42 protein-coding genes, 1 tRNA gene and 1 pseudogene (1 of these 44 only partly in view) are annotated in these 49,256 nt (G+C 63.2%); 20 read left to right on the top strand and 24 right to left on the bottom strand.

From position 1 onward, the window contains the following. Window positions 1-63 precede the first annotated feature (63 nt). The 3 genes from KJQ96_RS28510 to KJQ96_RS28500 form a co-directional block, all read right to left on the bottom strand. Window positions 64-139 (bottom strand) — tRNA-Lys (locus tag KJQ96_RS28510). 147 nt (window positions 140-286) lie between these two features. Then, complete coding sequence (locus KJQ96_RS28505; protein WP_213289697.1) at window positions 287-2,965, bottom strand: glycosyltransferase; 2,679 nt, start codon at window positions 2,963-2,965, stop codon at window positions 287-289. Window positions 2,966-3,179: 214 nt separating this feature from the next. Further along, the gene (locus KJQ96_RS28500; protein WP_213289696.1) at window positions 3,180-3,749 is read right to left on the bottom strand and encodes a beta-1-3, beta-1-6-glucan biosynthesis protein; all 570 of its coding nucleotides are present in this window, start codon (window positions 3,747-3,749) and stop codon (window positions 3,180-3,182) included. Between the two features lie 249 nt (window positions 3,750-3,998). Here KJQ96_RS28500 and KJQ96_RS28495 point away from each other — a divergent pair, with 249 nt between their 5' ends. After that, window positions 3,999-5,624, top strand: a complete 1,626-nt coding sequence (locus KJQ96_RS28495) for a beta-(1-6) glucans synthase (RefSeq protein ID WP_213289695.1) — start codon at window positions 3,999-4,001, stop codon at window positions 5,622-5,624. Here the strand turns inward: KJQ96_RS28495 and KJQ96_RS28490 are convergent. Together KJQ96_RS28490 and KJQ96_RS28485 are read right to left on the bottom strand one after the other, a co-directional pair. After that, window positions 5,584-5,964 carry a hypothetical protein gene (locus KJQ96_RS28490; RefSeq protein ID WP_213289694.1) on the bottom strand — a complete coding sequence of 127 codons (381 nt, stop codon included), beginning with the start codon at window positions 5,962-5,964 and terminating at the stop codon, window positions 5,584-5,586. The genes KJQ96_RS28495 and KJQ96_RS28490 overlap by 41 nt on opposite strands. A gap of 97 nt (window positions 5,965-6,061) precedes the next feature. Beyond that, window positions 6,062-7,387 (bottom strand): hypothetical protein, encoded by a 1,326-nt coding sequence (locus tag KJQ96_RS28485; protein ID WP_213289693.1) that lies wholly within the window; start codon window positions 7,385-7,387, stop codon window positions 6,062-6,064. Window positions 7,388-7,551: 164 nt separating this feature from the next. On the opposite strand from KJQ96_RS28485, the gene glmU reads away from it, so the two are divergent. Next, window positions 7,552-8,910, top strand: coding sequence for a bifunctional UDP-N-acetylglucosamine diphosphorylase/glucosamine-1-phosphate N-acetyltransferase GlmU (glmU, locus tag KJQ96_RS28480; RefSeq protein ID WP_213289692.1), 1,359 nt, complete (start codon window positions 7,552-7,554; stop codon window positions 8,908-8,910). Between the two features lie 601 nt (window positions 8,911-9,511). Continuing rightward, window positions 9,512-9,664 carry a hypothetical protein gene (locus KJQ96_RS28475; RefSeq protein WP_213289691.1) on the top strand — a complete coding sequence of 51 codons (153 nt, stop codon included), beginning with the start codon at window positions 9,512-9,514 and terminating at the stop codon, window positions 9,662-9,664. Between the two features lie 1,048 nt (window positions 9,665-10,712). Here the strand turns inward: KJQ96_RS28475 and KJQ96_RS28470 are convergent. From KJQ96_RS28470 to KJQ96_RS28460, 3 genes are all read right to left on the bottom strand, one after another. After that, complete coding sequence (locus KJQ96_RS28470; RefSeq protein ID WP_213289690.1) at window positions 10,713-11,090, bottom strand: hypothetical protein; 378 nt, start codon at window positions 11,088-11,090, stop codon at window positions 10,713-10,715. Between the two features lie 284 nt (window positions 11,091-11,374). After that, complete coding sequence (locus KJQ96_RS28465; protein WP_213289689.1) at window positions 11,375-11,794, bottom strand: GFA family protein; 420 nt, start codon at window positions 11,792-11,794, stop codon at window positions 11,375-11,377. 129 nt (window positions 11,795-11,923) lie between these two features. Next, a complete protein-coding gene (locus KJQ96_RS28460) occupies window positions 11,924-12,133 on the bottom strand; it encodes a hypothetical protein (protein ID WP_213289688.1) in 210 nt (69 codons plus the stop codon). An 877-nt stretch (window positions 12,134-13,010) separates the two neighbouring features. Here KJQ96_RS28460 and glmS point away from each other — a divergent pair. From glmS to KJQ96_RS28445, 3 genes are all read left to right on the top strand, one after another. Continuing rightward, window positions 13,011-14,837, top strand: a complete 1,827-nt coding sequence (gene glmS / locus KJQ96_RS28455) for a glutamine--fructose-6-phosphate transaminase (isomerizing) (protein ID WP_213289687.1) — start codon at window positions 13,011-13,013, stop codon at window positions 14,835-14,837. Window positions 14,838-14,997: 160 nt separating this feature from the next. After that, window positions 14,998-15,783 (top strand): DUF502 domain-containing protein, encoded by a 786-nt coding sequence (locus KJQ96_RS28450; RefSeq protein ID WP_213289686.1) that lies wholly within the window; start codon window positions 14,998-15,000, stop codon window positions 15,781-15,783. 15 nt (window positions 15,784-15,798) lie between these two features. Then, on the top strand, window positions 15,799-16,776 hold the full coding sequence (locus tag KJQ96_RS28445; RefSeq protein ID WP_213289685.1) for a dihydrodipicolinate synthase family protein: 978 nt from the start codon (window positions 15,799-15,801) through the stop codon (window positions 16,774-16,776). Here the strand turns inward: KJQ96_RS28445 and recG are convergent. Both recG and KJQ96_RS28435 read right to left on the bottom strand, forming a co-directional pair. Further along, window positions 16,728-18,836, bottom strand: a complete 2,109-nt coding sequence (recG, locus tag KJQ96_RS28440) for an ATP-dependent DNA helicase RecG (RefSeq protein WP_213289684.1) — start codon at window positions 18,834-18,836, stop codon at window positions 16,728-16,730. The genes KJQ96_RS28445 and recG overlap by 49 nt on opposite strands. After that, a complete protein-coding gene (locus KJQ96_RS28435; RefSeq protein ID WP_213289683.1) occupies window positions 18,836-19,045 on the bottom strand; it encodes a hypothetical protein in 210 nt (69 codons plus the stop codon). The genes recG and KJQ96_RS28435 overlap by 1 nt, the downstream gene beginning before the upstream one ends. Before the next feature lie 63 nt (window positions 19,046-19,108). On the opposite strand from KJQ96_RS28435, the gene KJQ96_RS28430 reads away from it, so the two are divergent. Further along, window positions 19,109-19,399, top strand: a complete 291-nt coding sequence (locus KJQ96_RS28430) for a succinate dehydrogenase assembly factor 2 (RefSeq protein ID WP_213289682.1) — start codon at window positions 19,109-19,111, stop codon at window positions 19,397-19,399. Then, window positions 19,396-22,914, top strand: coding sequence for a transcription-repair coupling factor (gene mfd, locus KJQ96_RS28425; protein ID WP_213289681.1), 3,519 nt, complete (start codon window positions 19,396-19,398; stop codon window positions 22,912-22,914). The genes KJQ96_RS28430 and mfd overlap by 4 nt, the downstream gene beginning before the upstream one ends. A 114-nt stretch (window positions 22,915-23,028) precedes the next feature. Here mfd and KJQ96_RS28420 read toward each other — a convergent pair whose 3' ends face one another. The 3 genes from KJQ96_RS28420 to KJQ96_RS28410 all read right to left on the bottom strand — a co-directional run bounded on the left by KJQ96_RS28420 (window position 23,029) and on the right by KJQ96_RS28410 (window position 27,744). Next, window positions 23,029-24,273, bottom strand: a complete 1,245-nt coding sequence (locus tag KJQ96_RS28420; RefSeq protein WP_213289680.1) for a GGDEF domain-containing protein — start codon at window positions 24,271-24,273, stop codon at window positions 23,029-23,031. Between the two features lie 93 nt (window positions 24,274-24,366). Beyond that, window positions 24,367-25,872, bottom strand: a complete 1,506-nt coding sequence (locus KJQ96_RS28415) for a class I adenylate-forming enzyme family protein (protein ID WP_213289679.1) — start codon at window positions 25,870-25,872, stop codon at window positions 24,367-24,369. 45 nt (window positions 25,873-25,917) lie between these two features. Beyond that, complete coding sequence (locus tag KJQ96_RS28410) at window positions 25,918-27,744, bottom strand: extracellular solute-binding protein (protein ID WP_213289678.1); 1,827 nt, start codon at window positions 27,742-27,744, stop codon at window positions 25,918-25,920. A gap of 261 nt (window positions 27,745-28,005) precedes the next feature. Here KJQ96_RS28410 and KJQ96_RS28405 point away from each other — a divergent pair, with 261 nt between their 5' ends. After that, on the top strand, window positions 28,006-28,821 hold the full coding sequence (locus tag KJQ96_RS28405; protein ID WP_213289677.1) for an invasion associated locus B family protein: 816 nt from the start codon (window positions 28,006-28,008) through the stop codon (window positions 28,819-28,821). Between the two features lie 69 nt (window positions 28,822-28,890). On the opposite strand, the gene hspQ is transcribed toward KJQ96_RS28405, so the two are convergent. Continuing rightward, on the bottom strand, window positions 28,891-29,223 hold the full coding sequence (gene hspQ, locus KJQ96_RS28400) for a heat shock protein HspQ (protein ID WP_028346018.1): 333 nt from the start codon (window positions 29,221-29,223) through the stop codon (window positions 28,891-28,893). Between the two features lie 124 nt (window positions 29,224-29,347). Here hspQ and KJQ96_RS28395 point away from each other — a divergent pair, with 124 nt between their 5' ends. Next, entirely contained in the window at window positions 29,348-30,301 is a 954-nt protein-coding gene (locus tag KJQ96_RS28395; RefSeq protein WP_213289676.1) for an AEC family transporter, read from the top strand. Between the two features lie 88 nt (window positions 30,302-30,389). Here the strand turns inward: KJQ96_RS28395 and KJQ96_RS28390 are convergent, their stop codons facing one another. Beyond that, window positions 30,390-31,580, bottom strand: coding sequence for a UbiH/UbiF family hydroxylase (locus KJQ96_RS28390; RefSeq protein WP_213289675.1), 1,191 nt, complete (start codon window positions 31,578-31,580; stop codon window positions 30,390-30,392). Window positions 31,581-31,715: 135 nt separating this feature from the next. Between KJQ96_RS28390 and pcsA the strand changes: the two genes are divergently transcribed. The 3 genes from pcsA (at window position 31,716) to KJQ96_RS28375 (ending at window position 34,234) form a co-directional block, all read left to right on the top strand. Next, window positions 31,716-32,450: a phosphatidylcholine synthase gene (pcsA, locus tag KJQ96_RS28385; protein ID WP_213289674.1), complete on the top strand. Its 735-nt coding sequence runs from the start codon at window positions 31,716-31,718 to the stop codon at window positions 32,448-32,450. Continuing rightward, window positions 32,447-33,187 (top strand): TerC family protein, encoded by a 741-nt coding sequence (locus KJQ96_RS28380; RefSeq protein ID WP_213289673.1) that lies wholly within the window; start codon window positions 32,447-32,449, stop codon window positions 33,185-33,187. The genes pcsA and KJQ96_RS28380 overlap by 4 nt, the downstream gene beginning before the upstream one ends. A 72-nt stretch (window positions 33,188-33,259) precedes the next feature. Further along, window positions 33,260-34,234 carry a quinone oxidoreductase gene (locus KJQ96_RS28375; protein WP_213289672.1) on the top strand — a complete coding sequence of 325 codons (975 nt, stop codon included), beginning with the start codon at window positions 33,260-33,262 and terminating at the stop codon, window positions 34,232-34,234. Window positions 34,235-34,352: 118 nt separating this feature from the next. Here the strand turns inward: KJQ96_RS28375 and KJQ96_RS28370 are convergent, their stop codons facing one another. Both KJQ96_RS28370 and rimO read right to left on the bottom strand, forming a co-directional pair. Beyond that, a complete protein-coding gene (locus KJQ96_RS28370) occupies window positions 34,353-35,549 on the bottom strand; it encodes an acetylornithine transaminase (protein ID WP_213289671.1) in 1,197 nt (398 codons plus the stop codon). 243 nt (window positions 35,550-35,792) lie between these two features. Next, window positions 35,793-37,118, bottom strand: a complete 1,326-nt coding sequence (gene rimO / locus KJQ96_RS28365; protein ID WP_213289670.1) for a 30S ribosomal protein S12 methylthiotransferase RimO — start codon at window positions 37,116-37,118, stop codon at window positions 35,793-35,795. Window positions 37,119-37,230: 112 nt separating this feature from the next. Here rimO and KJQ96_RS28360 point away from each other — a divergent pair, with 112 nt between their 5' ends. The 5 genes from KJQ96_RS28360 to KJQ96_RS28340 all read left to right on the top strand — a co-directional run bounded on the left by KJQ96_RS28360 (window position 37,231) and on the right by KJQ96_RS28340 (window position 43,056). After that, entirely contained in the window at window positions 37,231-37,821 is a 591-nt protein-coding gene (locus KJQ96_RS28360; RefSeq protein WP_028346026.1) for an ANTAR domain-containing response regulator, read from the top strand. Further along, entirely contained in the window at window positions 37,818-38,984 is a 1,167-nt protein-coding gene (locus tag KJQ96_RS28355) for a CmpA/NrtA family ABC transporter substrate-binding protein (RefSeq protein ID WP_213289669.1), read from the top strand. The genes KJQ96_RS28360 and KJQ96_RS28355 overlap by 4 nt, the downstream gene beginning before the upstream one ends. Window positions 38,985-39,335: 351 nt before the next feature. Continuing rightward, complete coding sequence (locus KJQ96_RS28350; protein WP_213289668.1) at window positions 39,336-41,132, top strand: NirA family protein; 1,797 nt, start codon at window positions 39,336-39,338, stop codon at window positions 41,130-41,132. Then, entirely contained in the window at window positions 41,129-42,724 is a 1,596-nt protein-coding gene (locus KJQ96_RS28345) for a sulfite reductase subunit alpha (RefSeq protein ID WP_213289667.1), read from the top strand. Before KJQ96_RS28350 ends, KJQ96_RS28345 begins: the two co-directional genes overlap by 4 nt. Before the next feature lie 179 nt (window positions 42,725-42,903). Next, a complete protein-coding gene (locus tag KJQ96_RS28340; RefSeq protein WP_176721835.1) occupies window positions 42,904-43,056 on the top strand; it encodes a hypothetical protein in 153 nt (50 codons plus the stop codon). A gap of 58 nt (window positions 43,057-43,114) precedes the next feature. On the opposite strand, the gene KJQ96_RS28335 is transcribed toward KJQ96_RS28340, so the two are convergent. From KJQ96_RS28335 to pxpB, 3 genes are read right to left on the bottom strand one after another with little or no spacing between them, the layout of a single operon-like run. Further along, on the bottom strand, window positions 43,115-43,888 hold the full coding sequence (locus tag KJQ96_RS28335; protein ID WP_213289666.1) for a LamB/YcsF family protein: 774 nt from the start codon (window positions 43,886-43,888) through the stop codon (window positions 43,115-43,117). A 34-nt stretch (window positions 43,889-43,922) separates the two neighbouring features. Next, a complete protein-coding gene (locus tag KJQ96_RS28330) occupies window positions 43,923-44,978 on the bottom strand; it encodes a biotin-dependent carboxyltransferase family protein (RefSeq protein WP_213289665.1) in 1,056 nt (351 codons plus the stop codon). Then, complete coding sequence (gene pxpB / locus KJQ96_RS28325; protein ID WP_213289664.1) at window positions 44,975-45,706, bottom strand: 5-oxoprolinase subunit PxpB; 732 nt, start codon at window positions 45,704-45,706, stop codon at window positions 44,975-44,977. Before pxpB ends, KJQ96_RS28330 begins: the two co-directional genes overlap by 4 nt. A gap of 225 nt (window positions 45,707-45,931) precedes the next feature. Here pxpB and KJQ96_RS28320 point away from each other — a divergent pair, with 225 nt between their 5' ends. Together KJQ96_RS28320 and KJQ96_RS28315 are read left to right on the top strand one after the other, a co-directional pair. Continuing rightward, a complete protein-coding gene (locus tag KJQ96_RS28320) occupies window positions 45,932-46,630 on the top strand; it encodes a ribonuclease activity regulator RraA (protein ID WP_213289663.1) in 699 nt (232 codons plus the stop codon). A 23-nt stretch (window positions 46,631-46,653) separates the two neighbouring features. Then, entirely contained in the window at window positions 46,654-47,058 is a 405-nt protein-coding gene (locus tag KJQ96_RS28315; RefSeq protein WP_213289662.1) for a cupin domain-containing protein, read from the top strand. Between the two features lie 12 nt (window positions 47,059-47,070). Here the strand turns inward: KJQ96_RS28315 and KJQ96_RS28310 are convergent, their stop codons facing one another. The 4 genes and pseudogenes from KJQ96_RS28310 to KJQ96_RS28295 all read right to left on the bottom strand — a co-directional run. Further along, window positions 47,071-47,424: a hypothetical protein gene (locus KJQ96_RS28310; protein ID WP_213289661.1), complete on the bottom strand. Its 354-nt coding sequence runs from the start codon at window positions 47,422-47,424 to the stop codon at window positions 47,071-47,073. A gap of 145 nt (window positions 47,425-47,569) precedes the next feature. Next, a complete protein-coding gene (locus tag KJQ96_RS28305; protein ID WP_213289660.1) occupies window positions 47,570-48,421 on the bottom strand; it encodes a DUF2147 domain-containing protein in 852 nt (283 codons plus the stop codon). Window positions 48,422-48,613: 192 nt separating this feature from the next. Next, a pseudogene (locus tag KJQ96_RS28300) lies at window positions 48,614-48,826 on the bottom strand (amino acid ABC transporter); the annotation flags it as partial. 34 nt (window positions 48,827-48,860) lie between these two features. Beyond that, window positions 48,861-49,256, bottom strand: the 3' portion of a protein-coding gene (locus tag KJQ96_RS28295) for a hypothetical protein (protein ID WP_213289659.1). The gene runs 30 nt beyond the window's last position; only the last 396 of its 426 coding nucleotides appear in the window; the start codon falls outside the window, past its right edge; its stop codon occupies window positions 48,861-48,863.

Raw genomic sequence — 49,256 nt, 5'->3', positions numbered from 1 at the left:
GGTTGTCACCCATGTCTTAGGTACAGTTTGTTACCTATGTGTCCGGGCCGGACACTATTTCAATGGTGAGCGCGGAGGGACTCGAACCCTCGACCCCATGATTAAAAGTCACGTGCTCTACCGCCTGAGCTACGCGCTCACTCGCCGCGCTGTGTAGGGGGCGGGCCCCTGCGGGTCAATAGCACAAGCACGGCAAATTCGTGGTCTGCTTGATCCCAATTCTCTTTAGCTAGCTAAAGGTTAGTTCGGATTCTTCAACTACCCGTCGCCAATCGCTCCACGGCGATCAGTTGACCTCACGGCGAATCTCGGAGGCGACCGGCTGGGACTGGGTGTTGACCGTCGGCAGGGTCACCGGACGCAGCCCGATCAGTTCCGCCGTCCGCACCGCGCTGTTGCGCCAGAAGGCGAAGGAATTGATACGGGAGTTTTCCAACACCGCGATCGCGACCGCCGCAAGGAACGGCAGGCTTTGCAGCACCAGCACGCCCGCGAAGATATAGATCTCGCGCACTTCCTTGTGGCCGTTGGTGACGACCAGGACGGCGGCGCCGATCAGCAGCAGCACGCCGATCACGGCCTCCCAGAACGCCTGGAATTCGATCGACATCCGCGACAACCCGCCCTTCGAAGTGCGGGCGAAGGCGAGATGCTCGGTGATCAGGCCTTGGGCCACCGCGCGCGACACCGTCCATTGCACGCTCATTGCCGCGATCATGGCGCCCAACATCTGGCCGGCCTTGATCTTCACCCGCAGGCGATAAAGCGCCACGAAATGCACTAGCGAGACGACGAAGGAGCCGATGATCGGCAGCGTCAGGATCTTGTCGGGAATGGCGATGTCGGCAAACGCCACGATCGGCACCCAGATCAGGTTGAGGATCGCCACCACCACGCCCAGGCTTTCGGCGCCGAGCCAGTTCAGCCAGCCCAGCGAAAATTCGCGGCGCTGGTCCGGCGTCAGCCGGCTCGCGCCGGGCAGGAAGCGCCGCCAGTGCTTCTTGACGATCTGGAAGCCGCCATAGGCCCAGCGATGACGCTGCTTCTTGAACGCCTCATAGGTGTCGGGCAGGAGGCCCTCGCCATAGCGGACGTTGGTGTAGTGCGTTAGCCAGCCCTGCTGCTGGATGGTCAGGCCGAGATCGGTATCCTCGCAGATGGTGTCGCTGGACCAGCCGCCCGCCATATCCATCGCGGAGCGGCGGATCAGGCACATCGTGCCGTGCACGATGATCGAGTTGAACTCGTTGCGCTGGACCATGCCGATGTCGAAGAACCCGGCATATTCGCCGTTCATGATGTAGTGCATCAGCGAGCGGTCGCCGTCGCGATGCTCCTGCGGCGCCTGCACCAGGCCGACGCGCGGGTCGGCGAAAACAGGCACCAGATCCTTCAGCCAGTCCGGATGCACGACATAGTCGGCGTCGATGATGCCGATGATCTCGGCATCTGCCGCGGTGCGCTCCATGGCGATGCGAAGCGCGCCGGCCTTGAAGCCCTGCACCTTCTCGGCATTGATGAACTTGAAGCGTTCGCCGAGCGCGCGGCAGTGGTCCTGGATCGGCCGCCAGAATTCCGGGTCGGGCGTGTTGTTGATGATGCAGACGCATTCGAAATTCGGGTAGTCGAGCCGCGACACCGCATCCAGCGTCTGCTTCAGCATCTCGACCGGCTCGTAGTAAGCGGGGATGTGAATCGAAACCTTAGGGAAGGCGACGTTCTCGCCGATGGTGGCGGGCGCTAACGGCGCGCTCTTGGTAATTAGCCGGCGCGGACCGCGGCCGAAGGCGATCGCCGCGATTTCGTCGATGCGCGCCATCGCGATCAGAATCAGCGGAACCAGCAGGATCAGGCCAAGCGTCAGCGCAAAGGCCGAGCCGAACACGAAATAATGCCCGGCCCAGTAGGCGAACACGGTGGAAACCCAGGCGCCGACGCCGTTCGCTGCCGCTGAAAGCAGCAGCGCCTGCATGATTGTCGGCTGCTCGAGCCGCAGGATCGGCAGCGACATCAGGATGCCCATCAGCAGCGCGATCGCGGCGAGCTTCCAATAGTTCTCGTTCACGATCGGGCCGGTCCACGCGAATTTCGGTTCGCGATTGGCATCGAGGATGCCCCAATAGGGGCCGACGCCGCCTTCGAAGAATTTCCAGGGCTGATCGATCGCCTCGACGATGTTGTAGTCGATGCCGATGGCTTCAGCGCGGGTGACGAAATTGCGGAGCACCGAGGCCTGTTCGAACGGGCCCGGCTCGGCGTTCTTCAAATTGTATCCGGCGCTCGGCCAGCCGAACTCGGCAATCACGATCCGTTTGCCGGGAAACTGGTCGCGCAGGAGCTGGAACATGGCCACCGCCTGATCGACGGCTTGCTTGTCCGTGAAGTACTCCCAATAGGGCAGCACGTGCGCGGCGATGAAATCGACAGAGGACGCCAGTTCCGGATTGTCGCGCCAGATGTTCCATATCTCACCGGTCGTCACGGGAACGTTGACGGATTTTTTGACCTGCTTGATCAACTCGATCAGGTCGTCGATCTTTTGCTCGCCGCGGAAGATCGTTTCGTTGCCGACAACGATCCCGTTGACGTTGCTGTTGCGCTTGGCGAGGTTGATCGCCGCTTCGATCTCGCGCTTATTGCGATCGGAATTCTTGTCGATCCAGGCGCCGACGGTGACCTTCAGGCCGAATTCGGCAGCGATCGGCGGCACAAGTTCGACGCCACCGGTCGAGGAGTAGAGACGAATCGCGCGCGTGATCGTCGAGAGCTTCTTCAGGTCGGCGCGGATCTTTTCGATCTGCGGAATATTGTCGACGTCGGGATGCGCCGAACCCTCGAACGGCGCATAGGAGACGCTCGGTAGAATGCCCCTGAAATCGGGCGCCGCTTGCTTTTCCTCGAATAGGCCCCACAGCCCGGCGTGAGCTGCGGTGACGAACAGCAGAACGGCAACGATGGCGCGCATCGGTGACTAAACCATACGGGGCTGCAATTTATAGGAAGCGAACCTGTCCCCTAGGTTCGACCGAGACGACGGCGTCATTAGGATAGTCCTGCCCCGCGTTTTCACAACTGGTATGACGCCATGACTTTTTTAAGACGGCGCTTTAAGGGCGTGACCAATCCGAACGCCGGACAAATAGGATCGTTCCTCTGAACGTATCCTGAATGCCGGACGTCTATTTCGCCTGCGGGCTAGGCGCGGCGCTGGGGGCCGGCGAGGGCGAAGCCGCCGGCGCAGGCGTCGCGTTGCCGGCGGTCGCAGGAGGCGGGTTGGCTGCTGCGGCAGCCTGCGGCTGGGCGCCCGGATTGATCCAGCAGACGTGAATGCGGCTGTCGAGCGTTTCCGCCACCTTGGGATCGATCTGTCCGCCAAAACGGGTCAGGCAGCGGAAGGTGGCCTGGACATGCCCGCCCGGGCAGCCAAACCGGTCATAGAGATCGAGGTGCCGGAACGCGGTATCCAGGTCGTCGCGCCACATCAACCGAACCACCCGACGGCCGAGCCAGACGCATTCGGGATTTCCGGCCGGGCCGTTGATTGCCTGGGCTGCCTCAACGAATTCGTCGGCCTTGCGCTGGTTGTCCTTGTTGGCGTCGGCGGCATTGGCCGGCGCCTTGCCTTGATCCTGCGGGGTCGGGCTGCCACTCTGGGCAAACGCCCCGCCTGATCCAATCAGGAGGGCCAGGCCGGCAGCGGCAAAGCGCCTCAAAACCGCAACTCTTGGATCAAGCACCCGTCGACGCATACATTCCCCGATAAATTTCCTGCCGCAAGCGGCTGGTGTGGTGTTCTGGCTTGTTGCCGCCCAAATAGGTCTCCAATGCGGCGGAAACATCCGGCGATTCACATGACGGGTATTTCAGATTTTGTCCAGCAAAGTCACAACTTTATCACGGACGCTGGTAAAACTGCCGCAGGGGTGAGGCGGAATAGGGCGATCGTGCATCTTGGCAGAACGCCGATGAACGGGTAATCGACGGTCCCCGCCCGGAGGATGGAACCGATTTCTCTTCGTACGCCGCTGGCGCTTCTCCTGTCATCGCTCGGTATGATCGCGGCCCTTTGGTGGTGGCTCGCCACGCCGATTACGCTTTCGCGCGCGCCGATCGATCCCACGGCCAAGCTGCAATGCGTCTCCTACGCGCCGTTCCGCGGCGCGCAGACACCCCTGATACCGACCACGCAGATCCTTCCCGAACAGATCGCGGAGGACCTGGCGCAGCTCGCCAAGATTACCGACTGCGTGCGGACCTATTCGATCGAGAATGGGCTCGACCAGGTTCCGGCACTGGCCGCCAAGGTCGGGCTGAAGGTGATCCAGGGGATCTGGCTCTCGAGCAACCGGATCAAGAATCTTGCCCAGATTTCGGTTGCGATCGAACTGACCAAGGAACATCCGGACACGATCACCGCACTGGTAGTCGGCAACGAGGTGCTGCTGCGCGGCGAGATGACGACATCGGATCTCGCCGCCCACATCCGCTCGGTGAAGTCGCGGGTCACTGTGCCCGTCACCTATGCCGACGTCTGGGAGTTCTGGCTGCGCAACCGCGAAGTCTACGACGCGGTCGACTTCGTTACGATTCACATCCTGCCGTACTGGGAAGACATGCCGGTGCGCGCGAAACACGCCGCGGGCCATGTCGACGATATCCGCAAGCGGATGGCGGTGGCGTTTCCGGCCAAGGAAATCCTGATCGGCGAAACCGGCTGGCCGAGTGCGGGGCGGATGCGCGAGGGCGCGCTGCCGTCGCGCACCAACCAGGCGCGCGTGGTGTCGGAAATCCTCGACCTCGCCAAGCGCGAAAAATTTCGGGTCAACCTGATCGAGGCCTACGACCAGCCTTGGAAGCGTGAGCTCGAAGGCACTGTCGGCGGCTATTGGGGCATGATCAATGACGCGCAGCGGGCGGTGAAATATCCGCCCGGCGAGCCGATCAGCAATTATCCGTTCTGGAAACTGCAGATGGGAGGCGGGATGGCGCTCAGCGCCTTCGTCTTTCTGGCGGGCTGGTTGACGCTGCGGCGGCGGCCGTGGAAGCCCGGGCTGGCCTCGTGGATCGCGGTCGGGACCTCGGCTACGACCGCCGGCATGCTGCTCGGGGTCGCCGCGGACAAGATGTTTTATGAGAGCTACGGAGCAGGCGGCTGGCTGCAATGGGGCGCACTGCTGGCAGCCGCCATCGTCTCGCCGATGCTGTGTGCGAACGCCGCGATGTCGGGGCGCTCGCTGCCGACCTTCCTCGAACTGCTCGGGCCGCGCGAGGGCCGAACCAAGTCGGTGCTATCGGCGTTGCTGGGGCTTGCGCTTATCGTCACCACGCTGATCGCGGCGCAAACCGCGCTCGGCTTTACGTTCGATCCGCGCTACCGCGATTTTCCGTTCGCTTCGCTGACCATGGCGGTGGTGCCGTTCGCGGCGCTGATGCTGCTCAACCGGCCGAAAGAGGGCGTGCGCCCAATTGCCGAATCCGCCTTTGCCGGCTTGCTGGTCGCGGCCGCGCTCTTCACCGGGTTCAACGAGGGTAATCAGAACTGGCAGGCGATGTGGACCTGCGCGATCTATTTGCTGCTGGCGCTCACGCTGTGGCGGGCGCGGGCCGTGCAAATCCCAAAATGAGCAGACCGATCGCAATTCCCGACATCCCGATATTGTAGAGCACGATCCCGAATCCCGCCGCGATCAGGCCGCCGGTCAGCAGCACGATCGACGGCCGCATGACGTGAAGCGTCGCAATGATCAGCGCGGTGATGCCGAATACGGAATTCTTGAACAGGTAGGTGGCGAGCGTCCGCGACTTGCACTGCATGGTTTGCAGGCCGGCGTCGCAGGCGAGCGCGACAGTCGAGAACTCGACCGTGAGGTAGCGCAGATAGAGCGCGTAGCCGACGGTGACGAAGCCGATCACCAGCAGGAATTGGACTTGATAGGGCGTGAGCCGGAACGGGGACTTTTTCATCGGCGCAATATGGTCGGGATTGGCGGCCGGGACAAGCGTTCGCCCGAAGTGAGAACGTAAGTCAGAATTCTGTCGTAACGTCCTGTACTCAAAAAGCTTATTGTGAATTTTTCCTGCCGAAGATGGACGAAAATGTCGTCTGCGTTGGCTCCGGCGGCGGCTCCGGCTTCTTCGCCACCTCCTCAACGACGGTCGCCGCCGACTGCTTGGCGATGCCGCGCCGGCGCGGGGCAGGCTTGGCGGCAGTGGGCGGCGGATCGTTCAACGATAGCCGCTGGCCATCGAAGATCGCAGTCTCGCAGGGGCGGCTGTTTTCAGCAAGAATGGCGCAGATCCTGGCGGCGGCGCCGGCGTCGTTCAGCGGACCGGCGACCAGGCGAAGCTGCATGCCGAGGCCGTTGGTGCCTTCCTTCACGACGATGATCGGGCGCAGTGCCGCCAGCGGCGCGTTCGATCTGGATTTCAGCAATCCCCGCCACAACGCGCGCAGGCCGTTCACCGAATTGGCGCTGCCGAGATCGACCCCGAATTCGGTCCGCTGCAGGGAGATTTTGGGCGCGGTGGCGTCATCCGCCTCCGCATCGGTCGGCGCCAACGCGACGACATCCGGGATCGGGCTTGCGATCACCGGGTTCGGCCCTTTGCCCAGCTCGATCAGTTTGGCGGCGGCGGGGTCAGGCGGAGCCATCATCGATTGCGCGGCCATCAGTGGCGTAGCGGGCGAAGGTTTTGTGGGCTCCGGCTTGGCGGGCTCCAGCGTGACGGCGTCGGCCTTTGTCATCTCAGCCTTTGCCATCTCAGACTTTGTCATCTCAGCCTTGGCCGTTTCCAGCTTGGCGCTCTCTGTTTTGGCTGCGTCGGTCTTCGCCGCCTCCTTTGCCGCGTGCGAAACCGTCGCCGGGGCAGGGTCGGTGGCGGCCTTGTCTGCGACGGGGACTGCGGCCGGGCCAGTCGCTACCGGCGCAACGCTTGGCGATGGCGGCTTCTGGGCGGCTTGCGATTCGGCATTGGCAGCAGGCGGCGAAGCCTGCGCGGAACCCTGGCGGGCGACGGCGCCGGTGACGGATTCGAGCCCCTGTTCCAGGCTGGTGACACGGGAATACAGCCGGTCGCGATCGCCCTTGAGGGTATCGATGGCGGCGGCGAGCCGCCGCGCCTCGTTCTGGGTTTCCCTGGCCACGAGCTGAATTTGCTGCGCCTGCCGGGTGACATCCGCGGCTGCGACCTGTTCGCGCTTCAATCCAAGGGATGATTGGTTGGCCATCACGGCCAGGATCACCGCAGCCGTGGCGCCGACGCCCCAGGACCCGATCCGCCACAGCGCGCGGCGGTCGAGCTGATCCTCGTCGGCGAACAGGTTGCTCAGCACGCCGCCGCTGTCATCCGCCTCGAAGTCCGCGAGATGGTCGGTTTTCCTGGCCAAACGCCCTTGGCCCTCCTCAAGGCCCGCCGAATCACAGGGCAAACATTAACAGGAAAAGCGACGCCCACCTGAATCCGGACGTTTTCGGGGCGGCGAATCGGTTTGATCTCCAGGGGAAAACAATTAAAGACGGCCCTCGCAACCTTGTTCGCCCGAGGACCAGAATGACCGCTCGATCCAGCCTGACAGTCGTGCTTGCGGCCGGTGAGGGCACACGCATGCGATCCTCGCTGCCGAAGGTGCTGCATCAGGTCGCCGGCCAGTCGCTGCTGGCGCATGTGCTGGACGCGGCCCCGCACGGAACCGGCGCTGCACTCGCGGTGGTGATCGGTCCGGACCACAAGGCGGTCGCCGACGAAGTCAGGCGCGTCCGCGCGGATGCTGCAACCTTCGTTCAGGCCGAGCGACTCGGCACCGCGCACGCCGTCTTGGCCGCCCGCGAGGCGATCGCGCGCGGCGCGGACGATCTGCTGGTGGCGTTCGGCGATACGCCGCTGATTTCGCCCGAAACCTTCGCCCGGCTGCGCGCGCCGCTGCAAAAAGGCGCGGCGCTCGCCGTGCTCGGTTTCCGCGCCGCCGACCCGACGGGTTACGGCCGGTTGCTGCTTGAGGGCGACCGCCTGATGGCGATCCGCGAACATGCCGACGCGACAGAAGAAGAGCGCAAGGTCACGCTGTGCAATGCCGGCGTGATGGCGTTCGACAGCGCCCGCGCGCTGGAAATCCTCGACCGGATCGGCAATGCCAACAGCAAGGGCGAGTATTATTTGGTCGATGCCGTCGCCATCGTCAGGGAAATGGGATTGGAGGCCGTCGTGATCGAAACCAGCGAGGATGAAGTGCGCGGGATCAACAACAAGGCCCAGCTTGCGGAGGCCGAAGCGGTGCTGCAGGCGCGGTTGCGCCAGGCGGCGCTCGATGCCGGCGTGACGCTGATCGCGCCGGAGACCGTCTATCTCGCCGCCGACACGACGTTCGGCAACGATGTCATCATCGAGCCGTTCGTGGTGATCGGTCCCGGCGTCACCATCGCCGATGGCGCAGTGATCCATTCGTTCTCGCACATCGTGCAGACCTCGATCGGCAAGAAGGCGTCCATCGGTCCCTACGCGCGCTTGCGCCCGGGCACCTCGCTCGGCGACGGCGTTCGGATCGGCAATTTTGTGGAGACCAAGGCCGCGACGATCGGAGCGGGCGCCAAGGTCAATCACCTCTCCTATGTCGGCGATGCCCATGTCGGCGCCAATTCCAACCTCGGGGCCGGCACCATCACCTGCAACTATGACGGCTTCTTTAAGCACAAGACCCTGATCGGCGAGGGCGCCTTCGTCGGCACCAATTCCTCGCTGGTGGCGCCGGTGAAAATCGGCAAGGGCGCCTATATCGGCTCGGGCTCGGTCATCACCAAGGACGTGCCCGACGATGCGATGGCCGTGGAGCGCAGCCCGCAAAGCAACCGCGAGGGCGGAGCAGCGCGCTACCGCGAAATGAAGATGCGGGCGAAGGCAAAGAAAGAGGGTTAAGCGCGGGACTTGTTGGCCGCAGACTTGGTCACCTCTCCCGCTTGCGGGGAGGCGTAGGCCACCTTCGGTGGCCGTCCTCTGAGACGCCGAGGCAAAGCCTCGGCTACGGCGGAGCGCCGGGTGGGGGCTCTCTCCACATGGGGAGTGTAAATTGTGGAGGCACCCATAGCCGATGCTACGCATCGGATTTAGCAATTTGGCTACCAATTGGTGCCAGCATTCCGTCATTGCGGATAGGTCGCGATGGGCGACAGCGAATCCCGAAAGACTTTAACTCGACCAGCCCGGTTGGCGGTCTCTTTCCTTTGGAGAGGCCCACGATGTTCAAAGGCTTTGTAATGGCAGCCTTGATACTGCTTGGTGCGTCGCAGCTAGACCAGTATCTCACCCATGGTCGGTATACCGATGCCGCCATATCGATGCTGAGGCAGATCAGGCACTCGTTCGGTATTTGACCGCAGCGCGGCTGGCGTCGGCTGCAATGCGTCGGGCCACTTCGGTTGCCGCCGAAGGGAACGCATTAACCTTGATGAATATTCATTCAAGTTCCCTGCAACCATCGGTCTCGCTCGGCGTCATGCCTAAGTGCGTGGAGCGCATTATGGATGACGACGACAGGGAACAGCGTGAACTTCAGGAGCGGGTGATGCGCTTCCGCGTGATGGAGCGCGAAGTCACAGACCCGCTTGCAATCGGGCTCCTGCACGACATCGTCACAGAATTAGAAGCGGCGCTGGAGAAGCCTGACAGGTAGTCATGCAAAACCCGGCAGCCATTTCGGACTGCCGGGCCAAACGCAAATACTAGGTGAAGAATACCGCGCCGCTGCAATGCGGCTATTCTGATACGGATTTCGGGACCGTCTATCCGGAAGAGTACGGGCGCGCTTTCGTTGGAACCGAGCTCTCGCAGCTTTGTGGAGCCGGCGTGTCTTGCATATCGGCAGAGCACGAGGTCGCACCGGAGCTAGAGGATTTTATTGCAGACGATTTTTATCCGGTGGGTCGCAGGGCAATCTGCGGCCATTTTGCTTTTTGGACCCAGAGCTGGAGGCCGCCCGCGATATCCGCGCCGCACAGTGCGCAGTTGTGTTCAGAGAGGAGTGGTAGAGAGTAGCCGACCCGAACGGACGTGACTTAACCTCTGGGCTTAGTGTCGTCTTCTAACTCCCGAAGTCCATCGATTTGCATTTTGAAGTTCGCGGGTATCTCTCGATCTTCCTCTATCGACGCTCGTAGTCTTTCGCCAATCTTTTGAACGATCGCGCGACTGTGTCGGGAGTCAATCTTAACAGTGTTTCGCTCAACAGTGTTTCGCACAACAGTTCTCCAGCGCGCACGACCCAGCAACGCCCGACAGTAATATCGAGGGCCCTCTTCCTGCTTGCAGATAAGACGGAGACCGTCGCCTTTGGCTATCTTGCGCGAGCGCTTGTTCTTGAACAGCGGGTCCGAAGGCCTTTGGCTATCCGCGACATGCGCCGTTCATTGACGGCGGGCGACGGTCTCACATCAACAATTCCGCGATGAGGACTTTCGTTCCGGTTCCATTAACGGCTGTTCAGCTTTCCCTGAATCGGAACTTTTGAGACGACAGAATTCTTTGAATAGTCGGGTGCCCGCCGCCGGGGCACAGACCTGAGCGGTCCCAGCCCGCTGCCCCCTTAGCGCTGGGATCGTTCTTTTGTTCGCCGCCCGGGATTACGGTGCTATTGCACTTAATCCGGCCGAGGATTGCTCGCGTAGCGCATTTAAGTGCACTGTCGCCGTAATTCGCATAATTCCACTGTCACATAATTCGCTTTAGGTTGCGCGAGTTGGCTTGCCCTCAAACTGGATATTGCACTTCTTTGCGATAGAGGCTTGCTCGATGGCAACCATTTGGCCCTTCATGTTGGCAAGCTCCGCTGCCGTCTGCTTGTCACCACCGACAAAGAATGCCGCCGGCCAGAACACAACGATGGCTGCTGCAGTAACTAGGCCGTCTTTGGTTCGTTGACTGTCTTGGGCACCAGACAACGTTGCCGCCCGGGTCGAAATCGCCTGCGCTTCGAGGCCGAGTTGCTGGCAGGTGTATGCCTGATAGGTGACAGGCGAAACATAAGACGGCGCAATATCCGAAGCCGATGAGGCGCACCCACCCAACGCGGCGCCCAGCGCCACGATTCCCATAATACGCATGTTTGAAATCTCCCCCAACCCATCCTCATCCAACCGCAACCGGAGGGCGAGGGCAATAGCGGGGACGCTGCCCCGGTACTTTTACGGTGCACAAGCCCGGATGAGCGCAGCGACATCCGGGGCTGTTTGTGGTTTATCCCCGCATATCGCAGGCGCTCATATGGGCTACTTGCTGCGGGCTCGTCGTGACCCTGTCGACATTGCGTCCGCCCGCGCGTCGTCGTGTTGCCCTTCGTCGTCTCGCGGCTGATGACGTTGCCCGCGCGTTGTAGTTCGGTTGTGTCTCAGTTTGAATTTTTTGGAAGGCGGTTTTGCCGGAAGTGCTCCACGGCACCATCAATTTGAACCCAATCATGTTTCGACTGTTCGAAGACCGATATGACGGGGGCTGGGTATTTTGGTTCTGCCATCGCGCCGACTGCAACGGCGATCAGCGCGGGCAGATTGCTGAGTTTCCAGTAGACCGTCGAGCCGCACCGTGGACAAAAATAGTTATGGATCTTCCCGCCGCTTGCGGCAGCGTGCGTGAACTCCTTTGAGGTTCCTGAGATGGTGACAACATCAGCGGGATAATAAGCGCCCACACCGAAAGGCGCGCCGGTTCGGCGTTGGCAGTCGATGCAGTGACAGGCAACGACGATCTTGGATGGTTCTTTTGGAAGTGAGACCGTGACTGCGCCGCAGCTACATCGAGCGTCAGCCATTCAAATCATCCTCCAATTGAGCTTCTGCCAAGGTTCATCACTGGAGCGGAGAAAGCTCAAGAGGGACAGGTTGTGATCTAGTTCACATCTTGGGCCCCAAGAAAAATGATAGCTTGGAATTGGTGCAGATCAAACAAACGAGGTTAGATCATGCCCGCCATATTCGATCTCCTGTACCGCGAATACTGCCGTGCCCGCCTCGCCGAGATGCGGAAACAGCTTCTGATCGCGCCTGATAGGCATGAGGTTCCAGAAGCGCTTTGCGATGCCAAGAATGCTGTCGGCACTAGTCCGGTAGGCGACAGTGAGACAACCACGCAGCACGAACTGCCGAAGCATTAGACCGATCTATAACTCAGCAATTACGGTGACAGTGCATTTAACTGTCTGGCGCTGCGCATTCAGCGCAATTTGTTGAACCAAATCAACCTGATGCTATCCGTCCAGTCGTATCCAAAAAGATATTCCGCTTTCGCCACGGGCCAAATCACCGCTATCACTTCGGCCATCCACCCCGGCAAGAGGGGCGTATCGCGATCGTCACGGACGCGGGGTTGGATGCGGTGGACGCAGCGGCGTCGGGCGCGATCGTGGTCGCAGGGCGGGTTCTCCCGTGAGTGATCTTACGTTTACGCAGACGACCGGCGTTTCAAGGCCTTCGCCAGAACCTCAGTCGGCATCTCGCCGATCGGAGTGAAGGTAGAGGCGCTGCGTACGGCGAAGTCGTGTGGTTCTGGCATCCGTGGCTGATGTTAAGCCAGCGGAGATGCGTCGGCCCGACCGGGCTTGGACAAATCTCAATCCGCTGGTGACGGTGACAAAAAGGAATTCGTCGCCGGGGAGAGCGCGAAGTAAGCCGTAAAGCCATTGCGCAGGGAATGCCGGAGTGCCTCGGCTGTACCTGTATGCTCGTGTGCGCATCTTTTAGCGCTTATTGCACACGAGACCGCGGGTGCAGCAAGCACCCGGCATTCCCTGCTCCCTCCTTCTGGGGGGAACCAAGGCCAAGCCTCGGGCAGATCATGCCGCGAGATCGCGGACTCATATTCCGTCGGCCAGGCGGATGTGACAGGGTAATCGCGGGTGGCGGCCGTTAAGCTTTCCGCTTAAGACTGTCGCAATCGGCAATAATTATTGAGTATCTGTCGGCCTGCCATTGCCGTTAAGAGACTAGCGGGTTGCGACGTACTTCGTCGATTTGGGGAAATTGAACCGCATGTGCGGCATTGTCGGCATTCTTGGACGCGCTCCGGTCGCGGAGCTTCTGGTAGACTCACTCAAACGGCTTGAATATCGCGGCTATGATTCCGCAGGCGTCGCCACGCTGGAAGGCGATCACCTTGCGCGCCGCCGCGCCGAAGGCAAGCTGAAGAACCTCGAGAAGCGGCTGGATGCGGAACCGCTGAAGGGGCACACTGGAATCGGGCACACCCGCTGGGCGACGCACGGCAAGCCGACCGAGAACAATGCGCATCCGCACGCGACCGATCGCGTCGCCGTGGTTCATAACGGCATCATCGAGAACTTTCGCGAGCTGCGCGAGGCGCTGGAGAAGAAGGGCGCGGTCTTCAAGACCGAAACCGATACCGAAATCGTTGTCCACCTCGTCGATAGTTTTCTCCAGAAGGGCATCAAGCCGGTCGAGGCGGTGAGGGCGGCGCTGTCGGAACTGCGCGGCGCATTCGCGCTCGGGTTCATCTTCGCCGGCGATGACGATCTGATGATCGGCGCCCGCAACGGCCCGCCGCTGGCGATCGGTCACGGCGACGGCGAAATGTATCTGGGGTCGGACGCGATCGCGCTCGGGCCGTTCACCGATACGATCAGCTATCTCGAAGACGGCGATTGGGTGGTGCTGACGCGCAAGGGCGCGACCGTCTACGACAAGACCAACGCGATCGTGCACCGCGACGCGGTCAAGCACAGCGCCTCGACCTCGCTTGTCGACAAGGCGAACTACCGCCACTTCATGGCCAAGGAAATCCACGAGCAGCCGGAAGTGGTCGGCCACACGCTGGCACGTTACGTCGACATGGCGAGCGAGCGCGTCATGTTGCCGGTCAAGCTGCCGTTCGACTTCAAGGACATCCAGCGCATTTCGATCACGGCCTGCGGCACTGCGAACTATGCCGGCTATGTCGCCAAGTACTGGTTCGAACGGCTGGCGCGCATTCCCGTCGAGATCGATATCGCCTCCGAATTCCGCTACCGCGAAGCGCCGTTGCGCAAGGGCGATCTCGCAATCTTCATTTCGCAATCCGGAGAGACCGCCGACACGCTGGCAGCGCTGCGCTACGCCAAGGCCGAGGGCGTTCACACCCTATCGGTGGTAAACGTGCCGACCTCGACGATTGCGCGCGAAAGCGAAACCGTGCTCCAGACGCTGGCCGGCCCCGAGATCGGCGTCGCCTCGACCAAGGCCTTCACCTGCCAGTTGATGGTGCTGGCCTCGCTTGCGGTTGCCGCCGGCAAAGCGCGCGGCGAATTGTCTGACGAAGACGAAACCAAGCTCGTCCACGGCCTCGTCGAGATTCCGCGGCTGATGGCGGCGGCGCTGACGTTGGAACCGCAGATCGAAAAGCTGGCGCGCGACATCTCGAAATCGAAGGACGTTCTCTATCTCGGCCGCGGCACCAGCTACCCGATGGCGCTGGAAGGCGCGCTGAAGCTGAAGGAAATTTCCTACATCCACGCCGAGGGCTATGCCGCCGGCGAACTCAAGCACGGGCCGATCGCGCTGATCGACGAGAACATGCCGGTGGTGGTGATCGCTCCGTTCGATCGGGTGTTCGAGAAGACGGTCTCCAATATGCAGGAAGTCGCGGCCCGCGGCGGCAACATCATCCTGATGACCGACGCCAAGGGCGCGGCGGAAGCCACCGTCGATTCCTTGGTCACGATCGTGCTGCCCGACATGGCGTCGGCGTTCACCCCGATGATCTACGCCATCCCGGTGCAGCTCCTGGCCTATCATACCGCCGTGGTGATGGGCACCGACGTGGATCAGCCGCGAAATCTCGCCAAATCGGTAACCGTCGAATAGTCAAGCCCTTGGATAGTCCATCCTTGGGCTGTCACGCTGGCCCTTCAAAAACCTGCTAGGATGGCTTAGCTGGCATAGGCGCGATCAGCAAGAGTGGGACCCGATTTTGCGTCCGATCGCGCCCGAATGTCGAATTCGGCCGCCCTGACCTGGAACCACAATGAATCGCGAAGAACTGCCCCCGACCGCACCTCTGGAGGAACCCCTGCCGGATGCGCACCCTCCCGGGCTAATGGCCCGTTTCCGGAACTATTTTCTGACCGGACTGATTGTCGCAGGGCCGGTCGCGATCACGCTCTACCTGACCTGGTGGTTCGTGAACTGGGTCGACAACCTGGTCAGGCCGTTCGTGCCGACGGTCTACCGTCCCGAAACCTACCTGCCGTTCGGCTTGCCGGGGTCGGGACTGATCGTCGCGGTGATCGCGCTGACGCTGCTCGGTTTCCTCACCGCCAATTTGATCGGGCGGACGCTGGTCGACCTCGGCGAGCGGCTGCTCGGCCGCATGCCCGTGGTGCGCGCGATCTATCGCGGCCTGAAGCAGGTGTTCGAGACGCTGTTCTCGGGCAAGGGGTCGAGCTTTCGCAAGGTCGGCCTGGTTGAATTTCCCTCGCCGGGCATGTGGTCGATCGTTTTGATCTCGCAATCGCCGAGCGCGAACGTTGCGAGCCAGCTTCCCGGCCAGGAAGAGCACATCTCGGTGTTCCTGCCCTGCGCGCCGAACCCGACCACGGGATTCTTTTTCTACGTCCCGAAGAGCAAGATCATCGAAGTCGACATGACGACCGAGGACGCGGCGACGCTGATCATGTCGGCCGGCGTGGTGCAGCCCGGCTCCGATCCACAAAAGCGCAACGCTGCGCTAGCCGGCATGGCGAACGCGGCGCGCGTGGCGAATTCGGCTGCCGGGTTGAAGCCGGCTCCCGCGAAGGCGAAGGTGGAGTAGGGCGGCGCCGACATCATGACCAAGATCGAAGGCATCATTCCGGTGATGATCACGCCGTTTACCGAAAGCGGCCAGATCGACTATCACGGCCTTGGCCGGCTGGTGGAATGGTACATCGACAATGGTTCGGACGCGCTGTTTGCGGTCTGCCAGTCCAGCGAAATGCAGTTTCTCACTCTCGACGAACGGGTTGCACTCGCCGCTTTCGTCAAGAAAGCTGCAGCCGGCCATGTCCCGGTGATCGCGTCCGGTCACATCAGCGAAAGCCTGGACGACCAGCTTGCCGAACTGACCGCGATTGCCGCGACCGGAGTTGACGGCATGGTGCTCGTCACCAACCGGCTCGACGCCAAGCAGGAAGGCGGCAGCAAATTCATCGACGACTTGAGCTGGCTGCTCGATCGGCTGCCGAAACGGATTCCGCTCGGTCTTTACGAGTGCCCGGCGCCCTATCGGCGTCTGCTCAGCGATGATGAACTAAAGTTCTGTGCCAACACCGGCCGCTTCGTCATCCTCAAGGACGTCTCCTGCGACCTCGAAACCGTGAAGCGCCGCGTGACGCTGACCAGGGGCACGCCGCTCTCCATCGTCAATGCCAATGCGGCGATTGCCTTTGAGGCAATCAAAGCCGGCTCACGCGGGTTTACCGGCGTATTCACGAACTTTCATCCCGATCTCTACAAGTGGCTGATGACCGAGCATGCCTATCATCCGGCGCTGGCGGACGAACTTTCCGTCTACCTCGCGCTATCGGCCATGGCCGAACCGATGGGCTACCCGAAGCTTGCCAAGCTCTATCACCAGCGCCTCGGCACGTTCTCCTGCACCGACAGCCGCGCCGTCACCTTCGATATCCGCGAGAAGTTCTGGGCGCTAAAGGCGCTGCTCGACAAGATCGTCGAGGGCGCCGAGCACTACCGGACTCGCATTGCCACGGTTGCGAGTTATCCCGCGCCGATCAGCGGCACCGCTTCATCGCGCTCATACAGATAAAGCAAACAGCGCAGCGCTTCGCCGCGCTCGCCCTTGAGTTTTGGATTGTCCTTCATGATGCGCAGCGCTTCGTCGCGCGCCTGCGTGATGAGCTGGCCGTGCACGTCGGAGCGCGCGATGCGATAGCCGGGCAGGCCGCTCTGGCGGATGCCGAGCACGTCGCCTTCGCCGCGCAGTTTGAGATCCTCTTCGGCAATCCGGAAGCCGTCGGTGGTCTCCCGGATCACCTTCAGCCGTGCCGCCGACATCTCACCGAGCGGCTCCTTGTAGAGCAACAGGCAGGTCGAGGACTCCGATCCGCGACCGATCCGGCCGCGGAGCTGGTGCAATTGCGCGAGCCCGAAGCGTTCGGCGTTTTCGATCACCATGATGGTCGCGGCGGGGACGTCGACGCCGACCTCGACCACGGTGGTGGCGACCAGAAGCCCGATCTCGTGGGCGGCAAACTGCGCCATCACGCGATCCTTATCCGTGCCCTTCATCTGCCCATGCACCAGCCCGACGCGGTCGCCGAAACGTTTCTGCAGCCGCTCGAAACGCTCGGTGGCGTTGGTGAGATGTTCGGTGCCCTCGGCCTCGGATTCCTCGACCAGCGGACAGATCCAGTAAACCAGCTTGCCCGATTTCAGCGCGCGACCGACGGCATCGACGACTTCATCGAGACGGCTGGCCGGAACGGCGCGGGTGTCGATCGGCTGGCGGCCGGCCGGTTTTTCCCGCAATTCGGAGACGTCCATGTCGCCGAAGTAAGTGAGTACCAGCGTGCGGGGGATCGGTGTTGCGCTCAAGACCAGCACGTCGACCGCCTCGCCCTTGTTGGTGAGCGCGAGCCGTTCGCGCACGCCGAAGCGATGCTGCTCGTCGACCACCGCCAGCGCCAGCGCCTTGAAGATCACGTCGTCCTGGATCAGCGCGTGGGTGCCGACCAGAAAGTCGATTTCGCCGGCTTCGAGCCGCGCCAGGATCTCGCGCCGCTCCTTGCCTTTTTCACGGCCGGTCAGGATCGCAACGCGAAGACCTGCGCGCTCGGCCAGCGGCGCGATGGTCTTGATATGCTGGCGGGCGAGGATTTCGGTCGGCGCCATCAGCGCGGCCTGCTTGCCGGCCTCGGTGACGGCAGCCGCGGCGAGCAGCGCCACCACCGTCTTGCCGGACCCGACGTCGCCCTGCAGCAGCCGCAACATCCGCACCGGCTGGAGCAGATCCTCGGTGATGGCGGCGACCGCCGCGCGTTGCGAGCCGGTGAGCGCGTAGGGTAGCGCATCGATGATCTTGTGGCGCAGGTGACCGTCGCCGGCGTTGCGGTCGCCGGCCGGACGCCGCAACTGGGCGCGAACCAGCGCCAGTGCCAGTTGGCCGGCGAGCAGTTCGTCGAAGGCGAGCCGTGACCAGAACGGGCCGTCAGGCAGAATGTCCGTGAGCTCGACCGGCACATGCACGCGGGTGAGCGCTTGGCGAATCGGCGGAAAGTTGCAGCGGCGGATCACTTCCGGGCTGATCCATTCGGGCAGTTCCGGCAACTTCTGCAGCGCCTGCGCGATCGCCCGGCGCAACGAACCCAGCGCGAGACCTTCAGTGAGAGGATAGACCGGATCGATACCGCTGAGTTTTGCAAATCCGGCTTCGTCGACGACGCGGTCGGGATGTACGATCTGCGGAATGCCGTCGTACATCTGCAGCGTGCCGGAAACGTAGCGCTTTTCGCCGACCGGCAGCAGCTTTTCGACATAGCCGGGCTTGGCGCGGAAAAACGTCAGCACCACGTCGCCGGTATCATCAGAGGCATAGACCAGGTAGGGCGCGCGGGCATTGCGCGGCGGGGGCGGCCGGTGACGGTCGATCGTGACTTCCAGCGTCACCACGGTTCCCGCTACAGCCTCGCGGATTTTCGGCCGCGCGCGGCGGTCGATCACGCTGGCCGGCAGGTGCAGCAAGAGATCGACCAGCCGCGGGGTCTCATCGCGGTCGAGCAGATAGCGCAGCAGCTTGTCCTGTTTCGGCCCGACGCCAGGCAGGCTCGTAACCGGCGCGAACAAGGGATTGAGCAGGCTGGGGCGCATCAGGTCTCTCGTCGCACATAGCGCGTCATGCGCGGGCTTGCTGCCTTCGCCAAGGCTTCGGCGGCCGAGCGCTCGTGGTCCGGCGAAGCCTTGGCGGAGACGGGACCCGCGCATCCATCACTCTTGAAAAGATGATGGATTGCCGGGTCAAGCCCGGCAACGACACCGTAGTGGTAATTCACCGAACTGTTGGGGCTGACATTCGTCATCTCGACCGCTATATCAACCCGGCCCGGCACGTCCGGGCTTTTGGCGTTCGAATGGATAGGACAATGACGGGTACGACACGATCCAGCGGTGGCCTCGATGACCGCCGCAAGCGGCTTTTGTTTCGCTGCTGGCATCGCGGCACCCGTGAGATGGACCTCATCCTCGGGCGCTTTGCGGATGCCGAGATGTCGGGCATGCGCGATGATGAGTTGACCGAGCTGGAACGCCTGATCGAGGTGCCCGATCCCGACCTCTATGCCGCGCTGACCGGCGGCAAGCCGCTCGATCCGGAGTATGCGACCGCGCTGTTCGACCGTATCAAGGCGTTTCGCGCCGTGGATCACGACGCATGAAGGCGCCCGTCAAATCGCCCGCCGCGCTGTTGGCTCCCGGCCGCGCCCTGACCTTTACCAATGTCGCCGAGGGCGCGGAGGGGCTCGTCGTCTCCGACCTCGCGCGTGCGGTCGCAGCCAAGTCGAAACCGCCGGCGGTCAGCCTTGCCGTGGTCTGCCGCGATGGTCCGCGCATGCAACAGTTGGCACGGGCGCTGGAATTTTTCGCCCCCGATTTGCCGGTGATGCAGTTTCCGGCCTGGGACTGCCAGCCCTATGACCGGGTGTCGCCGCATGGCGGCATCCTGGCGCAGCGGCTGACGACGCTGGCGCGGCTATCGCGCCTACAGGGCAGCGACAAACCGCTGATCGTGCTGACGACCGTCAACGCCATCGTGCAGCGCGTGCCCGCCCGCGAGGTGGTAGCGGCGCAGGCGCTGTCGGTCGCGCCCGGCCATGTCGTACCGATGGATTCGATTGTCGCCTGGCTGGAGCACAATGGCTACAACCGCTCCTCGACCGTGCGCGAGCCCGGCGAGTACGCCGTGCGCGGCGGCATCCTCGATCTATTTCCGGCCGGGCTCGACCAGCCGGTGCGGTTCGACTTCTTCGGCGACTCCCTCGAATCGATCCGCACGTTCGATGCGGAAACCCAGCGCACGCTGCTCGACATGCGCGCGCTCGACCTGGTGCCGATCTCGGAATTCCAACTCGTCACCGAAACCATCCGCCGCTTTCGCATGGGCTATGTCGCGGCCTTCGGCGCGCCCGAGCGCGACGATCCGCTCTATGAGGCCGTCAGTGAGGGCCGCCGCCATCCTGGCATGGAGCACTGGCTGCCGCTGTTCCAGGAGCGGATGGATACGCTGTTCGATTATCTCGACGGTGCGCCGATCGCGGTCGAACCGCAAGGCGAGGACGCCGCGCGCGAACGCTTCAAGCAGATCGCGGACTATTACGAGGCCAGGCGCGAGGCGTTGGAACATCCGGGGTCAGGCGCGATCTACAAGCCGTTGCCGCCGGACCGGCTCTACCTGACGGAAACGGAGTGGACGACGCGGCTGAGCGAGGCCGCGGTGGCGCGGCTGACGCCGTTTGCGGTGCCGGAAGGGGCCGGGGACGTGTTCGACGCCGGGGCGAGGCAGGGCCGCAATTTCACGCCCGAGCGGGCCGACACTTCCGTCAACGTGTTCGAAGCCGTCGTGGCGCATGTGCTTGCATTGCAGGCGCAGCGCAAGAAAGTGGTGATCGCGCTGTGGAGCGAAGGCTCGCGCGACCGCATGGGCAGCATGCTGCGGGACCACAAGCTCGCCAATATCACCACCGTCAACGCCTGGCGTACCGTGCAGGCGACGCCGCGCAACGAGGCCATGCTGGCGGTAGTCGGCATGGAGAGCGGTTTCGAGACCGACGAATTCGCCGTCATCAGCGAGCAGGACATCCTCGGCGACCGCCTGGTGCGCCAACGCAAATCAAGCCGCAAGCTCGACAATTTCATCTCGGAAGTCACGAGCCTTTCGACCGGCGATCTCGTGGTGCATGTCGAGCACGGCATCGGGCGCTTTGTCGGCTTGCAGACGATCGAGGTGGGCGGCGCGCCGCATGACTGTCTCGAACTGCATTATGCCGCTGAAACAAAGCTGTTCCTGCCGGTCGAGAATATCGAGTTGCTGTCGCGCTATGGCTCCGATCACGCCAATGTCGAATTGGACCGGCTGGGTGGCGGCGGTTGGCAGGCGCGCAAGGCCAAGCTGAAGAACCGGATCCGCGAGATCGCCGGAGAACTGATCAAGATCGCGGCCGAGCGGCAACTGCACGAAGCGCCGAAAATGCCGGTGCAGCCGCATGTCTACGACGAGTTCTGCGCGCGTTTCCCCTATGAGGAGACCGAGGATCAGCTTGGCGCCATCACATCCACGCTGAAAGACCTTGAAACCGGCCGTCCCATGGACCGGCTGATCTGCGGCGACGTCGGCTTCGGCAAGACGGAGGTGGCGTTGCGCGCGGCATTCGCGGTCGCGCTCGAAGGCAAGCAGGTCGCCATCGTCGTGCCGACCACGCTGCTTGCCCGCCAACACAGCAAGAATTTTGCCGAACGCTTCAGAGGTTTTCCAGTCAACGTCGCGCAGGCCTCCCGCCTGATCCCGGCCAAGGAGCTGACGCAGGTCAAGAAGGGGCTGGCCGAAGGCCATGTCGATATCGTGGTCGGCACCCATGCGCTGCTCGGCAAGTCGATCAAGTTCCGCGATCTGGGCCTTTTGATTGTCGACGAGGAGCAGCACTTTGGCGTCAGCCACAAGGAAAAGCTGAAGCAGTTGCGGGCGCAGGTGCATGTCTTGACACTGAGCGCGACGCCAATCCCGCGGACGCTGCAGCTTGCGCTGACCGGCGTGCGCGACCTTTCGATTATCGCCTCGCCCCCGGTCGATCGCCTCGCGGTGCGCACCTTCGTGGCGCCGCACGATCCTCTGATGATCCGCGAAGCCTTACTGCGCGAACGCTACCGCGGCGGGCAGGCGTTCTACGTGGTGCCGCGCATCGAGGATCTTGCCGGCGTCAAGGACTTCCTCGACAAGAACGTGCCGGAGATGAAGGTCGCGGTTGCGCATGGCCAGATGCCGCCGACCGTGATCGAGGACATCATATCGGCCTTCTATGACGGTAAATACGACATCCTGCTTTCGACCACCATCATCGAGTCCGGCCTCGACATCCCGAACGCCAATACGCTGATCGTGCACCGCGCCGACATGTTCGGGCTGGCGCAGCTCTATCAGTTGCGCGGGCGGGTGGGGCGCTCGAAATTGCGCGCCTACGCGCTGTTCACGCTGCCGGCGCAGCAGAAGATCACCGCACAAGCCGAGCGGCGGCTGAAAGTGCTGCAGTCGCTGGAAACGCTGGGCGCGGGCTTTCAGCTCGCATCTCACGACCTCGACATCCGCGGCGCCGGCAATCTGCTCGGCGAAGAACAATCCGGTCACATCAAGGAAGTCGGCTTCGAACTTTATCAATCGATGCTGGAGGAGGCGATCCTCAACCTCAAGGCCGGCGTGGCCGAGCCCGCCGCAGACCGCTGGTCGCCGCAGATCACCATCGGCATGCCGGTCTTGATCCCCGAGGATTACGTCAACGATCTTTCGGTGCGGCTATCGCTCTACCGTCGGCTCGCCGATCTCGACACCGACGAGGAGATCGACAATTTCGCCGCCGAGATGCGCGACCGTTTCGGCGTGCTGCCGGACGAGGTCCGCTATCTCTTCAAGGTCGCGGCCATCAAGGCCTACTGCCGCCGCGCCAATGTCGAGAAAGTCGACGCCGGTCCGAAGGGCGCGGTGATCTCGTTCCGCGACAATAGCTTTGCCCAGCCGGATCGCCTCGTCGCCTTTATCCGTCAGCACGGCCAGGCCGCGAAGGTGCGGCCGGATATGAAGGTGGTGTTCCTGCAGCAATGGAAGACGCCTGAGGAGCGGTTGATGGGTACGACCGAGATCTTGCGGCAGCTCGCCAATCTCGCGGAGAGCAAGAAGGCGGCGTGAAACGCGCCGATCTATCCGCGTCATTGCGAGGAGCAAAAGCGACAAAGCAATCCATGCCTACAGCATATGCGGAGAGATGGATTCCCTCGCTTCGCTCGCAATGACGGCGACGCTTTAAGACGCCGCGCGCTGCGCGTCGTCCTGCAGCCGCGATCGCAGCGATTTTGCGGAATCGTTCGGGAGCAGCGTTGCGACTGTCACGATTGGCTCCGACCGCATATCGCGCTGGCCGTGGCTGGTATGGCGCATCACACTCGACAGCCGCCGCGCGATGGCGTGAGCCGACTTCAGGTCGGCCTCGGCAAAGACCACGACAACCGAGCCGTCGTCCTGGGCGGCGCCGAAATCCATCTGTCGCATCAGGCGGCTGATGATCCGCGCGCCGTCGAATTGCGCGCGGGGGTGTCCGGGATCGAACGCAAAGCGTGCTACCGACAATCCGCCGCCGCGTTGCTGCGTCTGGTAGATGGCGCTGGCAAAGTCGCGCTCGAAGGCTTCCGGGGTGAGCAGACCGGTCCGCGCGTCGATCAGGCCATCGGCGTCGATGGCCTTCAGCGTGCGGCTCAGATGCGCTTCGAAGGCGTGCTGGCGGATCAGTGGCAGCCCAATCGCTGCCACTTGGACGGCGTCGCCGGAGACCATCTCGAGGTTTGGCAAATCATAGGCCGGCGCCAGATCGCCCGCCGTCACGACGACGGGAAGATTGCGGAAACGGGCATCCTCGGTCAGCACGGTGAGAAAGGCATCGACCACGCGCAGGCTGAATCCTTCGCCGAGCACGATGCCGTCGATGTCCCTGACGTTGAGATGCTTCGCTGCCGCCTCGATCGAAAGCGCGCCGACCACGCCGGTGCGCTCGCCAAGCGCGACCGACAGCGCCGGATAGGCGCCGCCGCGGCCGATCAGCAGCACGGTTGCGTCGCGCACCGGATCGATATGCGACAATGCCATCGGCGTTGCCGGCACCAGCCGGCGCATCACGGTCGCATGCAACGACCGCACACGCAGCGCGGCACGCAGGCGAGCCGCCAGCCGGTCGGAGCCGCCTTGTTGGGCGTTTGGGACTTGGCTCTGAAAAAAGGGGATGACGTTGTCCGGAACAGGGTTCTGCGGATCGATCGCGATCAGCGGCAGATAGGGCTGTCGCGCTGCGACCCGCACGGCCAGCTCCGCCAGTCCGGCGGCATTGGTGCCGGAGATTTCGGCCAGCACGGCCGCCGGTTGCACCTGCTCGACCGCGCGCGCCGCATCCGTCCACCCGCTCTCGACTACCGGAAACAGTCGCGCGACATCAAGCGTGGCGGCAAAGGACGGCCGTTTCGCGGTCGATACGACGAGGATCGGACCTTGCTGGGACATCTGCTGAGAACTCGGATCAGGCGCGCAATAGGAGGCCACGATCCTAGTTTGCTGCGCTTAATGCGGCGTCAACGGGCGCCCGCCAGCGGCCTCTCAGGCGGCGTTGCTCCGATCCCGAAATGCTTCCACCATCAAGGGGTTAAGTCCGAGTTCTGTCAGCGCGTCTCTGGCGCGGGCATTGTCGAGCGCACGGCCGGCGAGCCGGTGTCCGCTGAGGCGGTCCGGCAGCGCGGTCAGCAGCGCGCCCTGACCGAGCCGGCGCGCCCACTCCTGCAGGTCCTGCGCCAGAAATCGGTAGCCGCCGACGACCATCACGCCGGACGGCGGCGCGGTGATATTGACTGCGCCGGTGACGCGGTCGAGCCGCGCCGCGTAATCCGTATCAACGTAGTCGCGCGGCGGCGCCGCGATCAGGGAATCGCTTGGCGGCGGAGGCGGCGCATAGGCCGCGACCGGTACCATCGGTCCGCGCAGTCCCAACGTGCCGCGCGGGGTCAGCAATATCTCGCCCGCAATCGACGATCCCGGCAGATCGCGTGGCGCACCGTGGGGACCCGGCTTGATCAGGGCCGGCGAGCCGTCTTCCGCGATCCGGCGGGCACCGAACAATCCGGCCTCGCCGAACAGATAGACATCCGTCAGCGTCGCCTGTTGCGCGGCCCAGCACGCGCTGGAGCCGACCTGCTCCGGGGTCCGCCATAGGCCGATGACATTGCGCAGGCTCGGCATCCGCGCGCCGAGGTCCAGTTCGTCCAGCCGCAGCGCCAGTTGGGCAGGTGCGATCAGCGTGTCGCAGGCCTGCTCGATGATCTGCTGTTCCAGCACCTCGTCGTCGAAAGGATGGTGCAACACCAGTGTTCCGCCCGACAGCAGCCAGATCGCCAGTGACGAGGCGAGGCCGGCAAATGACATCGGCGAGAAGGCCGATAGGATCGTTGCGCCCTGCGGCACGTCGCTTTCGAGCGACATGGCAAGGCCGCCCGCAATCAAGCCGAGATGGGCGCGCGGAACCGGCCGAAAGCCGTCCGAGGTGACATCGAAGGAAATTAGCGCCGCCTTGCGGCCGTCCTGGATCACGGCGCGCGTGGTCGGGGATTCCCGGAAGATGGCGTTGTCGAGCGAGGCCAAGCCTTCGGGTAGCTCGCCGCCGAAGCCGCAGACATGGCGGATCGAGAACGCTTCGGCAGCAGCGTTCATGGCGAGATCCGAGTAGATCACGCCGTCGACCTTGCCCGAGGTTACGATTGCCCGCGCGGCGGTGCGGTTGAGCGCCATGGTCAATTCCGACTGCCGCCAGAGCAGCGGCAGCACCGCGACGACGAGGCCGGCGCGGAAGGCGGCGAGCACGGTGAGTGCGAATTCGATGGTGTTCGGCAATTGAACCGCGATCACGGAATTGGACGGCAAGCCGGATTCGATGAAGTGCGCGGCCAGCGACGAAATCATGCGGTCGGCCTGCGCGAAGGTAAGACGCTTCGGCGGCTGGCCGGTGATGCGCTGCTTGTTGGGGGGATCGACCAGCGCCAGCGCGTCCGGCTGCCGTGCCAGGTTCCGTTTGAACAACGTATCGAGCGTTGGCGAAGCGGTGGGCTGGGTCACGGCGTTACTTCGGCTCTGTCACGGAGGTTGGATCGCTTGGCGAGTTCACTTCATTTCCGGCTTCTGCCACCAGGTTTCCGGCAGATAGCCCGTCAACGCGGTCGCTGTAGGTTGTTCTATCCGATTCCACCGCGCAATCCATTGCTCCTGCACGTTAAACACTGGAATTGCGTAGAAGCCCGACATCAGTACGCGGTCGAGCGCCCGCACCGCGGAGACGAAAGGCGGACGTTCGCGCGCCTCGAGCAGGGCAGCGATCATGGCATCGATGGCGGGCTCCTTGGCCCCCATGTAATTCCGAGTGCCGGGGATGTCGGCGGCCTGGCTGCCCCAGTAGAAGAACTGCTCGTTGCCGGGGGATAGTGACTGGTCCCAGCGGTTCTGCAGCATATCGAACTCGTACCCCAGCCGGCGCTGGTCGAACTGCACGGGGTCGACCGCACGGACGTTGGCCTCGATGCCGGCGCGCTTGAGGTCGCGCTGATAGGAAAGCGCAATCCGCTCCTGGTCGCGCGTCGTCACCAGGATTTCGAAGGTGAGCGGCGTCCTGGACGAACGCTGCCGCAGCACGGCTCCATCGAGATCGTAGCCGGCGTCCGACAGCAAGCTCAGCGCCTGGCGCAGCGTTGTTCGATCGCGGCCCGATCCGTCGGTGACGGGCAGGCGGTACGTGCCATCGAGAATATCCGGCCGGATCCGTGCGGCGAACGGCTTCAAGAGTTCACGTTCGCGCTCGTCGGCCGGGCGGGCGTAGGCGGATAGTTCGGACCCTGCGAAGAAGCCAGCCCCGCGCGCGTAGAGTCCGAAGAAGTAATTGCGGTTGATCCACTCGAAATCGAACAGCAGCGTCAGGGCCTGCCGCACGCGGATGTCTGAAAACACCGGACGCCGCGTGTTGAACACCAGGAATTCCGAGGGCTGCGGCATTCCGGTCTTGATGGTGTCGCGGATCACTTCGCCGTTGCGGACGGCCGGAAAATCGTAACCTTCATGCCAGCGCAGCGGCTCGTGCTCGGCGCGAAAGTCATATAGGCCACGCTTGAATGCCTCGAACTGGCCATTGGACTCGCGATAGAAGTCGAGCCTGATCTCGTCGAAGTTCCACAATCCCCGATTCACCGGCAGGTCGCGGCCCCAATAGTCGGGATTGCGGGTCAGCGTGACGCTGGCGCCCGGCTTGACGGCGGTGACGCGATAGGGGCCAGAACCGACCGGTCCGGTCATCGTGGTTTCCTCGAACGTTGCCGGATCGACCGCATGCCGCGGCAAGACGGGCATCAGCCCGAGGATCAGCGGCAGCTCGCGGTCGTTGCCGCCGCCGAAATCGAACCGCACGGTGAGCGGATCGGGTGCTTCGGCCTTTACGACTTTGGAATAATACTGGCGGTGATTGGGGCGCCCCTTGTCGCGCAGCAAGGCCCACGAAAACAGGACGTCCTCTGCCGTGACCGGCTTGCCGTCGGCGAAGCGCGCCCTCGGGTCGAGGTGGAACGAGACGTAGCTGCGCGCGTCGTCGGTCTCGACGGTTTTGGCCAGCAAGCCATAGAGCGTGAAAGCCTCGTCATTGCCGCGCGTCATCAGACTCTCGACCACAAAACTCCTGATCTGCTGAACCGCGAGGCCTCGGACGATCATGGGGTTGAGGCTGTCGAAGGTTCCCAAGGCGCCCCAGACCAGCCGTCCGCCCTTCGGCGCCTCGGGATTGGCGTAGGGCATATGCGTGAAACCGGCGGGAAGGGCAGGCGCGCCGTGCATCGCCAGCGCGTGGCTTTCGGCCGCTCTGGTTTCGTGGACCGGCGCGAGCGGCGTCACAGCCAGCGCCAGGGCAATGCGCGCGAGCACACGCAGGCGGATACGACCGGAGCGGGTCATAGGCGGGCAGCGATCTGATTCGAAATTGCGCACGAAGAAAGCTTTACCATAGGCTTCGGCCTCGGCCTGCGGGGAACGCCAAAGATGCTTGTCGGCATTGATCTTTTCGTCTGCCGCTGTATTGAAGGCGGGCAGTTGATGACCGCGGGAACGCCGGTCACGTATCCGCCTCAATTGCCAACGAGACAGCCGCCCCAGCGCGGGTTGGTGTCGGTGCCTGTAGCGGTTTCGGGCGCTCCGGTTCAGAAAGGGTTTTCCGCAATGAATTTCCGTATCTTCGCCGCGTCGATTCGGCCGCGTGGGCACGTCTTGGCCCTGTTGGCGGCCTCGGCATTATCGGCAACGTTGATCGCGCCGGGCGCGCAAGCTCAGCAGCCCGCGCCAGCGCCTGGGGCCCCGAAGGCTGCCCCCGCGCCTGCCGCTCCGAAAGCGCCTCCGAAGGCTGCTCCCAAGGGTCCCGCCGGCGCTCCCGCCGCACAAGCCCCTCCGGCTGGCGCTCCCGGCGCCGCCCCGCCACAGGAGCAGCAGGTCCAGCTAATCTACGCGCCCTGGACCAAGTTCTGCCTCAAGGGTCAGGAAGCCGGCGCCAAGCAGGTTTGCTTCACCGGCAAGGACGGCCGCATTGAGTCGGGCCAACCCGTCATCGCCGCCGTCATCATCGAGCCGGAAGGCGAGCCGAAGAAGCTCCTTCGCGTGACCTTGCCACTCGGCATGCAGCTCGTGCACGGAACTCGGATCATCATTGATAGCAATCCGCCGCAGCAGGGCCCCTATGTGATCTGCTTCCAGAACGGCTGCATGTCGGACTACGAAGCAACCCCCGAACTGATCGCCAACTTGAAGAAGGGCCAGAATCTGGTTGTTCAGGCGATCAATTCCAACGGCGCGCCGCTGACGCTGCCGCTGCCGCTCGCCGGTGAATTCGCCAAGGCCTTTGACGGTCCGCCGACCGATCCGAAGCAGTTCGAGGAAAACCAGAAGAAGCTGCAGGAAGAGCTGCAGAAGCGTGCTGAGGAGCAGCGCAAGAAGCTGGAGGGCACCCAGCCGGGCGCCACTGCAAATCCGGCGGCGAAGTAACAGCCGCGCCATTCGACAAAACAAAAGGCGCCCGACCAGGGCGCCTTTTTCGTTGCCGGAAGAAGAATGCTAGTTGAGTGACGGGTTGCGCGGGCGGTAGCCGCCGGACTTGTCCTTCACGAAGATCTCGGCCACCTGCGAGTGCCGGATCGGCTCACCGGAATCGTCCGGCAGCAGATTTTGCTCGGAGACGTAGGCGACGTATTCGGACTCCGAGTTTTCCGCGAGCAGGTGATAGAACGGCTGATCCTTGTCAGGCCGAACCTCTTCGGGGATCGACAACCACCATTCCTCGGTATTGTTGAATTCCGGATCGATATCGAAAATCACGCCACGGAATGAAAATACCCGGTGGCGGACGATCTGCCCGATCTGAAACTTGGCGGTGCGCGCTTTGATCATGTCCCGTCGAATAGACCATGATTGTGGCCGATGCTAGGGGCAATAGGACGAATTAACCTTTACGCGTGGTGGCCATATCCGGCGCCATCTCCCCAAAATCACTGACGAAAAGACGCTTGACCAGATGGTCGATATCCTCAACCTCGCGCTCCCCTATTTTGGCCTGATCTTCATCGGCTTTGCCTGCGGCAAGACCCGAAGGCTGCCGGAATCGGGCCTCGCCTGGATGAACTTCTTTCTGCTCTACGTCTCGCTGCCGGCCTTGCTGTTCCGCATCATGTCGGAGACGCCATTTTCCGAACTGAACAACCCGCCATTTCTGATCGCAACCACGCTGGCGACCGTGAGCGTTTTCGTGCTTGCCATGGTGACAGGCCGCATCATCGGCGAACTGTCGCTGCGCAAGGCGACGATGGCGGGCCTTGCCGGCGCCTACGGCAATATCGGCTATATGGGCCCCGGGCTGGCGCTGGCGGTGCTCGGAGCCAAGGCAGCGGCGCCGACGGCGTTGATCTTCTGCTGCGACAGCATTTTCCTGTTCACGATCGTGCCGCTGTTGATGGCGCTGAGCGATCGCAAGCATCCGTCGTTCCTGTACGCCATTGGCGTCGCCGTGCGGCAGATCGTGCTCAATCCGCTGATCATGTCGGCCGCCGCCGGAGCGCTTGTCGCGGCGTTGCACATTCAAGTCCCGGTCGCCGTCGACAGGACCTTGCTATTTCTCCAGAACGCGGCGGCACCGACGGCGCTGTTTGTGCTGGGCGTTACCGTGGCGCTGCGCCCGTTCGATCGCGTGCCCTGGGAAGTGCCCGGCGTGATCGCGATCAAGCTCCTGATCCATCCGCTCATCGTGTTCGGGCTGATGCTGCTTTTTGGCCCGTTCGCGCAGCCCTGGGCCGCGACCGCCGTCCTGATGGCCGCATTGCCGCCGGCGCTGAACGTGTTCGTGATCGCCCGGCAGAACAACACCTGGATCGAGCCGGCGTCGGTGGCCGTCCTGATCGGAACCTTCGCCTCCGTGGTCACGCTGACCAGCGTGATGTGGTTCATCCAGAGCGGGCGGATGGCGTTCCCGTAAGCGTGGCGCGGAGACACAAAATCGCGAAAACAACCCCATGCAAAGTAGAGTGGGGCCAGGTTCGCAGCCCTCACGCTGGCGTCCGAAGCTAGCTCACGCGCTTCCAGGTCGGCGCCAGCCCCTCGCGCATCGCAAGCCGCCGCAGCGGGCCGAACGAGCCGAGCAGGTGCATGCCGGCCGCGCGCAGCGATTGCATGGGCAGGAAATCGCTAAGCAATGAACGGTTGGCGACATCGATCGCGATCAGCCGGCTTGCGACGTCGGCACGGCGCGCGGCTTGATAGCGCGCCAGCACGGCGGGCGACCCCGGATCCTCGCCTCGCGAGATCGCATTGCCGGCGATATCGGCGACATCGGCCGCATCGCGCAATCCCATGTTGAGGCCTTGGGCGCCGATCGGCGGCACCACGTGGGCGGATTCACCGACCAGCGCGACACGATGGCTGGCGAATTGCTCGGGACGCTCGATCGTCAGCGGAAACAGGTTGCGCCCGGCTTCGACCTGGACGCGGCCGAGAATGGAGTGCGACTGCCTTTCCGTGGCTTCCGACAATTCCTCGTCGCCAAGCGCGATCAGCCGCTCCGCTTCTCTGGTTGCCGAGACCCACACCACGCTGCAGCGGTTGCCGGGCAGGGGCACGAATACGCATGGACCCTGCGCGGTGTGAAACTCGGTGGAGATGCCGTTGTGCGGTCGAGAATGGGAGATGTTGAAGGTCAGCGCCGACTGATGAAGGTCGCGGCGGCTGGTCTTGATGCCGGCCGCCTCGCGGGACGGCGATTGCCGTCCGTCTGCGCCGATCACGAGCCGCGCGAAAAACTGCTCGCCCTTACCGGTACGGATGGCGACGATGGCATCCTGCGGGTCGATCGCAGCGGCTTCATCGTCAAATCGAGTCAAATTGGAAAGTTCGGCGGCGCGCTCTTCGAGGGCAATCATTAACGATCGGTTGTCGACGTTGTAGCCGAACTGTTCGAGACCGATCTCGTCCGAGGAAAACCGCACCTCGGGTGCGCGGATCAGCCGGTCGGTGTCGTCGACAAGGCGCATGATCCGCAAGGCGGCAGCCTTGTCCCGGCAGCGCGGCCAGACCTCGAGACGTTCGAGCAACTCGGTGGAAGCCCCCAACAGCGCCGTGGTGCGGTTGTCGGCATAGGGGGCGCGGCGGGCGAGCAGGGCGGTTCTCGCGCCGGTAGCGGCCAGCGCGACGGCTGCAGTCAGGCCCGCTGGCCCGCCGCCGATCACGGCAGCGTCATAAACTTGAGATGCGTCATTCATATCGGGACAATTGACGCTCGGTCCGGCATTTTCAAGCCGTCAACCGGCCGAAATGTTTCCGCTCAATCGCGCGGCGGAACGCCGCAAAGCGCCGATATGCAAATCGGGGCGATTCCTGATAGCACTGCCGGAGCAATGGACCAGACCACAGAGCCAGATTCCGTCCCCGCGACCAGCCGAATGCGAGCCGCCGCGTTCGCCGTACACATTTTCACGGCGCTGGGCGCGGGCGTCGCGCTGCTGGCGATGCTCGAGGCCGTCCGCGAACATTGGGCCAATATGTTCGGCTGGCTTGGCGTCGCCCTGATCATCGATGCCATCGACGGGCCGCTGGCGAGAAAGCTGGATGTCGTGCGGCTGCAGCCGAACTGGTCGGGCGACGTGCTCGATCTCGTCGTCGATTTCGTGACCTACGTCTTCGTTCCGGCCTATGCCATCACCGCGAGCGGGCTGCTGCTGCCGGTGGCGGCGCCGCTGCTGGGCATCGGCATTATGGTTTCCGGCGCGCTCTATTTCGCGGACCGGCGCATGAAGGCGTCCGACAACCACTTCCGAGGCTTTCCGGCGCTGTGGAACGCGGCGGCGTTTTATTTGTTCTTGCTGCACCTGCCGCCGGCACTCTCAACTCTCGGAATCGCAATCCTGATCGCTCTCACATTCGCCCCGTTTCATGTGCTGCATCCGATCCGGGTGGTGCGGCTACGCTGGCTGACCCTGTGGCTGATGGCCATTGGAGCCGTGCTGGCGATCTATACGCTCATCCGCGATTTCGACGTGGGCACTCCCATCGTCGCCGCACTGTGCGCCATTGCGACTTACGTAATAGGAAGTGACGCCGTGATCCGGCAAATCAAGTCGTTCAGGGCATGATGGAATTATTGACCAGTCCGGAAGCCTGGGCGGCGCTGTTGACATTGACGGCGCTGGAAATCGTGCTCGGCATCGACAACGTCATTTTCATCTCGGTGATCGTCTCGCGCATCCCGCCGGCGCAGGCCAAACGCGCGCGTCAAATCGGCTTGCTGCTGGCGCTGGTGTTCCGCATCGTACTGCTCACCCTGCTGGTGTGGCTGATCGGCCTGACGGAGCCCGTCATCACGATAAGGAATGTCGAACTGTCCTGGCGGGACATCATCCTGATTGCCGGCGGCGCCTTCCTGATAGCGAAGGCGACGCATGAAATTCATGGCGAGGTCGAGGCGAACGATGGTGAGGTCGATGCCGAACCCAGGGCTAGCGCATTCTTCTGGGTGATCGTGCAGATCATCATCATCGACATCGTGTTCTCCCTGGACTCGATCATCACCGCGATCGGCATGGCGCAGGATCTGGAGATCATGATCGCCGCCGTCGTGATCGCATGCGTCGTCATGTACGTCTCGTCGGGTCCGGTGGCCCGGTTCGTGGCCAATCACCCGACCACCAAGATGCTGGCATTGGCATTTCTGGTGCTGATCGGCGTGGCGCTGGTGGCGGACGGATTCCACTTCCATATCCCGCGCGGCTACATCTACTTTGCCATGTTGTTCGCGGCCGCGGTCGAAATGTTCAATGTGCTCGCCAGGCGTAACCGCAAGAAGGCCGCCAGAAGCCGGCAGGTGAGTTGACATCCGCCCGGCGATGGCTTTCGTTTCGCCTTCAGGTTGGACGTTCCAGGAAATACCGAGGGAGAGACTGTCATGACCAAGGCTGTGCGCGTGCACAAGGTAGGGGGTCCGGAAGCCCTGGTGTATGAAGATGTGGAGGTGCCGGCGCCGGGACCTGGCGAGGTCCGCATCCGTCAGCACGCCGTCGGTCTCAACTTCATCGACGTCTATTTCCGCACCGGCCTCTACAAGGCACCGGGGCTGCCGTTCATTGCGGGCAACGAGGCCGCCGGCGAGGTCGTAGCCGTCGGCCCGGGTGTCACCAATTTTCATCCCGGCGATCGCGTCGCCTATTATTTTACGCTCGGCGGCTATGCCGGCGAGCGGGTGATCCCGGCCGACAAGCTGGTCAAGCTACCCGACCACATCACCTACGAGCAGGGCGCGGTCCTGATGCTCAAGGGGTTGACCGTCTGGTACCTCCTGCACAAGACCTTCAAGGTCGAGCCTGGCCATCGCGTGCTGATCCATGCCGCCGCGGGCGGGATCGGTCTGTTGGCCTGCCAATGGGCCAAGGCGTTAGGTGCACATGTGATCGGCACCGTGGGCTCCAAGGCGAAGGCCGATCTCGCGCTCTCCAATGGCTGCGACCACGTCATCCTTTACAACGAGGAAGACTTCGTGGCGCGCGTCAAGCAGATCAGCCGGAACGAGCTCTGCGACGTCGTCTATGACGGAGTCGGCAAGACCACTTTCCCGGGCTCGCTGTCGTGCCTGCGGCCACGCGGCCTGTTCGTCAGTTTTGGCAACGCCTCCGGTCCGGTGCCGCCGTTCCCGCTTGCCGAGCTCAACAATCACGGCTCGCTGTTTGCCACCCGGCCGAAGCTCAATGACTATGTCAGCACCCGCAAGGAGCTGCTCGAAGGCGCCGACACGCTGTTTGCCGCCGTCATCAATGGCAAGCTCCACGTGCCGATCAACCATGCCTACGCGCTGAAGGACGCGGCGAAGGCACATACCGAACTCGAGAGCCGGGCGACGACGGGGGCGGCGATCCTTCGGCCGTGAGCCCCGCCGTCATTCCGGGATGGTGCGTTAGCACCAGACCCGGAATCTCGAGATTCTCCGATGCGCAATTGCGCATCGTAGTTCGATGCTACGCATCGCCCCGGAATGACCGAGAGCCTTACGCCACCCGCCTTGCCGCTCCCGCCCTCACCAAAATCGCGTCGAGGCAATCGATCATCATCGATATCTCGTCGCGCGTGACGTTGAGGGCGGGCATGAAGCGGAGCGTATCGGGCTGCGGCGAGTTGATGAGCACGCCGTCCGCGAGCGCTTCTGCTACGATCGACGCGCCGATCGGCAGTTTGAGGTCCAGCGCCAGCAATAGCCCGCGGCCCCGGACTTCGCCGAGCCCGTGGCGCGCGGATAGCTTCTGCAGCTCGCTTTCCAGGAACAGGCCGGCATCCGCAGCCGCTTTCAGAAACTCCGGCTTCGAAACCTCCTCAAGCACCGCAAGCCCCGCAGCGCACATCAACGGATTGCCGTTGAACGTACCGCCCTGGTCACCGTGCTCGAAGCAGGAGGCACGTTCAGTCGCGAGCAAGGCGGCCAGCGGCACGCCGCCGCCGATGCCCTTGCCGAGGGTCATGATGTCGGGCTCGATGCCGGCATGCTCATAGTGGAAGAGTTTTCCGGTTCGGCCCATGCCGGTCTGGATCTCGTCGACGATGAGCAGCAGCCCGTACTCGTTGGTCAGCGCGCGCAACTCCTTCAGGAATTGATCGGTCGCCGGCCAGACGCCGGCTTCGCCCTGGATCGGCTCCAGCATCACCGCGACCGTATTGTCCGATATCAGTGCCTTCACCGAATCGAGATCGTTGAGCTTGGCCTTGCGGAAGCCCGATACCTTTGGCTCGAACAGCGGCTCGAACGCCTTTTTGCCCGATGCCGACATGGTGGCGAGCGTGCGGCCGTGAAAGCCGCCTTCGAAGGTGATGATTTCGAACGCGCCGTTCTTGTATTTCGTGCCGTATTTCCGCGCGAGCTTGATGGCGCCTTCATTGGCCTCCGCGCCCGAATTGGCGAAGAACACCTGATCGAAGCAGCTCTTCTCGCGAAGTGCTTGCGCGAGCTTCAGACTGGGGCCGTTGTAGAAGGCGGGGCTTGGCGTCAGCAGCAGTTTTGCCTGCGCGGCAAGCGCCTCGGCAACGACCGGCGGCGAATGGCCGAGGCAGTTGACGGCCCAACCCTGCATGAAATCGAGGTAGCGCTTGCCGGCGTCATCCCACAGATACGCGCCTTCGCCGCGAACGAACACGGCCTGCGGGCGGGCGGTGATGTTCATCAGCGCGTCGAACGGATGGGCAGCATGGGTCATGTCGATCTCCTCAGGGGGTGGGGGAAGGGGCAGGCCGAAACGCAAGAAGGCCGCACTTTTGAGGGTGCGGCCTTCTCGAAAACGTGGCTGAAACTAGCTAATCAGCGTTGTCGTCGGACACGGCGCGACCCATCATCGTCGACAGAGCGACGACGCAGGCAAGCGCGGCGGTTGGTCCAGTTCAGTTTCATGGCGATGGCCCATACAGCCGAACGGTGCGCCATGTCAAGCCGCGTCCGGTGTTCAGAATCCCGCGACGCTGCCGTGCAGATCATACTGATCCGACCGCTCGATCTTCGCGGTGACGATCTCGCCGACCTTCAGCGGGCGGCGGCTGGAAAGATAGACCGCTCCATCGATCTGCGGCGCATCGGCTTTTGAACGGCCCTTTGCGACCGTCGGTCCGACCTCATCGACGATGATCTGCTGTCTCGTGCCGACCTTGCGCTTGAGACGGCGCGCGGAGATTTTTTGCTGCCGCGCCATCAGCGCGTCCCAGCGCTCCTGCTTGATCTCGTCGGGCACGGCATTGCCGATCGCGTTGGAGGCGGCGCCCGCGACCGGCTCGTATTTGAAGCAGCCGAGGCGATCGATCTCGGCTTCTTCCAGCCAGTCGAGCAGATAGGCGAAGTCGGAATCGGTTTCGCCGGGGAAGCCGACGATGAAGGTCGAGCGCAGCGTCAGGTCAGGACATTCCTCGCGCCACTTCTTGATCCGCGCCAGTGTCTTTTCCTGCGCGGCGGGACGCTTCATGGCTTTCAGGACGTCCGGGCTCGCATGCTGGAAGGGAATATCGAGATAAGGCAGGACCTTGCCCTCGGTCATCAGGCCGATGACTTCGTCGACATGCGGGTACGGGTAGACATATTGCAGCCGCACCCAGGCGCCGAGTTCGCCGAGTTCCTTGGCGAGGTCGAAAAATTTGGCGCGGACCTGGCGGTCCTTCCAGGGGCTTTCGGAATACTTCACGTCGACGCCATAGGCCGACGTGTCCTGCGAGATGACGAGCAATTCCTTGACGCCGGCTGCGACGAGCCTTTCCGCCTCGCGCAGCACGTCATTGGCCGGACGCGACACCAGGTCGCCGCGCAGTTTTGGGATGATGCAGAAACTGCAGCGGTTGTTGCAGCCTTCGGAAATCTTCAAGTAAGCGTAATGGCGCGGCGTCAGCTTGATGCCCTGCGGCGGCACCAGATCGAGATGCGGATGATGGACCGGCGGCAGGGCCCGGTGCACGGCCTCCAGCACGCTCTCATATTGCTGCGGGCCTGATATCGAAAGCACGCCCGGATAGGCCGCCTCGATCTGCTCGGGTTCCGCGCCCATGCAGCCGGTGACGATGACCTTGCCGTTCTCCGCCATCGCCTCGCCAATGGCGCCAAGCGATTCCTGCTTGGCGCTGTCGAGGAAGCCGCAGGTGTTGACGATCACGATGTCGGCGCCGTCATGCTTGCGGGCCAGCTCATAGCCTTCGGCGCGCAAACGGGTGATAATGCGCTCGGAATCCACCAGCGCTTTGGGGCACCCAAGGGAAACAAAGCTGACTTTGGGCGCAGCGGCCTGTTGCATATTTCATCTGCCTGATTGATCGGCACGAGCTAGTCCTAATTGCCCATAATTACAAGGCTTTGCGCCAGCTTCTGACGTGCTATGGATGCCCGGCCGGGGTATGAGTTGATCGATGAGCGCTGAGTCGTCGCCGAAAATCGTCATTGTCGACGAAAGTCCGATCCGGGCCGCAATCCTGGAAGAGGGGTTGCGGGAGGCGGGCTTTACCGGCGTTGTGCATATCAGCGAAATGCAGAGCCTGTTGGCGCGAATCTATGCGCTCGACCCCGATGTAATCCTGATCGACCTGGAAAACCCCAGCCGCGACGTGCTGGAACAGATGTTCCAGGTCAGCCGCGCGGTACGGCGGCCGATCGCGATGTTCGTCGACCAGAGCGATGCGGCCTCGATCCAGGCCTCCGTCGATGCCGGCGTTTCCGCCTACATTGTCGACGGCCTGAAGAAAGAACGGATCAAGCCGATCCTCGACCTCTGCATTTCCCGCTTCAACGCCTTCTCCAAGCTGCAGGACGAACTCGACCGCACCAAGTCGGCGCTCGAGGAGCGCAAGGTGATCGACCGCGCCAAGGGAATCCTGATGAAGGTGAAGGGCCTCACCGAAGAGGAGGCCTATGTGCTGATGCGCTCCACCGCGATGCGCGAGAAGAAGAAAATCGGCGAGATCGCGCAGTCGATCCTGACCGCGTCGGAGCTGCTGAAATGACGACACCGCTGCATATCGGCTTCATTCCCCTGGTCGACGCGGCCGCGCTGATCATCGCCGTCGACAAGGGCTTTACGGCCGCCGAAGGGCTCGATGTCACGCTGGTGCGTGAAGTGTCGTGGTCCAACGTCCGCGACAAGCTCAATATCGGCATGTTCGACGCGGCGCATCTGCTGGCGCCGGTAGCGATCGCCTCGAGCCTGGGCTTGGGCCACGTCAAGGTGCCGATCGTTGCGCCATTCAATCTCGGCCTCAATGGCAACGCGATCACGGTATCGCCGGCGCTGCACGCCGCAATCATCAGCGAGATCGATGGCGACCCGCTCGATCCCATGGCCACGGCACTGGCGCTCGCCCGCGTCGTTGCCGCCAGGCGCAAGAGCGGCGCGGAACCGCTGACGTTCGGCATGACGTTTCCGTTCTCCACCCATAACTACCAGCTCCGGTTCTGGATGGCGGCGGGCGGGGTCGATCCCGACGAGGATGTTCGCCTCGTGGTGCTGCCGCCGCCCTACATGGTGGACAGCCTCGCCAATGGCCATGTCGATGCGTTCTGCGTCGGTGCGCCCTGGAACTCGGTTGCGGTCGATCTCGGCGTCGGCCACATCCTCCATTTCGTCTCCGATATTTTGGTGCGCGCGGCCGAAAAAGTTCTCGCTGTCAGGCAAAGCTGGTCGGAAAAGAATCCGAACGCGCTGGCTGCGCTGATCCGGGCGGCTGCCCACGCCGCCGAATACATCGAGGAGCCCGGAAACCGCGCCGAGACCGCTCATATCCTGGCGCGGCCCGAACGGCTCGGCGTCGGCGCCGAGGTGATCCAGCGCACCCTCGACGGCCGACTGAAGATTTCACCGGACGGCCAGCGGCGCGAGAGCGGCCGCTACCTGCTGGTCGGGCGCGAGGGGGCGGGCCGGCCCGATCCGGCGCAAGCTGCCTGGCTTTACGCGCAAATGGTACGCTGGCGACAGACGCAGATGCGGCCCGATGCGCTGAAGACTGCCATGGCGGTCTTCAGGCCCGAACTCTACGACGCCGCCATGGGCCGTCCGGGGACGGCTCCCGGCACGCCTGGTGCCATCGGCGCCTTTGCCGGCCCTGCGTTCGACCCTGCGGACATCGCCGGGCATCTGGCGGCTTTCAAAATTGGGCATTGGAAGCCGTAAGCCAGTCGATTGAAGCGATATTAGGCAAACATACACGGCGCCTAGTTCTTAGGCGGGATGCCCAGAAAGCAACTATGAAGCTCGCTTCATAGTTTCGAGTTCCTCGTCGGAACAGATTGAAATTTCAAGACATTCATCGCGACTCCGTTTGGCACGCAACTTGTATGGTGCAGTGCGGTCGGCTCGTCGCAGATGCCTGCTGGCCTACGTCCAAGATGGATTTCCGCAGCAACGAAGCTGGTCGGACCGCATACCAGAATCACAGCCCGGCACCACGCCGGCCCGATTCTCCTGGGCGGTCCATCCCATTCGTTGACGCCACCAATCGTGGCCGCAGGAGCTTCGTCGCGCATGAAAATCGAACCGATCACAGTCGACTTTACCGACGAGCAGAAGCGCTACCTCGAAGGCTTTACCGCAGGCTTGCAGATCAGCCGGGTCGGGCGCGGCCTCGGTAACGCGGGAAAGGCGAGTGCCGAACCGACGGGGCCGGATGCCGCGCACATCAAGGCGCAGGACGGGGTGATCGCCGCCGGCAAGAAGCTCGCCGATCCCGAGAAGTTCAAGCGCGAGGAGCATCCGTTCGATGCCTATCCCCGGCTGAAGCAACAGGCGCTCGACAACGCGCCGCCGAACCCCGCAGATAATTTCCGCTGGCGCTATTACGGCCTGTTCTACGTCGCGCCGGCGCAGGATTCCTACATGTGCCGCCTCAGGATTCCGAACGGCATCCTGAAGCACTGGCAGTTTTCGGGGCTGGCCGATCTCGCCGAGCGGCTGTGCGGGCCGTTCTGCCACGTCACCACGCGCGCTAACTTGCAGGTGCGCGAGATTCCGCCCAAGCATGCGGTGGCCCTGATCGAGGGCATTCAGGATCTGGGCCTCTGTTCGCGCGGCACCGGCGCGGACAACATCCGCAACGTCACGGGCACGCCGACGGCGGGGATCGACCCGCAGGAACTGATCGATACCCGCGAATATGCCCGCGAGTGGCACTATCACATCCTCAACGATCGCTCGCTGTATGGCTTGCCGCGCAAGTTCAATGTCGCCTTCGATGGCGCCGGCAGGATCGCCGTGCTGGAAGACACTAACGACATTGCGTTCACCGCGGTCGAAGTGAAGGACGGCTTTGGCGCCGAGCCCGGCACCTGGTTTCGCTTAGGGATCGGCGGCATTACGGGTCATAAGGATTTTGCCAAGTATAGCGACATCATCGTGAAGCCGGCCGATGCCACCAGGGTGGCGGATGCCATCGTGCGCATCTTCATCGAACTCGGCGATCGCACCAACCGCAACAAGGCGCGACTGAAGTATGTGCTCGATGGGATGGGGCACGAAAAATTCCACGCGCTGGTCGAGGAGCGGCTCGGCAAGCCCTTCACCCGCGTGCCGCCCGAAGCGCTTACGCCGCGGCCGGCCTCGGACCGCACGGCACATATCGGTGTGCACAGACAGAAACAGGTGGGGCTGAACTGGATTGGCGTGTCGCTGCCGCTCGGCAAGATCACGTGTGAGCAGATGCGGGGGCTGGCCAAAATCGCGCAGGATCTTGGCGACGGCGATGTCCGCCTGACGGTGTGGCAGAACCTGCTGATTCCGGGCGTGCGCGACGAGAATGTCGAGCTTGCGGTCGCCGCGATCAAGGCGATCGGGCTTGCGGTCGAGGCGTCGCAAATCCGGGCCAGGCTGATCGCCTGCACCGGCAATGCCGGCTGCCGATTTGCGGCGGCGGATACCAAGCGCCATGCCGCCGAAATCGGCGACTGGTGCGAGCCACGCGTTAACATCGAGACGCCGATCAACATCCACGTCACCGGCTGCCATCATTCCTGCGCGCAGCATTACATCAGCGATATCGGGCTGATCGCCGCGAAAGTGGATGTTGGCGAGGATGCCGATCCCGTCGAGGGCTATCATCTTTTCACCGGCGGCGGCTTCGGACCCGACGCCGATGTCGGGCAGGAGGTCTATCGCGACGTCAAGGCCGAGGATGCGCCGAGGAAGGTCGAGAAATTGCTGAAGGCCTATCTCACGCATCGCGCATCACCCGAAGAGACGTTCCTGACCTTTGCGCGCCGCCATGACGGCGAGACGCTGCGCAAGCTGGCCGATGCCCAAGTCACTGACGCTCAGGTGTCCTCATGAATCAGATCACGCCTCCACCCAAGGTCGAGATCATTCCCTCGAACGCGCCATTCTCAGAAGCGCAGCGCTCCTGGCTGAACGGGTTCTTTGCCGGGCTCCTGTCCGATGCGACACCGTTGTCGGCCGAACAAGGCGCTGAAGTCATGCAGGGCGCGGCCGGCGATGGCGATGACGGCGAAGCGCCGTGGCACGACCAGACCATGCCGATCGCCGATCGCATGAAGCTTGCCGAGGGCCGGCCGTTGCGGCGGCGGATGATGGCGGCAATGGCGCAGCAGGATTGCGGCCAATGCGGCTATGACTGCCATAACTATTCCGAAGCGATCGCGAACAAGAGCGAAGCGCGGCTCAACCTCTGCGTCCCCGGCGGCAAGGAAACCGCGCGGATGCTGAAGTCGCTTTATGAGGAAATCGACAAGGCACCGGCGCCGTCATCGGCGCCAGCGGCGGCTGCGGCTGCGCCGACGGCTCCAGGCGAGCCCGGCCGCTCGCGCGACAATCCCGCAGACGCAAAATTCCTGTCGCGACGACTGCTCAACGGCGAGGGCTCGGAGAAGGAGACCTGGCATATCGAGTTCGATCTCTCCGGATGTGGCCTCGACTATGTCGTAGGCGATTCGTTCGGGATCTTTGCGCGCAACGACGTCGGCCTGGTCGACCAGATCATCGCACTCTTGGGCGCATCGCATACGACGGAGGTGAGGGGAAAGACGCTGCGTGAAGTATTGCGCGACGACGTCTCACTGTCGCCGGCGCCGGATTCACTGTTCGAGTTGATCTCGTATCTGACCGGCGGCGCGCTACGCGAGAAAGCCCGCGCGCTGGCGCAGGGCGAGGATCCCGATGGCGACGCGGCGACGCTCGACGTCATGGCGGTATTGCAGAAATTCTCCCGCATTCGTCCGCATCCCGAGGCCTTTGTCGAGGCGCTGGAGCCATTACAGCCGCGGCTTTACTCGATCTCGTCGTCGCACAATACTACGCCCGGAAAGCTGTCGCTGACGGTCGACTGCGTGCGCTATGTGGTCAACAAGCGTCGTCGTTTGGGACTGGCCTCGACATTTCTTGCCGAGCGCATCAGTTCCGGCGACGAGGTCAAGGTCTACGTACAGAAGGCCCATGGCTTCGCGCTACCGCAGGACCCGAAGACCCCAATCATCATGGTCGGTCCTGGGACGGGTATCGCACCGTTCCGCGCCTTCCTGCTCGATCGCCGCGCCACCGGCGCACCCGGCAAGAACTGGCTGTTCTTCGGCCATCAGCGCAGCGATTGCGATTTCTTCTATGCCGACGAACTCAATGCGATGAAGACCTCGGGCCTCTTGACGCGGTTGTCGCTGGCGTGGTCGCGCGATGGCAACAAGAAATTTTACGTGCAGGACCGCATGCGCGAGGTTGGCCGCGAGGTATGGACCTGGCTTGCCGAAGGCGCCCATGTCTACATCTGCGGGGATGCCAAGCGGATGGCCAAAGACGTCGAGCGCGCGCTGGTCGACATCGTTGCCCAATTCGGCGCCCGAACCACCGACGAGGCCGTCAGCTTCGTCGGGGAACTCAAGAAAAAGGGCCGGTTCCAGCAGGATGTTTACTAATTCGGGTTCCAACTCCACTCAAATCGGCCCGAATAAAATTCTCGCTCTGGTCAGAAAGAAGGGAAATTTCCCCTCGAAATGGAGCGCGCCGGAGCGCCCCAACGCTATTTCGGCGGATACCTTGCATCCGGACGCGATCGATATTCCATATGCAGTCCATGCCGCGTTGGAGATCGATCATGCGCGAACTATCGGCGGAAGCCCGCCTGCACCTTTACGCACGCTCGGTGTCCCGCCGTTCCGGCACCGGCTTTCACACCGCCGCGCTCTACAGCGCGTTCGCGCTCATTGCCGCCATCGTGTTCGGCACGCTCTCGGTTCATCCGTTCTGAGCGTTGATTTCTGACGCGTTTTCTTCACGCGAACCGGCTTCCACTTCGCTCGAAAACGCTATGACTGCGCCGTCTTGAACGGCGCGACCGTAATCCCCGCATCCATCAACGCCTGACGAACGCCGCGTGCGATGTCGACGGCACCCGGCGTGTCGCCATGAATGCACACGGTGTCGGTGCGCATCTTGATCACCTTGCCGGTGACGGAGACGACCGCGCCGTCCTGCACCATCCGCACCACGCGATCGGCGATTTGTTTCGCATCATGCAGCACGGCGCCCGGCTTCTTGCGCGACACCAGTGAGCCATTGTCCTCATAGGCGCGGTCGGCAAACACCTCGTGCACCATCGGCAAATTGGCGGCTTCTCCCGCCTGCACCAGCTTGGAATTGGCGAGCACCACGAAAATCAGATTGGGATCAACCGCCTTGATGCCGTTGGCGATGGCTTTTGCGGTCATGTCGTCCTCGCAGGCGACGTTGGAGAGCGCGCCATGCGCCTTGACGTGAGTAACCTTGTAACCGGCCGCGGTCGCAATCGCCTGCAGCGCGCCGATCTGGTAGGCGATGAGGTTCTCGATCTCCGAAGATTTTAGGCCCGGGATCGGCCGCCGACCGAAGCCGTGCAGGTCGCGATAGCCGGGATGCGCGCCGACCGAGACGCCGCGCGCTTTCGCCAGTTCGACCGTGCGGCGCATGATGTCGGGATCGCCGGCATGAAAGCCGCAGGCGACGTTCACCGAGGTCGCAAGCTCGATCATCGCTGCGTCATTGCCCATTTCCCAGGGGCCAAACCCTTCGCCGAGATCGCAATTGAGGTCGATGGTTGTCATGTTGTCCGTCCGCTTCTCGTGAGTGGATTGGTGCTCAGTCCGGGCCCGCTATGTCGGCCATCGATACCGCGTGCCAGGTTCCGGCATCGACCGCGCTGACGGCGTGGCCCGCGACATTGGCATCGTGCAGCGCGTCGATGTTGAGATCAACGCTTTCGATTGCACGAAGCCGATCGGGCAGGGTGCGCAACAGTTCCGCAAACTTGCGCGCTTCGGCCTGCGCTTCCGCCATGCTGACGGCGCGAAAGCGAAAGGCGTGACCGGCGGGGATCTGTGTCAGTCGCCCGAGGTCGGCCGAAATCACCGTTGCGATCTTGGGATAGCCGCCGCTGGTGCCGCGGTCCGGCATCAGCACGATCGGCTGGCCATTACCGGGCACCTGCAGGCTGCCGTTGACGGTGCCGTCGGAGACGATGTTATGGCCGTGAAGGTGCTTGAGGGTGGGGCCTTCAAGCCGGTAACCCATGCGGTCACTGGTCGCCGATATCTTCCATTCGCTGTCGACGAACAGCTTTTTGGTCTCATCGGTGAATTCGTCGTCCTGTGGACCCCAGACGATGCGGATCGGCGCGTCGGTTGCCGCCGGCAATTCGATCCGCCGTTCCGCCGCGCCGCTTGCGGCCTTCGCCGGTAGCTCGTCGCCGGCCTGCAGTGGGCGAGGATAGGGGCTGCCAAGGCCTGCGCGGGCATTGACGGCCAGGCTGCCGAACATGGGCTCGCCGGCAATGCCGCCTTCAATCGCGAGATAGCTGAACGCGCCGCCGCGGGCAAAGCCGAGCGTCAGCGTCTCGCCATCGGCCAGCGTTGCGGATGTATCCGGTGCCACGGCGCGGCCGGCGATATCGGCATTGCGCGGGGCTCCCGTCAGCGCGACGCGCACCGCGGCGCCGCGCGTGGTAAATTTCGCCCCGAACGGGCCGACCTCGACGGCCGCCGTGAACGGCGCATTGCCAACCAACGTGTTCGCTGCCGCCAGCGCCAGCCGATCCATTGCGCCACTTGGCACCAGGCCGTAGCGCTGGGCGCCGGGACGTCCGCCGTCCTGTACGGAACTCGCCGGGCCGATCGAGATAATGACGAGCTTGTTCATGAGGCGATCTGCTCGGCTATGAATTCGCCGGCTTCGGCGGCGCGGTCCTGCTCTGCAAAAGTTTTGGCATCGACGGGCGTGAAGGTGACGTTGTCGCCCGGCTCCAGCAAAAAGATCGGGTCGCGGTGAAGCTGGTAGGTGCGAACGGCTGTCCGCCCCAGAAGATGCCAGCCGCTCGGGCCGGCGAGACACTGCACGCCGGTCTGCACCCCACCGATCGAGATGGTGCCGGCCGGGGTCAGCAAACGCGGATTTTGCCGCCGCGGCATATGTAGGCTATCCGCAAGCCCGCTGAGATAGGACCAGCCGGGCGTAAAGCCGATCATCGCGACCCGGTAGTCGCCCGCGACGTGCCGCGCCACGATCTCCTCAGGCGTCGTGTTGAGGGTTTTTGCGACGTCCTCGAGGTCGATGCCGTGCTCGCCGCCATAAACGACTGGAATGCGCCAGCGCCGGGCTTTTGTCGTCGCCGGTACCGGGAGCTGCGCGAGCGCGAGTATCCTTCCACCAAGCTTGTCGAAACCGATCTGGACCGGATCGTAGTGGACCAGCAGCGAACGATAGGTCGGCACCGTCTCTGTGACGCCTGCGATGGGTTGAGCAGCCAGCGCGCGGTCGAGCGCCAGCACTCTCCGGTTGGCGGCATCGTCGATGTTGCGGCTGAATTCTACCGTGATGGCGCTGTCGCCACTCGGCAACAGGCGGGGCGGGGGTAGCGTTGCGGCCATGGCCTCTAAACTTGTCTCGCAGCTCTCGTGCTAGCTCAACCTCTAGCGTGTTTTGGCCGCAAGTGGAATTCGCATCGCGCGAAATCCGCCAGTAAGTTCAATAAATTAATCTGCAGTCCGACGATAAGATGTTATGATCGCGCTTCTTTCCACCGACCCTTGACGCGATGTCTGCGCTTCGCAAGATGCACTACCTTTCACCATCCTCCGGAGCCTGCATTCCAGATGTCCCTGTCCCCCGAAGCCATCGCAACCCTGTCCGGCGTCTCGACCGCCACCATCACCACCGTGCTGCTCAAGAAGGGCCTGCGAAACGTCTGGATGCGCGGCACCAAGCCGCTGCGGCCGGGGCAGCCGCGGCTGGTCGGACCGGCCTTTACGCTGCGCTTCGTGCCGGCCCGCGAAGATCTCGCCACACCTGAATCCTGGTCGTCGCCGATTTCGACCCGCACCGCGATTGAAGCCATGCCGAAAGGCTGCATCGCCGTAGTCGATGCGATGGGCGTCTCCGATGCCGGCATCTTCGGCGACATCCTCTGCGCCCGCATGGTCAAGCGCGGGGTTGCGGCGCTGATTACCGATGGCGTGGTGCGCGATGTCGAAGGCGTGCTCGGCACCAATCTCCCGGTCTGGTGCGACGGCTTCGCCGCGCCGCCTTCCGTGGCCGGGCTTACCTTCGTGGGCTGGGGCGAGCCGATCGGCTGCGGCGGGGTTGCGGTATTTCCGAACGACATCGTTGTCGCCGACCAGGACGGCGCCGTGCTGATCCCACGGGCCCTGCTCGACCACGTGCTGGCCGAAGGGCCGGAGCAGGAACGGATGGAAGCCTGGATCGTCAACGAGGTGAACAACGGCGCGGCGTTGCCCGGCCTCTATCCGATGAACGCCGAGACCAAGGCGCGCTACGCCGCGACGAAGAAATAACTTCAACAGGCAGAGGCAACTCCATGGAAATCCATCTCGCGGGCTCCCGGCCAACACGCCGGGCGCCGACTGAATATTTCACCGGCACGGTGCTGCAGGATCCGATTATCCAGACCGAGGCGCCGGCACGGCTGGCCTCGACGCGCGTCTCCTTTGAGCCCGGCGCGCGCACGGCGTGGCATACGCATCCGCTCGGTCAGACGCTCTACGTCATCTCGGGGCTCGGACGGGTGCAGGCCAAGGGCGGTCCGATCAGGGAAATTCGTCCCGGTGATGTCGTCTGGATTCCGCCGGGCGAGAAGCACTGGCATGGCGCTTCACCGACCAATGCCATGACGCACATCGCCATGCAGGAAGCGCTCGACGGCAGCTACGTCACCTGGATGGAGCACGTGACCGACGCGGAGTACACCGAGAAGGTCGGCTGAGTTCCTGGTGTTTCACATCCGCTGCGCGGTCCAGGTGCCAGAGCACAGGGCTGCGCGCCATGTGCCAGATCCTGACGTGCCCGTGAGAACGCCGGAGCCGACGGCTCGCTTCATGCCGCTCGCAAGGGTGACGCGGATGGTGCCGGCCTCGGCGACGCGGCCGGAGGCCGTGACAGCCGCGTTGCGGGAGGCGATCTGACCATTGTTGATTCCGATCGAGACCGAAGCGCCGCTGCTGCAGGCGGCGTTCGACGAGGTGATCTGCACATTCCAGTCACCGTCGAATGTTGCGGCTGCGGATGGCGTGGTGGTGGCCAATACGGCAAGTAGCGAAACGGCGACGGCAGATTTGCGAAGACTTCCCATGGCGTGCCCCTGTTGTTTGGACACGTCCATAGTTCCACGGCCGTTCCAAGACGACCGTGACTGTCATCACGCGCGGGACGCGGGACAAGACCTCAAAGAAGGACTCCGTCCAACAGCATCACGATCGTCAACATGACGCGACGAGTCAGTTGACGCGGGTCCAGGTCTGGCCGCCGCAGAACATGCCGCCGAAGGCGCAGCCCTGAACGCGCAGACTGTCGGTGCCCTTGAGCGCGATCGTCGAATCGTAGGTGCTGCCGGTGTTCGGATCGAAAATCCGCCCGCTCCACTTGTCCTTGCCGGGCTTCATGTTGATCAGGACCTGCTCGCCGTTCTGGTTCGACTTCTTGTCGACGGAATAGCCGCACAGATTGGGGCCGCACGGTTCGATCCGCACCTTGCCTTCCTTCTCCTCGGTCAGCCAAACGCCGAGCGGTGAGTTCGCAGGCGCCTCCGAAGCTGCCGGAGCCGCGGCCTGTTTCTGTTGCGGCGGCGGTGGTGCCGGTGCGGCAACGGGAGCTGGTGCTGGCGGGACTACCGGCGCGGCGTTCTGTTGCACTGGGGGAGCAGCGGGCGCTGCCGCCGCAGGCGCGGCGGCGTCAGCCGGTGCAACGGCTGCTGTTGAGCTCGACGGTGCTGCTGTTGCAGTGGCGGGAGCGGCCGGAGCAGGGGCAGCAGGTGCCGGCGCAGTCGCAGGGGCAGCCGCTTGCTCCGCCGGTGCCGACACGGCCGGCGCTGGCGCAGTCTCCGGTGCGGCCTGCGGGGAAGTCTTTGCCTGCTGCGGAGCCTTCCTGGTCGGACGATCAAGATCGCCTTCCTCGCCACGCGCGCGTTTGGTCTTCTTGCCGGTATTGTCGTAGACGCCGGGAATAGAGACGGTGCCGCGATCGGGATCGATCGTAATGGTGCGGCCGCCATACTCGAAAGTGTACTGCGCCTGTGCAGCGGTGACGGTGCCAGCCAGCAAGAGCGCGGCGATAGCGAGGCACTTCTTCATTATAACGACCTCCTGAACAGGGAATCCGGATGCCCGCAGCTACTACGCATCGGCAGCGTCACTCAACGTGATCCAGATCACTTTCAAACTTATAAGTCGTGTACTAGCGGCTTTGGTTCAATTCGACGGCGGCAGTCTAAATTGCGCCCATTGGGCGGTCAATTTCCTCGGAAAACAGGCTTGTCCAATCGATCAATCGAACCAGACGGAATAGATTTTTCTGAAGCTTCCGTTCTGGATAGCGATGTGCAGCCATTGATCCACAAAGGCCTTCAGCGCCATGTCGCGCTGCAGCCAATAGGCCTTCTCGGCGAAGTCGAACGGTTTTTCCGGATGCACCGCGCAGAGCACTCCGGCGTGCTGCTTTTGCTGATAGTGGGTCGCGGAAGCGTCCGTCATCATCAGCCGATCCGCAGCTTGCGCCGCTCAACTACGGAAGTTACGCCTCGCCGTTATCCTTGCGGGCCAGATTCGCCGCGGCGCTACGCCCGGTCATCTCGCTCTTCAATTGCTCGAAGCGTCGGCGCGCGTTGCTTTCGCGATCGTCGACCATCTGAATCGCGGCTTCCCTCGACATCGGCCCGGTGACGATCGGCGTGGAGTTCTCGCCGATTGTCTCGTCGACATAGTAATCGCCATTGTCGAGGCGGACGGTCCATTTGAAACGGATTGCGGTCATCGGGCCGGGCCCGAATTTGCTGTAACCGCGAGCCTCGATGGGAGGAGGAGATGTGGGGATGGGCGGAGGCCCCACCGGCATCTGCTGCGTGACGGCGGGCTTTTCGGGTTCGCGACGGCTTTCCGGCGGGTCGAGGATGCTAGCGATGGTCGCTAG

The organism is Bradyrhizobium sp. sGM-13, from assembly GCF_018398875.1.
In the GTDB taxonomy this organism is placed as follows: Bacteria; Pseudomonadota; Alphaproteobacteria; order Rhizobiales; family Xanthobacteraceae; genus Bradyrhizobium.
Note: the sequence above shows the minus strand (reverse complement) of the source record. Positions and strands in the feature narration are given on the sequence as shown.

Coding starts and splice junctions, on each gene's coding strand:
- KJQ96_RS28505 (WP_213289697.1), bottom strand. CDS start 2,965: ATGCGCGCCATCGTTGCCGTTCTGCTGTTCGTCACCGCAGCTCACGCC.
- KJQ96_RS28500 (WP_213289696.1), bottom strand. CDS start 3,749: ATGCGTCGACGGGTGCTTGATCCAAGAGTTGCGGTTTTGAGGCGCTTT.
- KJQ96_RS28495 (WP_213289695.1), top strand. CDS start 3,999: ATGGAACCGATTTCTCTTCGTACGCCGCTGGCGCTTCTCCTGTCATCG.
- KJQ96_RS28490 (WP_213289694.1), bottom strand. CDS start 5,964: ATGAAAAAGTCCCCGTTCCGGCTCACGCCCTATCAAGTCCAATTCCTG.
- glmU (WP_213289692.1), top strand. CDS start 7,552: ATGACCGCTCGATCCAGCCTGACAGTCGTGCTTGCGGCCGGTGAGGGC.
- KJQ96_RS28475 (WP_213289691.1), top strand. CDS start 9,512: ATGGATGACGACGACAGGGAACAGCGTGAACTTCAGGAGCGGGTGATG.
- KJQ96_RS28470 (WP_213289690.1), bottom strand. CDS start 11,090: ATGCGTATTATGGGAATCGTGGCGCTGGGCGCCGCGTTGGGTGGGTGC.
- KJQ96_RS28465 (WP_213289689.1), bottom strand. CDS start 11,794: ATGGCTGACGCTCGATGTAGCTGCGGCGCAGTCACGGTCTCACTTCCA.
- KJQ96_RS28460 (WP_213289688.1), bottom strand. CDS start 12,133: ATGCTTCGGCAGTTCGTGCTGCGTGGTTGTCTCACTGTCGCCTACCGG.
- glmS (WP_213289687.1), top strand. CDS start 13,011: ATGTGCGGCATTGTCGGCATTCTTGGACGCGCTCCGGTCGCGGAGCTT.
- KJQ96_RS28450 (WP_213289686.1), top strand. CDS start 14,998: ATGAATCGCGAAGAACTGCCCCCGACCGCACCTCTGGAGGAACCCCTG.
- KJQ96_RS28445 (WP_213289685.1), top strand. CDS start 15,799: ATGACCAAGATCGAAGGCATCATTCCGGTGATGATCACGCCGTTTACC.
- recG (WP_213289684.1), bottom strand. CDS start 18,836: ATGCGCCCCAGCCTGCTCAATCCCTTGTTCGCGCCGGTTACGAGCCTG.
- KJQ96_RS28435 (WP_213289683.1), bottom strand. CDS start 19,045: ATGACGAATGTCAGCCCCAACAGTTCGGTGAATTACCACTACGGTGTC.
- KJQ96_RS28430 (WP_213289682.1), top strand. CDS start 19,109: ATGACGGGTACGACACGATCCAGCGGTGGCCTCGATGACCGCCGCAAG.
- mfd (WP_213289681.1), top strand. CDS start 19,396: ATGAAGGCGCCCGTCAAATCGCCCGCCGCGCTGTTGGCTCCCGGCCGC.
- KJQ96_RS28420 (WP_213289680.1), bottom strand. CDS start 24,273: ATGTCCCAGCAAGGTCCGATCCTCGTCGTATCGACCGCGAAACGGCCG.
- KJQ96_RS28410 (WP_213289678.1), bottom strand. CDS start 27,744: ATGACCCGCTCCGGTCGTATCCGCCTGCGTGTGCTCGCGCGCATTGCC.
- KJQ96_RS28405 (WP_213289677.1), top strand. CDS start 28,006: ATGAATTTCCGTATCTTCGCCGCGTCGATTCGGCCGCGTGGGCACGTC.
- hspQ (WP_028346018.1), bottom strand. CDS start 29,223: ATGATCAAAGCGCGCACCGCCAAGTTTCAGATCGGGCAGATCGTCCGC.
- KJQ96_RS28395 (WP_213289676.1), top strand. CDS start 29,348: ATGGTCGATATCCTCAACCTCGCGCTCCCCTATTTTGGCCTGATCTTC.
- KJQ96_RS28390 (WP_213289675.1), bottom strand. CDS start 31,580: ATGAATGACGCATCTCAAGTTTATGACGCTGCCGTGATCGGCGGCGGG.
- pcsA (WP_213289674.1), top strand. CDS start 31,716: ATGGACCAGACCACAGAGCCAGATTCCGTCCCCGCGACCAGCCGAATG.
- KJQ96_RS28380 (WP_213289673.1), top strand. CDS start 32,447: ATGATGGAATTATTGACCAGTCCGGAAGCCTGGGCGGCGCTGTTGACA.
- KJQ96_RS28375 (WP_213289672.1), top strand. CDS start 33,260: ATGACCAAGGCTGTGCGCGTGCACAAGGTAGGGGGTCCGGAAGCCCTG.
- KJQ96_RS28370 (WP_213289671.1), bottom strand. CDS start 35,549: ATGACCCATGCTGCCCATCCGTTCGACGCGCTGATGAACATCACCGCC.
- rimO (WP_213289670.1), bottom strand. CDS start 37,118: ATGCAACAGGCCGCTGCGCCCAAAGTCAGCTTTGTTTCCCTTGGGTGC.
- KJQ96_RS28360 (WP_028346026.1), top strand. CDS start 37,231: ATGAGCGCTGAGTCGTCGCCGAAAATCGTCATTGTCGACGAAAGTCCG.
- KJQ96_RS28355 (WP_213289669.1), top strand. CDS start 37,818: ATGACGACACCGCTGCATATCGGCTTCATTCCCCTGGTCGACGCGGCC.
- KJQ96_RS28350 (WP_213289668.1), top strand. CDS start 39,336: ATGAAAATCGAACCGATCACAGTCGACTTTACCGACGAGCAGAAGCGC.
- KJQ96_RS28345 (WP_213289667.1), top strand. CDS start 41,129: ATGAATCAGATCACGCCTCCACCCAAGGTCGAGATCATTCCCTCGAAC.
- KJQ96_RS28340 (WP_176721835.1), top strand. CDS start 42,904: ATGCGCGAACTATCGGCGGAAGCCCGCCTGCACCTTTACGCACGCTCG.
- KJQ96_RS28335 (WP_213289666.1), bottom strand. CDS start 43,888: ATGACAACCATCGACCTCAATTGCGATCTCGGCGAAGGGTTTGGCCCC.
- KJQ96_RS28330 (WP_213289665.1), bottom strand. CDS start 44,978: ATGAACAAGCTCGTCATTATCTCGATCGGCCCGGCGAGTTCCGTACAG.
- pxpB (WP_213289664.1), bottom strand. CDS start 45,706: ATGGCCGCAACGCTACCCCCGCCCCGCCTGTTGCCGAGTGGCGACAGC.
- KJQ96_RS28320 (WP_213289663.1), top strand. CDS start 45,932: ATGTCCCTGTCCCCCGAAGCCATCGCAACCCTGTCCGGCGTCTCGACC.
- KJQ96_RS28315 (WP_213289662.1), top strand. CDS start 46,654: ATGGAAATCCATCTCGCGGGCTCCCGGCCAACACGCCGGGCGCCGACT.
- KJQ96_RS28310 (WP_213289661.1), bottom strand. CDS start 47,424: ATGGGAAGTCTTCGCAAATCTGCCGTCGCCGTTTCGCTACTTGCCGTA.
- KJQ96_RS28305 (WP_213289660.1), bottom strand. CDS start 48,421: ATGAAGAAGTGCCTCGCTATCGCCGCGCTCTTGCTGGCTGGCACCGTC.